Genomic DNA, 57,671 nt, shown 5'->3' on the forward strand with positions numbered 1-57,671 from the left:
CCGCTTTCAATCTGCCAGTTCACTAAACTTTTAAATGTTTCAATATCTAAACTTTCATCCTGCTTGAAAGGTGTAATAACCGGTGCAATCGACCCTTTTAATTTTTCTTTTGCCGCTTGAACTTTTGCCAGTTTTGACATGTCTCATTCTCTCCCTTTTATTAGAATTAATTTTATTTTCTGACTATTTTCGATAAAAAAATTTATTTTTTATGAAATAAATTTTTTCTTTATCTGACTAATTAAAATTCTCTCTCCTGAAATGCGACAATAGTATTCATCTTATGATCCCTAGCTAACGTTTCAATCCCGTTTAAAGATGCTTTTTCCTTTAAAAGCTGAATAATTTGGTAGTGTTCTCTTATTGATTCAAGAGCACGTTTTGGAACAAAGGTAAATATCGATCGACGAACGCGATCCACCCTCTGTTGTATTTGGCGAATTTCTTCTTTTAAAAATTGATTCCCGCATTCCTCATAGATAATGGAGTGAAATTGGTAGTTTAATTTTTGAAATTGCTCCAGCTCGAAATTTTTTAATGCCTCCTCCATTTCCATATTGAGTTGATTCAAATTCTTAATTTGTTCCTGCGTGATATTACGTGAACTTAGAGCAGTAGCGTAACCTTCTAATACAGCTAAAACAGAAAGAGTTTCAACGTATTCAGTTTCATCGATAGCGCTTACTATCGCTCCGCTATATGGCTTATTTTGAACTAAACCATCCGCTTCAAGCCGCCGAATCGCTTCTCTAACAGGAATTGTACTTAGCCCTAGCTCCTTTGCAATTTGATCAATCACAATCCGTTTTCCCGGACCGTATTGTCCATCCAGTATCCGAGTTTTTAAAAATTCATAAGCATGTTGAGTTTTATTAATAATTTGTTTTTGTTTCATGATTATATCATATATAAAATCATATATGATTTCAAATATTTTAAAAAATAAATTGATTCATCGTCTGTAATCTCCCGCCCTTCACCAACTTATTATTGACAATTCAGATTATTTGTTTTTTATAATTGTATTACACTTTAAAAATATCATTAAAAAGCAGATCCAGCATAGTGCAGTATTAATTATTCATTTGACAAAAATGATTATCACTGTCAGAAGAAAATTTTTAACATTAACTAGACCTACCACCAAAACAGACAACTTGTTAGTACAACTTAATCATTGAACAGGGGGATTTTCGTTGAATTTGAATACATTTAAGACAAAGTATGAATTAAACCAGACTTATTTTCACATACATCGGATCGATGAGAATGTTCGGACCCCCGATTGGAAAATAGAGAAAACCGATCGCCCATATACTGTCTTTTGGTATGTCATTTCAGGCACAAAAATAGTTAAAATCAACAATGTACAACATGAAGTTCAAAAAGGAGATCTTGTCGTTTTTCCATCTCAGCTCCCTTTTGAAATATTAGAAATGAACACCCCTGTATCTATGCATCATCTTGAAATAGCAATCGAAAATAAATTAGGTCCCTTCAATTTAATGACACTATACAAATTTCCTGCTGTAACTGAATTAACTGATTCTATAAAGTCTAAGAAATTAATTGATTTATGGATGTGGCTTAAAGACGAATGGACACCGGCAAGAAGAGAGACGCTTTCATCCGAAAACAAAGAATTAAAACTAGCTCTGGAACAAACAATTGATGTACTTCGCTTTAATGCCCTGACCATTGACTGGTTCGTTGAAGTTTTGACTCTGCTTCGTCCTTATGCAGCCGAAGCCTTCCCGACATTTGACCCGCGCCTGCAGCACCTTTTTTACTTTATCAATGATCATCTTGCTGACAAACTAAATTTAAAAGTCTTGGCAAATGAAGTATTTTTAAGCGAAAGTCATTTAAGTCTGCTTTTTAGACAAAACTTGAAAATGTCTCCAATGGGATATGTAAGAAAAGTACGTATGCAAAAAGCCCGTGAATTACTTTTAACCACTGATCTTCCAATGAAAGAAATTGCAGAATTCATTGGATTTGACGATCAAAGTCAATTAAGCAGAGCCTTCCGCCAAACCGTCGGAATTAGCCCTGCACAATATCGTCGTAATGGAGATTTTATTTAAAAACAGCAAAAAAGGAGAGAAGCTTCTCTCCTTTTTTGTTACAGAAACATACTCAAGTTCATGACAGTCAAAACAGACTGGTCTGGATAAATGGTACGTTCAGCAATTTCCCAACCTCCATCCACTTTCCGGACCACGTCTTCCCGTTCACCGAACAGTTCTTCCGTGTTTAATTCTGAAGCTCTGCTCCGCTTAAATAGAAAATAACTTCTGACTTTATATTCATCGGGCCTGCTGCCTTGTTCAATCATCACATTGCTAATAAAATGCCGCTGTCTTGGGGCAGGATCTTCCACCCAAGCTGATTTCGTATACAGTCTTTCTACCTTCATCGTAATGTCTTTTTTTGAGTCTGTAAAATACGTCATTTCATCATTTATATTAGATCCCATCTTATTTTGGACTGTCACTCGTAATGGCATAACATATTTGATATCTTCTGAAAGCAGGCCAAGCCATTCCCGGTATTGACGATGATCTAGTAAATAGGCTTCTTTATAGAGGAATTGCGTAATCTCATTCTGTAATCCTGTATTCAATAATTCAATATTCACCGACTTTCACTCCTGACTCTTTCGTAATAAGTTCTAACCAATATTGATGCATACTTCTCGCAACGTGATCGGTATAACACGTTGGATAAGCAATGCCCGGCCCCGGAAAATGTTCATCCGGCTCTATATGATCCAATCCCATCAAATAATTGGCTACATTGTTATAGCTTAGTTTTCTATCTCTTGCCATTCGTCCCTGACTTGCTTCAACAATACGGGCCAAGTTTTCCGTATCGTCTTGTTCTAAGGTTCCCGCTGCTCCAAATGTTGCAAGAAATCCTTTATATGACTTTTCTTTGTATTCCTCTGGAAGTGCTTTATCAATCATATACCATACCCAAACTTCCACTTTATCTGGACCTATTGGCCGCCATACGCGAAATTGAAGATGATTATGCCTTGTCCCCTCTGACCCGCTGCAAGAGCTTAAAAATGACAAATTCGGGAATACACCGCCAACAAAATTCGTTACTTTCGAGAAAACATCCAGTTGTTCTTTATTCAAATTCTTCTCAAACATCGGCCACATGGACTCAGGCATCCCCTGATACTTATTAGCCGACTTCCCAGTGGCTGAAGTGATTACATTAATCCCATGTCCGTTTGATAAAACGACTTGATGACCATATGATGCATATAAAGGATCGGTTGGTGTCAGCTTCATTTCCACAGCAGATCGATGGGTCGTTTGAACATGATAAGGATCAGCCTCAAAGTTTTCACTTGTCATTTTCCAGTTCGCCTTCACAACCCAGCGCTGCGGCAAACCTCTAACTTCCATCCCTCCATCGCTGCGGCCAAGCATAATATCAAAATACCATTTCATTTCACCTAAGTATTCTTCTAGAGACATAGCATTTGGATCAAAGCTCCCAAAGATCATCCCCTGATAGCTTTCCACACGAGGAACTGGACGAAGCCCCCATTCACTTTTGTCCATCTTTTCTCCGTACACCTTATTGCCTGCGACAATCCCGATCAGTTCACCATCAAGATTGTAACTCCAGCCATGATATGGACAGGTATGTGTTTTCTTATTCCCATAATCCTCTGTACATAGACGGGTTCCTCTATGAGTACAAGAATTCAAGAAAGCTTTAATTTCCCCATTCTTGCTTTTCTGTAAAAGAATTGGATCATCGGCCATCATTCTCGTTATAAAGCTCCCAGGCTCTTTCAATTCCGATTCATGCCCTAAAAACAGCCACGTCCTACCAAATATTTTTTCTTGTTCCAGTTCATATATTTCGGGATCTGTCACTGCCCACTGAGGAAAATGCCCTTCTGCTATATTTTCTTTAATTTGCTGTAACTCTTCTGCTTTCATCCTTTCACTCAACCTCCCAATATGTTTCGTTTGACACTTCTTATTATTTACTTATTGTTCTTAACACCATTTCTAGATCGTAAACAAAATCTACTGGGGATAGCCGCTTGAAGATTATCCCACTTCACTCGCTTTAGACGCATCCATTTCATTTGATCTTGTCTTAGTCATTAAACTTACAACGATAAAAATGACAGCCGAAAGCGGAAGTGCATAAAACAAAGGATCGATATGCGTCAATGGATAAATAGATAATGTGTTCTTGCCGAAGAGCACTTTGGATAGACCAATGGCTGCTGCTTCTTTTTCATGAAGGAATAGAAATCCAATAATACTTACTAGAAAGCCGGCAATCATACTGGCTTGTGCCCCTTGTTTCGTCGAACCCTTCCAATAAAAAGCACCGATCATTGTCGGCAGGAAACCTGCAGCGCAAATCCCAAACCAAAATGCAGTCGCCTGTGCAATAATTCCGCCCGGCAAAATATACGATAAGATCACAGCAGCCACTACCCCAATGATGACTCCAATTCGCGAACCATCTATTCCTAAAACTGATTTAATTCCAAAGTTCTTTAAAATATCCTCACCGAATGCTGATCCTTGAAGATGAATAAGTGAGCTAATTGTAGATATAGCCGCTGATAAAAGAGTTAACGTAAATAAATAAACAAACCATTCCGGCATTAAAGCACTAATAAACATTGGAATAATAACATCAACATTCCCATTAGCGTTGCTTAAAGATATTTCACCGGATGTATTGTAAAAATACAGATTGCTGATTGGACCAATCATGAAAGCGGCACCAGTCATAAAGAAAATAAAAACACCACCGACTAGCACAGAACGGTAAAGGGCATTGTTGTCCTTCACAGTCATAAAGCGCATAGTCAATTGGGGCTGTGCAAGTACACCTATCCCCACTCCCATAATGATCGTACTGACAAGACTCCACCAAATCGGTGAACCCGTTTCTGGCATAGCTGTCCATCCACGATGCCCCTGTTCAACAAGTGCTTCCGGAATCATATTTTTTAAAGAGCTTAGACCGTTATGCCCTTCCATCACACCGCCTACCGCCTGATAACTCATAAACAGGAAAACAGCCATACCTATTAACATCACAACAGCGGCAAAAGCATCCGTATACATAACGGCTTTAATACCTCCGCCTATTACGTAAAACCCTACGATAATAGCAAGAATAAGCAAGCCAGCATTATAATTCAGACCGAGTGTCTCCTGAAGGAATCTTCCTCCTCCTACTAGCACAATACTCGTGTAAGCCGGCATAAAAAGAAAAATAACAGCACCTGAGAATACAGTAATGAACTTAGAGTGATAGCGCTTACCTAATAGATCAGAAAATGTATGAGCTCCTAAATCAGCAGATGATTTTCTAATCCGTGTACCGAAGAGAGCGAAAGCAATAAATACACCAAGAAAAATATTTAAGCATGCAAGCCACATCAATCCAAAACCATACATAGCAGCTACACCGCCAAAACCAATTAATGAAGCTGTACTTGTAAAGGTAGCCCCGTAAGAAAGGGCCATAATGACAGGATGTGTATCACGGCCTCCCACTAAATAATCCGCTTCCGTTCTCGTCTTTTTGTAGCCATAATAGGCAAGTCCTGACATAAGGGAAAGATACAAAATAAGCAGCGGAATTAATACGGCAAAATTCATTCAGATTCCTCCTTTCCTCGATTCCACATAACCAAACCGAATATGACACAGCCTGCCATGGATAAAACTGTAGCGATCCACGCTAACGCAATTGTGACATCTTCCATCCCCAACACCATCACCGTTCCCCCTCATTTGTAAAGTGCTCATTCAAAATACAGGTTGCAAAGAAAACATTTGAAGCACCTCATATTTTTAATAATTCAAAATATACTGTAAACTAACGATATCACGGTAAAATAAGTCAAACAATGACATAGTCTATTAGTTATTTGACGAAAATAATTATTCATTTTTTGAAAGATTAACATCCCTATATTCAATGAGAGTTTTCTCTGATAGCCATGAACAAAAAAATACCCTCTCAACTTTTTGAAAGAGGGTTTCATTCATTTAACGCTTATGGCGGATAGCTTAGCTAATTTTTATTGAACTTGTAGTATTGCTAGTGGAAGTTTCTCATTCCATGGGCAAGCTTGTTCTAGCTGTCCAGCAAGCTTAAATAGTGTTGATTCATCAGCAAAGCAGCCGGCAAATTGCATTCCAATTGGAAGACCCGAACGACTCCAGCCAAGCGGCAGGGAAACAGCGGGCTGACCGGTTGTATTAAATAGACGAGTAAATGGAAAATAGTTAAATATTCTTTTACCAAATGTCTGCATATCACTCCCTGGTGCATTCATATCAAGCTCACCGATCAACGGCGGGAGTTGAGCAGCCGTCGGTGTAAGCAGCACATCATAATTCGTAAAGAACTCTCCTACGGACCTTGAAATTATATTCTGGATTTGAAATGCCTCTAATAGTTCAGTAGCCTTTAGGCTTTGACCAATTTGATAGGCAGACCAAATAGCAGTTTCAAGATTTTCCTCAGAAGGAATGCGATTGAGTTTAGCAGCAGCTTGGTTAATTGAGCTCGTTGTATAAGCCGCTTTAATGCGCAGTGCAGCAAGAGAGTGCCGTTCCTCATCAACGGCTGGGGAAGCTTCAATCATTTCGTGTCCCAAATCTTCACAAAGCTTTACTGTTTGATGGAGAACACGTAGCACTTCCTCATTCACAGGAGCATCGTTTTGCGGATGCGCCGACCATGCAATCCGAAGGCGTCGCGGAGGGCTATGGATTTCTTGGCTATATGGTCTTTTTGCCCGCTCTGCCCATGCATAACAGCCAACATCAGGTCCACTTACATAATCAAGCAATACAGCAGTATCTCGGATGCTTCGGGTAATGGCGAAGCTGGCAGAGCGGCCGTATGCTGGTTCGGCTGCATTTGGCCCAGTTGGCACGCGCCCCCGTGTCGGCTTAAAGCCAATTAGTCCATTATACGAAGCTGGCACACGAATGGAGCCTGCCCCATCATTTGCATGTGCAATCGGAACAATCCCTGCTGCTACAGCAGCGGCAGCGCCTCCACTAGAACCTCCGGCACTACGCTCTATATCCCATGGATTTCGTGTAGGACCATGGAGGACAGACTCAGTAGTAAAATTATACCCAAATTCAGGTGTTGTCGTTGTTCCCACAGTTACTAATCCTGCTTTTTTAAACCTTCTCATTAACTCATCATCATTTGCTGATACTAAGCCATCAAGTAAACGGCTGCCACTGCTTATGGGCACTCCTGCAGCTTGTATGCCTAATTCCTTAATAAGAAAGGGAACACCTGTAAAAGGTCCATTAGGCAATCCCCTCTCTATTTCCTGATCCGATTGCTCAACTAAAGTTTGCACAACAGCATTAATCGCTGGATTTAATCTTTTAACCCCTTCCAAAGCAGCTTCTGTTAATTCTTTCGGAGTTACTTCTTTCTTATTAACCAATTCAGCCAGTCCTGTAGCATCATACCGCGAATATTCAGTGAAATTCATTTTACTCCACTCCTTGCTTACTCATTAATTGGCTTTTTCAACAGACGTTTCTATTACTTTTTTATTCGGTTTTTTAAATAAGAAATACTTTACCCCTATTAAAGCTAAACCAACTCCAAACGTACTGATCATAAGAATAAAATCATCATTAGGCAGCAAAAGTGCTATCGCTAATATAAAAAGAACGATGCGGCTAAATAAGCTGATAGGACTTTTGAAAAAGCCGACTATACTAATAGAAAGAATCGATATAGCAATAACAGCTTTCACGATCGAAAATGTAATCAGAGACACACTGTAGTCGACCTGATATGTTAGCAGCATTGCCGGCGAGAAGACAAACAGAAATGGAACGATATAAGCTACAATTCCTAGTTTTGAAGACTCAACCCCAATTTTTTGTGCGCTGGCCCCTGCTATTGGTGCAGCCGCAAAACAGGCCAAAGCTATTGGCGGTGTAAAGCTTGAGACCATCGCAAAGTAAAAAACAAATAAATGTGCTGCCATTGGCTGTACCCCTAAATCAACAATAGTCGGTGCTACTAGGACAGCAACGAGAGCATAAGCAGCTAACCCCGGCATTCCCATTCCAAGAATAATCGATACGATTGCACTAGCTGCGAGAAGTACAAATAAGCCACTATTTCCTAAACTTGATAACGCAAGTACAAGATTATAGCCAAGCCCAGTTACACCTACTACTCCCATAATTAAACCGGCAACTCCTAAAATAACACCGATTTCAAGCAGTACCCTTCCTGTATCAATAAACGTGTTGTACATTCTTTTTAGAAAGCCGACTCTTACTTCTTTTTGAAACGATAAAATAACAATGGCTATTCCAACCCCATATATAGCAGCTGTATCTGGTGCAAATCCTTTTACAAATAATAAATAGATAAAAATTACGAAAATTGGAATGATATAAATAATTTTACTCAAAACGCTTTTTACTGTAGGCAGCTCATCCTTTGGAATGCCTGCTAAATTTCTTTTATCAGCAATTAAATGAACTTGAAGGAAAAATGACAAATAATATAATAGAGCAGGAATAAGCGCAGCCAAAGCAACTTCCTTATACGGAACTCCTAAATTTTCCGCAATGAGAAACGCTGTAATTCCCATTAACGGAGGCATAAAAGATCCTCCTGTAGAAGCAACTGATTCAATGGCCCCCGCCTGCACCCTCGTAAACCCGCTTCGAATCATTAGTGGAATAGTCATCGTACCCGTTAGCATAACATTTGCTACCGGTCCCCCTGTTACAGAACCAACCATCCCTGAACCGACAATAGATGCTTTTGCAGCTCCACCTTTATAGCGTCCAAATATAGATAAAGCGGTATTATTAAAAATTTCTCCTCCTTTAAAATTTAAAAGAACTTGACCAAACATAATAAAGGCCAGAGCTACTGTCGCAGCGATATCGAGCATGCTAAGCAGACTGCTCGAGTCTAAATACATATAGTTAAACAAATTACTCAGTGAGACACTTCTTCCTTCAAACGCCCCTGGAAAATATGGAGCAGTGAGAGCGTAACTAATGAAGAAAAGAACAATTCCGACAAGAATCCATCCCGTCATCCTTCTCAAAGCTTCTATTAGAACCCCAATGGCTAACACACTCATAATTAGGCGATCCGTCGTTACAAGCCCCATTTGCAGTGAGATGGATGGATAAAATATAGTAACATACAAACCAACAGCCAGCCCAACTGCTGCCAAGCCCCAGTCATACCAAGGTACTTTCGTCTGATTTTTATTTTTTCCAGCCGGGACACCAATGAAAATAGCCACTAGTACAAGAGCTAAGTAAACCCCTACATATTGCTGTTTAAATAATGGAATGTTAAAGTATTGATGGATGGAAAGAATATACATAATGCCAAGCAGCGGCATTAAAAAAAGGATTCCTTTCCATATAGAGTTCAATGAACCATTGAGCTGTCTGTACCTTTGTGTTTCATCAGAAACAATTTGTTCTTTTTCCATTCACTCCACTCCTCCTGAGAAATCATTTTAAGGCGCCGACATATATACTATTCATGCAGCGCCTCATTCATTGGATTTCCTCAAATATAAAATTTCAATAAAAGATCATTGTTTTGCTTTCTCTAGTAACTCTTTTTGTTTCTGTTCAAGCTCATCTGTCCATACACCCTCTTCTTTCAAAAAGCGAACCACACCTGGGTGATAAGGTACAAGGGGATCTTTATCAAGCATCGTTTTTGGTGTCCAAGTCTCTAGCCAACCAAATATCGGGTGTAACTCCTTGTGATTCTTCCAAAGTGTTTTTACAATTTCATATGCTTGATCATCTGACAAATCAGCGGAGGCTACTAAAGCAATCGGATATTTTACTAGTACTGTGTCTTCTTTTACAAAACCGCCTTTATACACAGTTAATTCAATACCGGGAACTAACGACTGCATCTCCTTAATTGTTTCTCCTGATACTTTATCTATTTCATCAGCGCTCATTCCGCCAAAATTAAATGCTCTTAATCCGACTGCGTTATCTGCCTCTAAGAACGAAGCCACTGTCGGGGTTCCTGTGAAAGCCGCATCTACCCGATTTTCCCGGAGCGCGCTTAATCCTTGTCCAACATCTGCTACTGGCACAACTTTTACATCGTCTAAAGATAAACCGACAGATTTCAATTGTGCTTCGAAAATTAACGGAATAATCGAATCACCAGAATAACCGCTCGCAATTCTTTTTCCTTTTAAATCCTTTAAATTTTTGATTCCGGAATCCTCTCTTACCGTCAATCCGCTGGCAACTATATCGTTTCCTTTTACAAGAAGCCGTACATTTTTGTTCTTCTCTTTATAATCATGCTCACCATTAAATGCCCATTGGGTTCCAGGTTTAGCCGTGATCCCTGTTTCGATTTCACCTTTATTTAATAAAGACATCCAAGCGGATGAACCAGCAAAAGGGCTGACAATCATTTTAACAGACGAATTCTCACTAACTACCTTGGCAATACCAGCTCCCGCACTATGATAAGCTATTCCCACTGGATGCGTCCCAATACTTACAACTCCTCCCTCACTTCCTCCTGCTTTCTCCTTACCTGACGCCTTTTCTTCGTTTCCACATCCACTTAGCAGCGCTAGAGATAGGCCTAATGATGCCATTCCAACTAACATTTTCTTCACTTTATTGTTAAACAATGTAGCCATCGTTCAATCCCCCTTTTATTCATCTATTTTAATAAGTTGTAAATCTTCCCCGGCAATCACTGGCCCCGAAAATACCTCTAGTGCTTCCCGACATGCTTCTTCAGGGTCAGCCCCGGGAAGGAAATGCGTCAGAACGAGCTTTTTCACACCGGCTTGTTCAGCAGTTTCCCCGCACTGAGCCGGAGTGCAATGCTCTTTTTGCAAATTGACAAATACTTTTTCAAATTCCTTGTTTTCACCTTTTGTATAAACAGATGTTGTCGTTAATGCCGCATCCTGCACAAGAATATCTGCTCCACGGGCGAATTCTATCAATCTATCTGTCGGTGCAGTATCACCAGAAATAACGACCGCTTTTCCATCTCCTTCAAATCGATAACCAAACGTTGGTACGTTATGCACCATCCGTTCCGCTGTTACTTTTACCGGCAGATCACTTTCGACCTCACCTGGTTCTGTAATTTCAATAATATTGACATCCATTAATCCTTTTGGAGAGCGGCCGAGTGATAAGCGATAGCGAATATCTTCTTCATACATCTCCAAAGTTCTTTCATGATACTTTTTCGTACCAGCCGGTCCCACGACAGTAAGTTCGCGCCGCCCATTTCCCTGGCCTCCAATTAAAAATTGGGCATAACCAAATAAATGATCGGAGTGCAAGTGAGTCAGCCATAAGTGATTGATTCTTTCCGGTAAAATTCCTGCTTTTAATAACTGGCCCGTGGTTCCTTCCCCGCAGTCAATAAGCACCGGTATATCATCTATAAACAGCACCTGTGCCGGGCCTGATCGTTCAAGATCTGGCCTTGGGCTTCCTGTACCGAGCATTTGTAATAAAAACTCCATCCATTCTTCACCTCATTTGTATACGATTTTATTATTTTCCCAATTAAAAATATTCTGACTATTTTTATGTTTATTTTACGCATTCATTTTAAGATGCTGGGTGACTTGTTGAGATTGTTTATCTGGATTTGTAAAGATTAAGAAAATCACGCTGAAAATTAAGACGATTGAAGCCGCCAATATAACTGAATAATTGAAGCCTAACTGAGTGTTATCGCCTGCTAATTGAACAACAAATCCTGTAACAACAGGAGCGATAATTCCCGCTAAATTTGCTAACCCTACTAACATCCCTGATGCTAAACCTTTTCTCTCTGGAAGTAATTGATTGGCAATTTGTGGAGCAATGGAGAACACCGTGTTAACCAGCATTAACCCTAATCCTAAAACAATCACGGCCCCTGCCGTTGATTTTACGAACGTAGTTGAGAAAAAAGCAATAGAGCCTAGGATTAAAGCAATTCCAATTACGAATACACGGGATTTTCGATGGCTTTTCGTTTTCTTCAGCACATAGTCTGATAGTGCAGCAACAGCTACAGAACCGACAGAAGTGAAGACACCAATTCCTGCAACGATATACCCCATTTGCATTGGTGATAACTGAATGATTTTAGTTAAATAAGTCGGCATCCAAACGAATACCCATGACAACACCCAAAAAGCAGAGAAGAAAGCTAAAGTAGTAAGAATAAAGTTAGCAGAAAGCAATACTTTAGAAATTTCTGCCCATGTAACCTTTGGCATTTTTTCTTTAGGTTCATCGCTAATTACTTGATTTTTAGGTCTTTCACGTCCAAAGATCATCCACAAAATACACCATGTAAGGCTAAGTGCTCCTAAAAATCCAAAACCGATACGCCAACTATAGCTATGGATAATAAGAACAAGAAGCGGAGCCATCAATTTAGCACCCATGCTTCCACAGGTCACGAGTGAAGTAGCAAATGCCCGCCGTTCGGGAGGAAACCATTTACTAATATGGTTCACTGCTGTAGCTAAAAAAGGCCCTTCAAAAGCACCAAGAAAAATTCGAGAAAAAACAAGCAGCGGCAAACTATAAATAACGAATGCTCCTAATTGGGATACCGTCCAAGCGATCGCCATAATGGTCAACATTTTCTTTGTTCCTATTTTATCTGACAAAGCAGCACCAATGATTCCGGCAATGGAGAATAACCAATAAAAACTGCTTCCAACCATTCCGAACTGAGCATATGTAAGATTTAAGTCTTCCATAATAGGAACTGCTGCATATCCCAAAATTGCCTTATCCGAATAATTAATGATGTACATAAAAAATAAAAATACAACGATAACCCAACGCACTAAACCACTCCCGTTAATTCAATATCTTCTCTAGGTCACCTGCAATTCCGAATAATCAGATTATTACGGATATAGAATGGACTTCAAGAGTGAAAAGAGTATATATTTTCATATACTTTCGTAAGCACACTCAATTTTATTAAACAGAAATTGTATTTTTCACCTGAATGACTTGAAGGTCTTTTCCGACAATAACCTCTCCATTAAACACTGCAGCAGCTTGCTGCTTCGTTTCCTCCTCAATAATGTTTGGCAAAAAGTGCGTCAAAACAAGTGTTTTTACGCCAGCTTGTTTCCCAATTTCCCCTGCCTGTTCCGGTGTACAATGCTCTTTCTGTAAGTTATCCCAAATTTTTTGCAGTTCAGGGCTTTTCGTGTTTCGGTATACGCCGGTCGGTGCCAGTGCGGAATCAATAACGAGAAGATCAGCATCTTTTGACAGTTCCACAATTGCCGGTGTCGGGGCAGTATCTCCAGAAATAACCACCGTTTTATCCTCTATTTCAAAACGATAACCATATGTTAAGACGTTATGCACCATTTCAGCAGTAGTAATTTTCCACGGAAGTCCACAATCGATTTCACCAGGTCCGTCAATTTCAATAATATTAACGTCCAGTACACCATTTCCCGGCCTTCCAAGCGATGTCCGGTAATCGATGTCTTCATGGAACAAATGAATAATCGTTTCATGAAAATGTTTCATTCCCTTTGGACCGACAACCGTTAATTTACGGCGTCCAAGCCCCCAGCCGCCAAGCAGAAATTGACCATAGCCAAACACATGATCTGAATGAAGATGAGTCATAAATAAATAATGAATACTTTCCGGAGGAATACCCGCTTTCATTAACTGTGCCGTCGTTCCTTCCCCACAGTCAATTAAAATATGCCTATCATCAATCGTTAAAACCTGGGATGGACCAGACCGTTCTAAATCCGGACGCGGACTTCCTGTACCAAGCATGGTTACTTCTACATTTGTCATGTTCTTGCTCCTTCCTTTCCACATTCCAGCGCTCAAGCTGCGTATTCACTCCATTTTCGTAAGCGCTTTCTCGATTACTGCCATTGTAATTCTTTTAACCGTTTTAGTCAAAAGTTTTTTGAATCTTTTTTTATATTTAATAATTTTTGTCTTTTCATAATAAAAAATGTATAATTTCTTTTAAGTTCAAATACTTACATGAATATTTTCTGTTTTATTCACCTTTATTTAGGTGTTACCCATATGACCAATTTGAATAAAAGAACTAGAATCAGAAAAAGTGTATGAAAAACCGGAGGAAAAAAGATGTTAAAACAATTTACCGGGGCCCTATCTCAAAAAGAAAAGAGCTTAAAAGAATTGTACAGCCTTATTGTAGAACAAGGTCCCGTGTCAAAAAGTGATCTCATTAAATGCACAGGGATGAGACAGACGACTTGCTCTCGTCTCATTGATGAATTACTTGAAATGGGACTCATTGTTGAAAGTGGATATGGTGAATCCAGCGGGGGACGCAAACCAGTGGTATATGAAATAAAAGAAGATGCTAATTATGTGATTGGTATTGATATTTCAAGAACGTATACGAAAGTATTATTGATGAATCTTAGGTTTGTTGTCATAGATGAAGCTAAATTAGTAATGAATGAAACAACTACTCCTACTTTTACGATTGACTTTATCTCTTCCAGCGTTCATAGGATGGCGGAAAAGTTTCACCTTACACAAGATAATATTCTAGGCGCTGGAATTGGAACGATCGGGCCGCTAGACCGTGAAAACGGGATCATCGTCAATCCTATCAATTTTCTTTCAGATGGGTGGATGAATTTACAAATAACTCATTTGTTAGCTCAAAAACTACAGCTTAATACATTACTCGATTATGGAACGAATACCGCTCTGCTTGCGGAATATCAGCAGGAGCCTTTTAAAAAATATAAAAATATTGTTCATGTCTTAAAAGGGGCCGGCACACGTACAGGTATGATCATGGATGGGAGGCTTGTACGCGGAACGGACAAACTAGGAATGCTCGGGCAAGGTCATATGGTTGTTGACCTGCATGGGAGAAAATGCATTTGCGGCAGCAATGGATGCGTACATGCTTACTCGTCTATTTCAGCGATGAAACGGGACATCTTGAACGGCATTGAGCAAGGCGCTCCATCGATCATCCGTGATTTGAAGAAAGATCCTAATGAAATTGATTTCAACGATATTTGTCAGGCACTCAATGAAAGAGATTCCCTTGTCACTCGTGTGATCAAAGATGCGGCCTATTATACTGGCGTTGGCCTTGCTAATTTAGCTCATGTCCTCTTTCCTGACGTCATTATCTTGAGTGGTCCCACCTACACAAATATGGATTTGTTTTACGATGTCGTAACTGAAACAGCAGCTGGACGCTGCCAAAACATGTACCCTGATCAAGAAATTATTTTCACCCGCGGACAGCTAGGCGAAAATGCCAGTGCGATTGGTGCAGGGCGAATGGTGCTTGATCATTACTTAACGGACCATACATTAATTTAAAAAAGAAGGAGGGGATCTTGTAAATCTAGTTTTCAAGATTCCCTCCTTGTTAATTAATATTGTGGAACGGTAACGCCTTGTGCGCATTGCTTTTTGGACTCACTGTTCGATATTGATTGGGCCAATATCTTTTTGAAATCCTCGTGTTCTGATCACAAGGAAGATTGCTCCAGCTAACAGCCAACAAACTCCAACGATCTGTCCGATCGTTTCCATCCCTACTAAAATGTACAAACATACACCGATACCAAGTACAGGAGAGATGAGGTTAGAAAGAAGATGCTTCCCTCTTCTCTCTTTTCTTTTTACGAAAAACTCAATAATGACTGAGACATTAACAAAAATAAAACCGACAATTGCCCCGAACACGACGATAACGAAGAACACTTGAATCGGGATGAGAAGTGCTCCTATATACCCTAACACTGCTAAAATAAGTACACTATAAACTGGTGTTTTATACTTCGGATGTAAGTAAGCTAAAGAAGAAGGCAAGACGCCATCGCGCCCCATACTAAACAACACCCTAGAACCTGACGCCTGTCCGGCTAAAGCTGTAGCTGTTCCAGTTAAAACGAGGGCTATCGTTGTAGCCGTCGCTAAACCGCTGCCTCCAACAGCAATGGCAATGTCATAAAAAGCAGTATCTACATTTTTCAACGATCCTAACTTCGCTTGAATAAGTGTCGCAAAATAAATTTGAATACCTATCAGAAAAGAACTAATGACACAAGTAATAATTGCAGCCCGTCCGACGGTTTTCCCTGAAACTTTCGCATCTTCTGCTAAAGCTGTAATTCCATCAAAACCGATATACGAAAGAACAGCAATCGATGTGCCGGCAATTAACGCATTCATCGAAAATGTTTCTTTATGATAGATTCCCTGCATGTTGAATAAACTTCCAATGCCTCCTTCGTTTGTAAGCGCATACAAAGCAAACCCAACAAATAGGAAGACGCTGATTAATTTTATGACAAGCATGATTGTATTTAAATGAGCTGATAATTTAGTCCCGCGGTAATTAAAGAAAGTCATTGGGATAATCAATAGAAGTAACATGCCCCATAACGGAATAAAATCGAATAGTTTAATGGCAAAAGATGAACTTAATTTATAAACGAGCATGGGAAAGATTAAATAATCGAGTAGGATCGCCCATCCAGCGATAAAACCGAGCGTCGGATTTAAACTATGCGTAGCATAACTGTACGTTGAGCCCGCTTTTGGCACGATGGACGCCATTTTACCATAGCTGACCGCCGTGAAAATCATCGCAATCAGTCCGACATAAATAGCTAATACTCCATGCCCTCCAGAGGTAAAATTTAATCCTCCAAATAACGATTGGGCAGAGTTAGGTGAAATAAAAATCAGACCGAAAATCACCAAATCTCTTGTTCGCAGCACTCTTTTAAGATTTTGATCTCCTTGATTAACTAGACTCATTACTGTTCTCCTCCTTATAAAAGCAAATCCAGGGAATGACGTCTAACGTTTTATTTCCCTTGGAGTTGCCCTAGTTTCTGTGAAATTCACAAAGCTTAGTAATCACTTAAACTTTTATATGGTCATTACATTTCTGAGGTGAACAAACGAAAGAAGTATAATAGAAAATCTTTTTACTTTTTATAATTACTCTTTTCGATTACACTCAACAAGCCATCTAAAGAGGAGATCGTTCCTGCTGCCCGTTCTTTCGTCACAATCCAAGCAGATTGACGAAGTGGAGAAAATACTAGTTCACTTATTATTGTTCGATATTCAGGGAACTTATCTCTTTTTGGAATCCTTGCGTTTTAATCACAAGAACCATTCCACCGACGAGCATCCAACAAACACCAACTATTTGTCCAACCGTTTCCATTCCCAGCAAAATATATAGACATACACTGATCCCAAGTAAAGGAGAGACGAAATTAGTGATGAAGTGCTTTCCTTTTCTTTCGTTTCTTTTTATAAAAAACTCAATCATGACGGATGTGTTAACAAAGATAAAACCGATGATCGCTCCGAATACAACAATAAGGAAGAAAACACTGATCGGTATGATAAGCGCCCCGATATAACCTAATACAGACAATAAAAAGACACTGTAAACCGGTGTTTTATATTTTGGATGTAAGTACGCAAAAGCAGCTGGCAGAACACCGTCACGCCCCATACTAAACAACACCCTGGAACCTGAAGCCTGGCCTGCCAAAGCAGTTGCCGTTCCCGTTACAATGAGAATTACCGTTGTGACTGCAGCTAAACCGCCTCCTCCAACAGCGCTCGCGATATCATAAAAAGCGGTGTCCGTATGTTTTAATACGCCTAATTGCGATTGAATGACTGATGCAAAGTAAACTTGAATTCCAATAAGCAGCGAACTAATCACACAAGTAATCATCGCAGCCTGTCCTACTGTTTTTCCCGATACTTTGGCATCCTCAGCCAGCGCGGTAATCCCATCAAACCCGATATAAGCAAGTACAGCGATCGAAGCTCCCGCTATTACAGCACTCATAGAAAAGGAATCCTCCCGGTATATGCCATTTATATTCACTAAGCTCTCTATCCCTCCACTATTTGTAAGCGCATACACAGAAAACCCGACAAATAAAAGAACGCTTATCAGCTTTACGCTTAACATGATCGTATTTAAATGTGCCGTTAGCTTAGCTCCGCGATAATTGAAGAAAGTCATTGGAATGATCAGAATGAGTAACATGAGCCATAATGGAATAAAAGGGAACAATTCCAGGGCAAATGTCGAACTTAATTTATAAATCATCATCGGAAAAATTAAGTAGTCTAATAATATCGCCCATCCAGCGATAAATCCCAAATTCGAATTCAAGCTGTGCGTGACGTAACTATACGTAGAGCCCGCTTTTGGCACGATAGATGCCATTTTCCCATAACTTGCAGCTGTGAAAATCATAGCAATGAGACCGATAAAAACCGATAAAACTCCATGCCCTCCGGAAGAAAACGTCAATTCTCCAAATAATGATTGAGCAGAGTTAGGCGAGATAAAGATCAGGCCAAAAATGACCAAATCTCTTGTCCGCAGTACTCTTTTCAAATCTTGCTCTCCTTGATTAGCTTTGCTCACTGTTTCCCTCCCTGTAAAGAGCAATTCCAGAGAACATTCTCTTAGTCACTTTCTTCTGGAATTGCTCTGATTTCTTTGGATACCGTACATTCCAAGTATCTATTAGACTTACTAGTTTCTGAGGTGAACAAACGAGGTGGGTTTAAGTATACATCCTCTTAGTTTTCACTGATGCTCTTTTCCATTGCGTCTAACGAGTCGGCAGAATTGAAATCACTCCTTCTTTTTTTATCATCATTCAATCATGTAAATGCTGATGTAGAAACACTCTTTTTCACTGTGATCACTTGTAAATCTTTTCCGACAATCACTTCTCCACCGAATACTTCAGCTGCCTGCTGCTTTGCTTCTTCTTCAATAATATTTGGTAAAAAGTGCGTCAGAACGAGCGTTTTCACACCGGCTTCTTTGCTGATTTCGCCTGCCTGTTGAGGTGAACAATGTTCTTTCTGCAGGTTATCCCAGATCTTTTGCAACTCAGCACTTTTGGTATTACGATACACGCCAGTTGGAGCGAGACAGGCATCCATTACAAGAATGTCCGCGCCTTTTGATAATTCGACAATCGCCGGAGTTGGTGCCGTATCACCGGATAGAACAACTGTTTTTTCCTCTATTTCAAAGCGATAGCCATACGTCAGTACGTTATGAACCATTTGAGCAGCTGAAATTTTCCACGGGAGCCCGCAGCTCACTTCACCCGACTCATCGATTTCAATAATATTTACATCTAACACACCGTTTCCTGGTCTTCCGAGTGACGTCCGATAAGTGATATCTTCTTCAAACAGGTTGATAATCGTTTCATGGAAATGTTTCATTCCTTTTGGACCGACGACTGTTAACTTCCGGCGGCCGAGCCCCCATCCTCCCAGCAGGAATTGACCATAGCCAAACACATGATCCGAATGCAGGTGGGTCATAAACAAGTATTGAATGCTTTCCGGTGCAATACCTGCTCTCATCAGCTGTGCTGTCGTTCCTTCTCCGCAGTCAATCAAAATATGCCTATCATCAATCGTTAATACTTGTGATGGACCTGACCGTTCGAGATCCGGCCGCGGACTGCCTGTACCAAGCATCGTTATTTTTACGTCTGCCATCTTCCCATTCCTCCTTACTTTTCGCAAATGCTCTTTTCAATTGCACTTAATGCGTCATCAAAAATGCTAATCATTTCTTGTACTTGTTCTTTTGTAATGCTCAATGGCGGGGCAATCACAATCGTGTTCGATCCTTCAAATGTAACTGGCCGCACGATTAATCCTCTCTTTAAACACTCTTGCACGAGTTTCGGAGCTGCCTCTACTGAGGGATCGAAAGGAATTTCTTTTTCCCGATCTTTATATAATTCGAAAGCAGCCAACAGCCCAATCGCTCTCGTTTTCGTTACGAAGGAATACTTTTCTTCTAAGTAGTTAAAGCCTCTCTTTAGTGCAGCTTCCATTTGCTTGGCATTCGCTACGAGATTTTCTCTTTCAATAATTTCAATATTTTTCAAAGCAACGGCACATGCAACAGGATGTCCACTGTAAGTGAATCCATGGAAGAATGGACCGTCTGACAATTCAGATATTTCATCACGTAATGTTTCCCTAATAATAACAGCTCCCAGCTGGCTGTAAGCGCTCGTAATTCCTTTAGCGACCGTCATGATATCCGGTACAACGTTCCAATTGTCGACTCCAAACATTTTTCCTGTGCGGCCAAACCCACAAATGACTTCATCTGTTATCATCAAAATTCCGTATTCATCACACAGATTCCGAATCGCCTGTAAGTAACCATCCGGCGGAATAAACATGCCGCCCGCTCCTTGAACAGGCTCTAAAATCACGGCGGCAACTGTCTCAGCTCCTTCTCTCTCAATCACACCTCTTACACTGCCGGCGAAATCTGGAGCAGTTCGATCTCCGAGCTCACATTCCGTTTGAAACTTTGTTGTCGCATGAATGAATCCAGGTGCTTGTGCTGTAGCCATGTTTTGAAATTGTTCAATTCCCGTAGCGCTCGTTGCCCCAACTGTGATTCCATGATATCCACGTTTTAAACCGATAATTTTCGTACGGTTTGGCTCCCCTTTTAATTTCCAATAATGACGAACAATTTTAAAGGCTGTATCATTAGATTCAGAACCGCCCGATGTGAAGAAGCTGACATTAAGATCTCCAGGCGTCAATTCAGCAATTTTCTCCGCTAGACGGATCACTGGTTCATGCGACATTCCTTGAAAACAAGAACTGAAAGCGAGCTTTTTCATCTGTTCGCTGGCCGCTTCTACTATTTCTTCACGGCCGTGCCCAACATTGACGTTCCATAAGGAAGACATACCATCAATGTACTTGTTTCCATTGACATCCGTTAAATAAATCCCTTCCCCTTTATCAATAATGAGTGAAGGTCCATTTGCCTGATGCTGTTTAATAGCAGTCGTCGGGTGTAAAAAGTGTTTTCTATCTAATTCTCTTAACTGTTCAATACTTACGTTTTCTGTGGCGTTACTCAATGTAGATCCCTCCCGATTTATCCAATAGTGAACTAAGCTACTATCCTTTTCTTCTTATATAATTGTTGAAATAAATTTCTTTTCAAGAAAGTCAGACAATCCATCCGTGCCGCCTTCACGTCCCATACCGCTCTCTTTTATGCCGCCGAACGGGCCTTCTACCTGGGACAGAACCGTATCATTTATTCCTACCATTCCGTAATCTAACGCCTCAGATACACGTACAGACCGCGATAAATCTCTTGTGAAGCAGTAAGCAGCTAACCCATAATCGGTGTCGTTCGCTTTTGCGATTACTTCCTCTTCTGTTTTAAATGTAAAGATTGGCGCGACTGGACCGAATGTTTCATTCTCAGCAATCATCATCGTATCGTTTACATCTGCTAAAATAGTCGGCTTATAAAAATAACCTTTTTCATGTCCTTCCACTTCTAATTTTTCACCGCCGGTGACAAGTACCGCCCCTTGCTTCACTGCATTTTCCACTTGTTCTTCTACTTTATTCAATCCAGCTTCACTGACTAACGGTCCTACGTCTACTCCCTTTTCCAATCCATTCCCTACGCGTAAAGCTTCCACTTTTTCTTTTAATAATAATAAAAATTGATCTTTAATAGATTCCTGAACGTAAATACGATTAGCAGAAATACACGTTTGTCCACAGTTTTGGAATTTACAGCGAGCGAGCTGTTCAACCGTATGTTCTAAATCAGCATCTTCAAAAATGATGAATGGCGCGTGTCCACCAAGCTCCATAGATACTCGTTTCACTTGATCTGCCGCTTTTCGTAACAATAACTTGCCGACATTTGTTGATCCTGTAAAAGTAATTTTACGGATTCGTTTATCTGATAGCAGCGTGTCACCGATTGTTTGAGGGTTCCCTGTGACTAAATTGATCACTCCTTTTGGAATTCCCGCTTTCTCTGCCAGCTCAAAGAATAAAATAGCGCTTCCTGGTGTCTGCTCAGCTGGTTTCAGGACAACCGTACAACCAGCAGCAAGAGCAGGGGCAAGCTTTCTGACGACCATTCCCAGCGGAAAATTCCATGGAGTAATAGCCGCTACCGGTCCAATAGGCTGTCTGATCACTTGTAATCTTCTATTCTTAACCGCTCCAGGAATCACTTCACCGGTTACACGCTTCCCTTCTTCTAGATTCCAAAGAACGTACTCTGCCGCGTTCATCACTTCACCACGGGCCTGATGAATTGGCTTCCCCATTTCAATAGAAATATTTTTCGCGAACTCTTCAGAATTTTCAATCATCAGTTGATATAATCGTGTGAGGATTTCCGCACGCTCTCTCCCTGTCTTAGCCGACCATTCTGGGAAAGCAGCAACCGCAGCATCGATTGCCTTCTTTGTATCTTGTTCATCTCCAAGTGCTGCTTTTGAAACAATTTGCCCTGTAGCAGGACTGACTACATCAAAATAATCTTCAGAAACCGGGCTGATCCATTCTCCGTTAATGTATAAATTGTATGTTTTCACATCATTGATAACCGTCGTCATCTCGACACTCCCTTTACTTATTCTGTTTTTCTTTGAGAATCACACTACACCTTTCATTCTCGTAAACGCTTCCCTAATTACTGTTATTGTAAATGTTCCTTCCATTTTAGTCAAAAGTTTTTTCTGAAAATTAGAAAAATAGTCTATTAAATTAGATTTATAAATTTTTCTCGTATACTTCTTCTCAATTTGAAATAAAGATCTCTTTATTTTTATGCTTCTTTGTATAAATCATTATCCTCTATATGATCAAGCTGCATGAAAGCGTTATACTAAATAACATAGATATCTATACGAATCAAAATGGAGGATACAAATGATTAAGCAATTTACCGGTATTCTTTCACAAAAAGATAAAAGTTTAAAAGAATTATATAGCCTCATTACCGAACATGGGCCTGTTTCTAGAACCGATTTAGTAAAATATACAGGCATCAAGCAGACAACGTGCTTTCGGCTGATTGATGAGCTGATCCAAAGTGAACTTGTTATTGAAAGCGGGTACGGACAATCAAGCGGCGGCCGTAAACCAATTATGTACGAAGTGAAAGTCGATGCTTATTACGTGATAGGAATAGATATTTCAACCACACACACGAAAGTTTTATTAATGGATCTTGCTTTCTCCATCATTGATGAGGAAAGCTTGACGATGGATGAAACAACTACTCCTGACGTTGTCATTGAGTTTATTGTTTCCTGTATTCATACGATGCTGCAGCGTCAAAGGCTCACAATGAACGATATATTGGGAGCAGGAATTGGAGCGATCGGTCCATTAGATCGCGAAAAAGGCATGATCTTAAATCCAATTTTTCCATCACCCGGCTGGAAAGACGTTCACTTGTGCCAAATCTTAAGTGAAAAACTAAACATCAAAACAGTGTTGGAATATGGATCGAATACCGCGACACTTGCGGAATACCAGCAGGATGCATTTAAAAAATACCAGAATGTGATTAATATTCTAAAAGGAGATGGCATCCGTAACGGACTGATTATAGATGGGCATCTTGTTCAAGGGGCCGATAAATTGGGAGCATTCGGCCAAGGTCATATGATTGTAGACATCCATGGAAGAAAGTGTGTTTGTGGCGCCTATGGATGTATCCATGCTTACTCGTCTATCCCGGCGATTCAAAGCGAAATTGTCAAAGGACTTAAACGCGGCTACCCTTCCGTCCTTCGTGAATGGAGAATAAACATTGAAGAGATTACTTTCGAAGAGATTTGTCAGGCGGTCAATGAAGGAGATCATTTTGCCCGGCAGATCATAGAGGATGCTGCCTATTACTCCGGGATCGGCCTTGCTAATTTAGTCCATATGTTTTTCCCCGAATTAATTATTTTAAATGGTCCTCTTTACACCAAAATGGATTTGTATTATCACACTGTCATAGAAACAGCCCAGAATCGTTTGAAGGCCATCTATCCAAATCATGAAATTGTTTTCAGCAAGGGCTTACTTGGTGAAAATGCTAGTGCAATCGGGGCTGGCAGAATGTTGCTACACTATTATTTAACAGATCGCAGCACCATTTTTTAAATTTTTTAACAACTTATAACCAAAATGGATAAAAGAGTGTTATACTGGAATCAGCATTAAAAAAGAGAACGTAAAGAGGTGTGCAAATGACAAATAACTGGAAATTGCTTTCAGACATATTTTTCACCTTTTTAAAAATCGGGCCGATCACATTTGGCGGCGGTTATGCGATGATTCCAATCATTGAAAGAGAAGTAGCCATAAAAAAGAAATGGATCGAAACGAAAGAGATCACCGATGTTGTTGCTCTAGCAGGATCGGCTCCTGGAGCAATGGCTATTAATTCAGCTACATTTGTCGGGTATCGGATTGCAGGTATAAGCGGGGCGATTGCCGCATTAATTGGTGTCTTGCTGCCGACGTTTCTTATTGTCATCATGCTTAGCATATTTTATCTGTATTTTAAAGATACTCCGATCGTAGAAGCTGCTTTTCATGGAATCGGGCCAGCTGTTGTAGCTCTTATTTGTCTAGCGGCTTATAAAATTGCGCCAACAGCGATCATTGATAAAACGACACTGTCTGTAGCTGGATTGACTGTTTTACTTTTACTTTTTCTTCATGTTCATCCTTTTCTCATTATTCTTAGTGGAATATTTGCTGGAATTTTCCTCGTTAAAATAAGAACATGGCTCGGCTATAAGACAAAGCTCGATGGATATGAAAAGAAGGCTGGGTGAAAAATATGATTTTACTAGAACTATTTAAAACATTTTTCATGATCGGGCTCATCTCATTCGGGGGAGGTTACGCAACGCTGCCAATCATTGAAGTGGAAGTGACTGCTCATCATTGGATGACCACGAAGGAATTTACTGACATTATTGCTATTGCCGGCATGTCACCTGGTCCGATTGCGACAAACTGTGCGGTCATTGTCGGGTATCAAACAGCTGGCTTCGCCGGAGCAGCTGCTTCTACACTCGGGGTTGTATTGCCGTCATTGATCATCATTTTGATCATGGCCGCTTTTTTCTACAAGGCAAACAAGCATCCTATCGTCCAATCCGCCTTTTATGGTTTGCGCCCAATCGTTGTTGGGCTGATCGTGTATGCAGCAATTAAATTCGCAATAGCCAATGGGTTAATCGGTCCTCTCTCCCTGTATTCACTTGGCCTTTTTCTGATTTTTCTCCTCTCCCTGCTGGCATTAACTAGATTCCGAGCGCATCCAGCATTAGTTATCATTCTTTCGGGTATTGCCGGGGTTCTTCTTTTTACGTAAAGTTTCTCCAATTAGGTACAACGTTAATCCCCCCTCTTGATTATTTCAAATAACCTATCTGCCCATGTGAAAGAGCTGTCGGCCAATGCCCAACAGCTCTTTTTGTTAACAGCTCTCCGTCTTTTAAAGCAAGCCTTGCTCACAATTGTTTTTTTCATATCCAAGATTCTTTTTAAATTCCCTTATTTCTTGCCTTTCCCTTTTTTCTTGTCTTTTCCTTGCTCTTGCTCTTGTTCTTGCTCTTGTTCTTGCTCTTGTTCTTGCTCTTGTTCTTGTTCTTGCTCTTGTTCTTGTTCTTGCTCTTGTTCTTGTTCTTGTTCTTGTTCTTGCTCTTGTTCTTGAGCTTGTTCTTGTTCTTGCTCTTGTTCTTGCTCTTGTTCTTGAGCTTGTTCCTGTTCTTGTGTATTCTGTTCCTTCCCTTTTTTGTGATCTTTCGGCATGTTCATCCCCCCCTTTCTACTAATTTATGAGGACAGCTGAAAAGGGAATGGACAAATATCATGCGATTCAAATATTTATAATACATACACTCATTAGCGTAATAAGGAGTATCTCTTTCACTTTAGTTGTCTACGATATTGATATTATATTGTTCCATCCATATATTAATTTGGGCAAGATGGGCGATAAGCTGCGGACCAGTCATGAGCTGGCCGAACCACGGAACTTTGAAGGCGGATCCACCTGAGTCGATGATGTCTCTCGCTTTTTGTTTTGAGATTAACTCAAGGATTGGAGAGGTCTGATTGTTTATAATGGCAGTTAACATGTTCTTAACGAGTTGTGTATATCCAGGGTGGTGTGTTTTCGGATAAGGGCTCTTTTTACGATAAAGAACATCATGGGGCAGAAGCCCTTCCAAAGCCCGCCGTAAAATACCTTTCTCACGGCCATTGAGCATCTTCATTTCCCAAGGTATATTCCAGGCATATTCTACGAGCCGATGATCTGCAAATGGAACACGAACTTCTAAGCCAGCCCCCATGCTCATACGGTCTTTCCGCTCGAGGAGTGCCGCCATAAACCAGGTCATATTTAAATAAAACATTTCCCGGCGGCGGGCTTCCAAAGGACTTTCCCCTTCTAATTGAGGTGTTTCACTGATCGTTTCTTTATATCGCTCCCTTACATATTCCGTTAGATCAAGTTTCTTTTGCCATTGTGGCAGCAGCAGCTGCTGTCTTTCTTCTTGTGACCTCATCCATGGAAAGCCTTCCATATGCAGAAAGTCTTCCTTGTAGAACCATGGATAGCCTCCAAAAATTTCATCTGCACATTCACCAGATAAGGCAACTGTAAAATGCTTTTTAATGTTTTCACAAAACCATAATAATGATGAATCTACATCCGCCATTCCCGGCAAATCCCTCATTGCAACGGCTTCTGTTAAATAATCAGTGAGCTGATCATTTTGAATGACGGCCGAGTGATGGATTGAACTGATGTACTTCTGCATTTTTCTTATCCATAACTCGTCTGCATCGGGCTGAAAGTCGTTCGCTTTGAAATATTGGCTGTTACGATCATAGTCAATGGAATACGTATGGAGCGGGCCGCGCCCTTCTTTTTTAAAAAATTCGGAAGCGAGTATACTGATAGCGCTTGAATCTACTCCCCCAGATAGAAACGTACAAACAGGTACATCCGCTGTCAGCTGCCGCTCGATCGCATCTTTTATCAAAAATCGTACTTGTTCTACGGTTTCTTCTACTGTTTGATCATGTTTTTTACTTTCTACATTCCAGTATCTCCATACCTTTAATCCATTTCGTTTATAGGTGAGTGCATGAGCCGGGCGCAATTCTTTTATTCCTCTAAATACCCCGTTTCCTGGAGTACGGGACGGGCCTAACCCGAATACTTCCTGCAATCCTTCCCATCCTACTTCTGCTTTCACATTCGGGTGAGCTAAAATCGCTTTTAGCTCAGAACCAAATAAAAATGACCCACTTTCTTCCTTATAAAATAACGGCTTAACACCAAGGCGGTCTCTCGCCATAAAGAGCTGCTCCCGATGATGATCCCAAATGGCAAAAGCAAAAATGCCATTTACATAATCTACACATTTCTCTTTCCACTCCGTATAAGCGGTCAATAATACTTCCGTATCGGAATGAGACTGAAAAGTATACCCTTTCTTCAATAGCTCTTTACGAAGTTCTTCTGTGTTGTAAAGCTCGCCATTGTACACCATCGTATACGTACGTTCATTAGCTGTTTTTGTCATCGGCTGACTGCCGCCGGCCGGGTCGACAACGACCAGGCGTGTATGACCTAATGAAACGTGGTCGGCACTCCATATATTTAAAGCATCCGGGCCGCGTTTCGCCAGTGTACGTGCCATCTTTTCCACAATAACTGCCTGAGTTGTTAAATGTTGATGCCAATGAATCCATCCTGTTATTCCACACACCCGTTATCACTCTTTCCGATCAAGATTTTCCCTTTCAGCTAGGGTACTTCTAATTAACTGACACCTAATATTGTGTCATATAGCGCTCACGTTCCCATGGATGGACTTGTGTACGGAACAAGTTCCATTCGATAGTTTTGGCTTCAACAAAATGTTCACATACATGGCTGCCTAAAGCCTTAGTCATCACTTCATCCCTTTGAAAATTTTCAAGCGCCTCAGCTAATGTAGCTGGTAAATCAACGATGTTGTTTTCCTCTCTCTCTTTTTTGGACATGACGTAGATATTTTTATCGACGGTTTTAGGAGGTGTTAACTTATTTTTAATGCCATCTAATCCAGCCGCAAGCTGAACAGCCAGCGCTAAGTAAGGATTGGCAGAAGGATCAACACTCCGTACCTCTATACGAGTACTTAATCCGCGCGAAGCCGGGATACGGATGAGCGGACTTCTGTTTCTCGCTGACCAGGCTACATAACATGGAGCTTCATAACCGGGAACTAATCTTTTATATGAATTAACAGTCGGATTCGTGATTGCAGTAAAGTTAGGAGCATGCTTCAAAATACCGGCTACAAATTGTCTAGCCATATCACTTAACTCCATATCCCCATGTTGATCATAAAAGACATTTTCACCATTTTTAAATAAAGACAAATTACAATGCATCCCTGAACCATTCACTCCAAACAACGGTTTGGGCATAAACGTTGCGTGTAATCCATGCTTACGGGCAATTGTCTTTACAACTAATTTAAACGTTTGAATATCGTCACATGCTTTCACAGCATCCTTGTATTTAAAATCAATTTCATGCTGTCCAGGAGCTACTTCATGATGGGAAGCTTCAATTTCAAATCCCATCTCTTCCAATTCCAGCACAATATCACGGCGGCAGTTTTCTCCAAGATCAGTCGGTGCCAGGTCAAAATAGCCGCCGCTATCATTTAGCTCGAGAGTAGGTGCACCGTTCTCATCTAATTTAAATAGAAAAAACTCAGGCTCAGGACCGACATTAAAATCTGTAAATCCAAGCTCTTTCATTTCACTGAGAATTCTCTTTAAGTTGGTACGAGGATCACCTTCAAATGGAGTGCTATCCGGATGATAGATGTCACAAATAAACCTGGCGACTTTTCCTTTTTCAGCTGTCCATGGGAAAATGACGAACGAATCCAAATCAGGATAGAGATACATATCGGATTCTTCAATACGAACAAATCCCTCAATAGATGAACCATCAAACATCATCTTGTTATTCAGCGCTTTCTCCAACTGCGACGAAGGAATTTCAACATTTTTAACGGCTCCCAAAATGTCCGTGAACTGCAATCTGATAAATTTTACGTTTTTTTCCTGTACTACTTGAAAAATTTTTTCTTTATTCCATTTTCCCATTTGCCCTCTCCCCTTAATTCTTACGCAATATGAAAGTTCTTGTCATTTAATGTATGTTTCACTTATTCATTCGAATAATATATTGTTTGGATGAATTTAATCTATTATTGAGAACAAAAGAATCAAAAATTTTAATAACTAACATGAAACCAGCTTTATTTCTAAAATTACTCTCTTAAAAACAACAGCCAGTTCACTGATAAGCAGTGAACTGGCTGTTGTTAACAATACATTACACAATCTGATCTTGATGTTGCAGTTCCGTCACAGGGTCTTCTTTTTTCGTAAGCAAACTCACAACAACAAAAACAATCGCCGAAAGCGGAAGGGCATAAAATAATGGATCAACGTGTGTCATTGGATAAGCAAGGAGTGTATTTTTTCCAAACAATGCCTTGGATAACCCAAGAACCGCTGCTTCTTTTTCATGCAAAAACATAAACCCTAAAATACTGATGGTAAAACCGACCATCATGCTCGCCTTGGCACCGGCTCTCGTAGATTTTTCCCAGAAGAAAGCTCCGATCATAACCGGCAAAAATCCAGCTGCACATATCCCAAACCAGAAAGCGGTTGCCTGGGCAATGACGCCGCCCGGCAAAATATAAGACAGGGCAACAGCCGCAGTGATACCGAACAGCACTCCAATCCGGGAGGCGTCCATTCCTAACAAGGAGTTGATGCCGAAACTTTTCAAAATATCTTGTCCGAAAGCAGATCCTTGAAGATGAATAAGAGAACTGATTGTTGAAATAGCAGCTGACAATAACGTCAGTGTAAACAAATAAACGAACCATTCCGGCATTAAATGATTGATCAGTGAAGGAATCACAAGGTCCACATTTCCTTTGGCGGCCTCTATAGCCAGCTTCCCTAATTGATCATGGAAATACAGATTGCTGATTGGACCAAGCATGAAAGCGGCTCCAGTCATAAAGAAGATGAACACGCCGCCGACGATAACAGAGCGATACAGTGCCTGATTGTTTTTCACGGTCATAAACCGCATCACGAGCTGCGGCTGTGCAAGCACCCCGATGCCGACCCCCATCACGATCGTACTCACTAATGTCCACCAGATCGGCGAGCCGAGTTCCGGCATAGATGTCCAGCCGCGGTGACCTTGATCGACTAATGCCTGAGGAACTAGATCTTTCATGGCCGTTAATCCGGCATGTCCATCGATCACGCCTCCAACTGCCTTGTACCCCATAAATAAAAAGATCGCCATGCCGACAAACATCACAATAGCCGCAAAGGCATCCGTATACATAACCGCCTTAATCCCGCCGCTTAATACATAAAAACCGACGATAATAGCTAGTACGAGGAGAGCAATATTATAGTTCATAGAAAGGGTTTCCTGAAGAAAACGGCCTCCTCCGACGAGGACAATACTCGTATAGGCCGGCATTAAGACGAAAATAACGATGCCTGAAAATACTGTGATAAATTTTGAATTGTAGCGTTTACCGAGCAGCTCAGCAAATGTATACGCTTCCAAATTCTTCGATACTTTTCGAATACGTGTTCCAAAAAAGACGAAGGAAATAAAGACACCAAACACGATATTTAAAAAACAAAGCCATAATAATCCAAAACCGTATAATGAAGCTACGCCGCCAAACCCGATTAATGAAGACGTACTAATGAAAGTGGCTCCGTAAGAAAGTGCCATCACCGTCGGGTTAATATCCCGCCCGCCTACTAAGTAGTCCGCTTCAGACCTCGTCGTTTTATAACCGTAATACGCCAGTGCGGACATAATGCCTAAATAAATCAAAAGTATAGGAATTAATATCGCCAGGTTCATTTACATCACTCCTCCTCTTCTCCCCGATTCCACATCATCAACCCGAAAACAACACAACCTGCCATTGATAAAATAGTACCTACCCATGCCGCTGCAATGATTGGATCTTCCATACCGAACATAATGAATCCCCCTTATTCACTGTAAATATTATCCTTACTCATTCGTTGAAAAATGCTCCTTCTTTTAATTTTTCTGATAATTCCAAATTATCATTCTATTAAATATTATACAATTTTAGGAAAGTAAAGTATATCACTTTTTTGTTTTTATTACTTTTTTTGTTATACAAACAAAAAAAGCTATCTCGCAATTAAAGTGTCATCCCCCACTTGATGTGAGGACAAACTTTTGTGAGATAGCTCTTTTATCTGTCTGCTTTACGTTTATTTCATATACATCAGGCTTCTAACTAAGTCTGCAAAACTAGCATAAAATAAGCCCCAAGCATTAAAATAAGGATACTGACAGTAACGGCTGCAAAGACGATAATCGCTGTAGATGAACGGAAAGTTTCCTCATTGATCTCTTTTCGCTTAATAAAATAACTAAATACTCCTGTAAAAAGAAAAGCAATTCCGATGATAAGGGAAAACCCCATCATTAATAAAGAGATTGTATCCGTAATGGCACTTACCTGAGCTCCATAGTTTAAGTGCAGAGTCACTGCTAAAAATCCAATTCCGACGACGGCTATGCCTGTGCGAAGCCAAGCAAGAAATGTTCGCTCATTAGATAGATGCTGCTGAATGTATTGAGATTCATCTACTTTTTGTTTATCCATACTTTCCCCTCATATCAACAATGCCTTAATCTATTTTATGCAATCAGAATATGAAAGGTTATTGCTTGCAATACAAATTAAAAACCGCATGAAGCCTTCAAAAAAGCAAGGCAGCCGGCTGCCTTTTATAAGCGGGTGGTAAATTAGGATACCCCTCTTTCCTTAGCTAGTGAAGGCCACGGCAGGCAGTTGGTCTTGACTAACCAAGGAGTTCTTTATTTCATTGTGATTCTTATGCGGATTTTTTATGCTGCTTGACCTCTTTATTTACGGAAAGTTCCTGCCGAAACGATTTAATTAGTGCATAGGACATAAAGAGAAGGATGATCGCTAACGGCAAAGCGCTGACAATAATGGCAGCTTGCATTCCAACAAGACCGCCTGTTGCGAGTAAAACAGACGCAATTGCTGCTAGAATCAGTCCCCAGCTGAGCGTGACAAAAAATGGTGGATTTAAGCTTCCATTTGTCGTCTGCATCCCGAGAACAAAGGTTGCTGAATCAGCTGATGTCACAAAGAATGTCAAAATAAGGATAACAGAGATAACTGATAACACGTCTCCGAAAGGCATATGCTCATATACAAAGAATAGAGATGTCTCAAAGCTTTGTTTAGCTACATCCAGGCCTTGTACTAAATCGAAATAAATACCTGTCCCGCCGAATACTCCGAACCATAGTGAACAGACAAGCGTTGGAATAATTAATACAGCCATAATAAATTCACGAACGGTGCGCCCTTTAGATACACGAGCGATAAATGTTCCAACGAACGGTGTCCATGAAATCCACCAAGCCCAGTAAAAAATAGTCCAGTCTTTGACCCATTGATTATTCTCTGGATTAAATGGAGCGAATCTCAGTCCCATGCTAGGAAGGTTTTGCAAGTACCCGCCAAACGTAGTTGAAAACAATTCCAGCAAATATTGTGTTGGACCAAGGAAAAGAAAAGAGAAGAATAGAATAACAGCAAGCACCATATTCGTATTACTTAAATATTTAATTCCTTTTGAGACACCTGTTCCTGCCGAAATGATAAATAGAACAGTTGTTATTGCAATAATAAGGAGTTGAGTGTTAAAGCTGATAGGCATACCAATTAAATAGTGTAATCCACTGTTGATTTGTGAAGCTCCAAGCCCTAACGACGCGGCTACACCAAATACAGTAGCAAATACAGCAATAATGTCCACCGTGTGCCCAATCGGTCCTTTCGCTTTATCACCGATCAGCGGATATAAAGTGGCACTCATCAAACCAGGCATGTTTTTACGGAATTTGTAGTAAGCTAAAGCAAGCGCTACGACTGCATAAATGGCCCAAGCATGAAACCCCCAGTGCAGATACGTATGTTCTAAGCTTATTTTTGCGGATTCAATCGATTGAGATGTTCCAAATGGAGGGGTTGTATAATGCGAAACAGGTTCAGAAACTCCGTAAAATAAAAGTCCAATTCCCATTCCCGCGCTAAATAACATAGCAAACCACGTTAACGTACTGAACTCAGGCTTATCTTCCGGCTTTCCAAGCTTAATCTTTCCAAAACGGCTAAACGCAACGCATAAAGCAAAAATCAGAAAGAAAGTAGCGGAAAATTGATAAAACCACCCGAAACGGTCAAGTAAAAAACTTTGTGTAGATGTCATCACCTTAATCAATTGATCAGGAGCAATGACACCCCAAGAGACAAATAACACACTGATAACTATTGAAATCCAAAAAATAGACGTTGTTTTCTTCACGATCTTCCCCCTTAAACTTCATAGATTACGAAAGTTTATGCTATTTTATACCCGCTTACTATATAAGTGTAAACATACTTCTACATCTTTTTCAAACGCATGTCGAAAAAACGAACAAAGAAAAAACGCGCTGAAGCCTGGAGTGATCAAGGTTCAGCGCGATATTATTTTTATATAAATTTTTCTTTGACATTCACTATTATTGGATTTGCAAGGACGTTTTCACATACGCTTCAATAACATCAGATGATAACTCCAAATCGTTCGTTAGTATACTACTTTTTATATACGATAGCTTGTCTTTTTCAACTGCATATGACTGAATATCTAAAATGTTGTCAATATGCATGACACCTTTATTAGTAATCATTGGCTTTGTCATCTTTTCCCGGCCGTTCTCTACAGGAGACGAAGGGATCGCCTCACTTCCATTGAGCAATTTTTCCTCCGCTAATTCATTCATCAATGATGGATACGAAGGCATTCCTTTAGTCAAAATCTCGTGCATTTCAGCAATATCGTTCGGGTCATTTCCTTGATAATACTGAATATAATAGGCAAGAACAATTTGTTCTTCTTCAGTTAATTTTTCCACCTTTTCTTCCTCCTTTATCCACTTATTTTGCCAAAAATAACGTATTCCAAACCTCTTTTCCTCTATTTCGAAAAACTCCTTGTTTTAATTTGTTCAAAAAAATTTTATTTATACGATCGCTCAAAGTATTATCTCTCGTTCTTCACATAGCATTTCCGGATTATGTAAAAACCTATTTTTCCTTTCTTTTAATTCATAATAAAATACCTATCATATGACCTAACTTTTTAATAAAGTGTTTACAAAATATAAAATTCTAAAAAAGAAATACCTACACTATTCACACCGAATCCTGCTTATTTTGCAAAACAATTAGTTCGGGCGCTGCTTCTTTATGCAGTTGTGTGGATAATATGAAAGCCAGCAGCAGCAGCCCGCAGCATAGCACTAGAACAGATGGAATTCCGCCAATATGATCAATCATCCATCCGCCAATCCCCGGACCAAGCAGCTGGCCAAACGCAAAGTACACCGTGACATATCCTAAAGCGATCGGTGCATAAGACGGATGAATCTGTTCTGTCGAGAGAGCCTGTATAAGAGCAAGCATCCCAACAAGCGTAATCCCCCAAAGAAACTGGCTAGCAACAAACCCTATGTATACCGGAAATAGGATAGGTATAGCCACTGATAAGGCTCCTAGGAAAAGTGTGATGAGCAGAGACTTTTTCCTGCCGATCTTATCCGAAATCGTTCCCCACAAAGGTCCGCTAAAAATAGACAACACACCACTAATAGCCATGATTTGACCAGCCCCATACGGATCAATGCGGGCCTCTAAAATGTAACTGAACAAGAAGCTTTGGGGAAGCAAGTAGGCAAAGCCAATCAACCCATAAATGAAAGCGACGAGCAATACTCTTTTGTGCAAGTACACCTCACGAAAAAGAGAATCCTCTTTTTGCGCAGTTTTACGTAAAGGGATTGGCGGGTCCCGAAGAACGAGCAGAGCAACAAAGGCAGATAATAAAGAAAACACCCCATACGAAAACCAAAGATACCGCCAGCCGTTTACAGGATACCAAGCCGTAAAGAATGGAATAAGCAGGCTGGAAATAAGCGTTCCTAGTCCTAATCCACTACCGAGAAAGCCGATCATCCTCCCTCTTTGTTTAGGAAACCAGCCCACAACAATGTTGACAATCGGTGTATACGTAAAAGCCGTACCGATGCCGAGCAACACCATCCCGGCCAGACACGAAATGAAGCTTCCAACAAAGGCGAGATAGAGCAAACCGCAAGCGACGAGCAGCGTTCCAATAATGACCAGTCTTTTGGAACCCCATTTCGCAGCCATAATTCCAGCAAAAAGAACCAACCCTAAATATCCAATCGATGACGCTGTACCGAGCATTCCTGCCTGTTCATATGTAATCGATAAGCTTTCCTTCATAAAAGACATGAAAATTCCGTAAGACATCCGTCCAAAGCCAAGCGTACTAATTGTTACCATGACACATGCAAAAGCATATGGCCACGCTTTTTGTTCTTGTTCCATGAATTCGCCTCCTGACTTGTGAGAGCGGTGAATCACTAGTAAACATATTTTCATCTACTCTCATAAGATTCTTAGCACTATGTTTTTGAGAGCAACTACTTTATTAGTTTAACACGTTTTTTTCGCAATTATCAGTAAACTTCCCTTTCCTAGCCTGATTAAAGTCAACGTCAAAAAAGACTACTCTGGAATATCCAAAGCAGCCTGATAATATCTCTACAATCTGTTTACAATTCATTATAACGATCGTAAACACTCTTTCATCGTTGTCACAATAAAAGAAAAGTCTTCTTCTGTGATACTTAATGGCGGAGCAAGCTGCAGGACGTTATTATAGCCTGCTACTGTATCACCATTCTTGCCGATAATCAGCCCTTTATCTTTGCAAAGCCTAATGACCTTGTTCACTACTTCCGCATCTGCTGGCCTTTTTGTCTGCTTATCTTCCACTAATTCAATACCGATCAGAAGGCCTTTTCCACGAACATCTCCCACAAAGGATACATCTTTTAGCTCTTCCAACTCTTTCAACATTCTCTTTCCCAGCACCTCGGCACGTTCAATTAATTTCTCGTTTTCGAAAATCTCTAAGTTTTTCAATGCCAATGCACAGGCAGCCGGATTTCCTCCGAACGTGTTCACATGGCGGAAACGATCATATGGATCACTGCCGCTGTATGCTTCATAAATCTCTCGTTTCACCGCTGTCGCGGAAAGTGGAAGATAAGCGCTTGTGATCCCTTTAGCCATTGTAATAATGTCCGGCTTTACATCATAATACATAAATCCAAACGGTTTGCCTGTCCGGCCAAATCCACAGATCACTTCATCACAAATGAGCAGCGCCCCATGCTTTTCGCAAATCTCTTTTACTTTTTTCATGTAGTTCTGCGGAGGAATCAGGCAGCCTCCTCCTGAAATAATCGGCTCCATGATCATCGCTGCTACAGTTTGACTTAGCTCCCATGTCATGACACGGTCGACTTCTTCTGCACTTTCAAGTGTATGTTCATCATCAGGGTGACGATAAATATCAGGTGGATTCACATGAATAAATCCTGGAGCAAGCGGTTCATATTTATATTTGCGCTCAGCCTGTCCTGTTGCTGATAAAGCCCCCATTGAATTTCCATGATAAGAGCGGTAGCGGGAAATAAACTTATATCGGCTATGTTCTCCTTTTTGCTGATGGTATTGGCGTGCAACTTTAAATGCTGTTTCGTTCGCTTCGGAGCCGCTATTGGAGAAAAAAATCACATAATCGCCACCGAGCCATTCATTCAATTTTTCAGCTAATTGAATAGCAGGCACGTGGCTCTGAGCTAACGGAAAGTACGGCATCTCCAGCAATTGCTCGTAAGCGGCTTTCGCCAGCTCCTTTCTGCCATAACCAGCATTCACACACCAGAGACCCGATAAACCGTCCAAATATTTGTTATCCTCTATATCCGTGATCCATGCACCTTCCGCCTTCTTAATCACTAAATTCCCCGAAACAGAAGCCGAGCCCCTCATTGCATGCCATACATAACGCTGGTCCTTCGCTTGTAAGTCTTCTGCTGCTGCCTGCACAATGTTTCACCTCTCTTTCCTCACCGGTTTAATAACGAGCCGTCATCATCTTTTTGCGCGTATAAAATTCCACTCCATCTTTGCCATTCGCATGAAGATCACCATAGAACGAGTTTTTATAACCCGAGAATGGGAAAAATGCCATCGGAGCAGGTACACCTAAGTTAATACCGAGCATACCTGCGTCAATTTCTTCACGGAATTCTCGAATCGCTTTCGCACTGTCTGTATAGAGGCATGCTCCATTCGCAAACTCCGATTTATTTGTAATTTCTATCGCCTCTTGCAGACTTTCAGCACGGACGATGGAAAGCACAGGTGCAAAGATTTCATCCTGCCAAATTTTCATATTCGTCTTTACATGGTCGAAAATCGTCGGGCCGATAAAATATCCTCTCTCATGCTCCCCTTCTCTTCTGCCGTCACGGATAAGTACCGCTCCTTCTTCCACTCCACTGTCAATATAGCCAATCGTCCGTTCCTTATGGGCTTCACGGATCACCGGCCCAAGAAACACGCCTTTTTCCATCCCATTGCCCATTTTGATTTCATCTGCTTTTTGTTTAAGACGCTGAACTAATTCATCAGCAATATGACCAACTGCTACAACAACTGAAGCAGCCATACACCGTTCTCCTGCTGATCCGAAAGCAGCGCTTGTAATGTTGACTGCCGCATTTTCTAAATCTGCGTCCGGTAATACAATTGAATGATTCTTTGCTCCAGCGAGCGCCTGTACTCGTTTGCCATTGGCCGCAGCTGTTTTATAGATGTATTCCGCAACCGGCTGCGAACCGACGAATGAAATGGCTTTGACATCTTTATGTTCCAAAATCCCATTAACTACATCATGAGCCCCGTGAACAATATTTAATACGCCATCTGGAAGACCCGCTTCTTTAAACAGTTGGGCTAAACGATTCGCCAAAAGGGGAGTGCGCTCTGATGGCTTTAATACAAATGTGTTTCCGCAGGCAATGGCGAGTGGGAACATCCAGCATGGCACCATCATCGGGAAGTTAAAAGGCGTAATACCGCCGACTACACCGATCGGATAACGGTACATGCCGGACTCAATGCCTGCCGAAATATCCGGCAGCTGACTTCCCATCATTAAAGTAGGTGCGCCAGCAGCAAACTCAACGCACTCAATCCCACGCTGAACTTCTCCATATGCTTCGCTATAACTTTTTCCATTTTCAAGCGTAACAATTTCAGCCAGCTCTTCCCAATGATCTACGAGCAGCTGCTGGTAGCGAAATAAGATACGGGCGCGCTGCGGAACCGCCACTTTCTTCCACGTTTGAAACGCCTCTTTAGCAGCTGCGACTGCTTGATCAACGTCCTCTCGGGTAGAAACTGCGAGTCTAGCAATCACTTCACCTGTCGCTGGATTAGGGACTTCCGCTATTTTTCGGCTGGATGATTCTGTCCATTTCCCTCCAATAAAGTTTTTGACCGTTTGAACCTCATTTGTCACTACCATAGTAAAACCTCCTAAAGATTTCTAATCTATCGTGATAGCTTTATTATATTTCCAGTGGATAACGCTTACATTAGACAGAGAGTAAAAACATTCCAAAGGTTTCTTCTACATTATGAATGATGTCCGCTTCTTCTCTCACATTCTGTCTTCTATTGGAAAGGTTTGATTAGACAATTCAAGGTATTTGTAAGCAGAAATGGCGGCTTCAATCGCTTGCCGTTTAGCCGGTTTCATAAAATCTTCTCCTAAAAGTTCATATAATTTTTCAAGTCTATGATACAGGGTCTGCCTCACAATATACAGGCGTTCCGCTGTTTCTTTTTTTGAGCCGCTGCACTCTAGATAAACTTTTAATGTATTCATTAGACTTGCATTATTCTCCTGATCGTATAGTAGTATAGGTGTTAAATAATCGGACACAAACTCCTGGAGAATACCTCGCTCATGTGCATAGTAAATTAATCTATATATATGTAAATCTTCATAAAAATAACTAGTCAGTTCATTGTCTGCTCTTTCCCTAATAATGGCTGTGACCTTGGCCTTTTCATAACTCGCCTCAACTTGATCGAATCTTCCGACAATCGTTCCTAAACTGACTTGAATAGGTAAAAAAGAATGGCTTTTTACGTATTCAGGCTTAAACATTTGATCGATACCTGCTTTTATCCGTTGTTTACAATCATTCGCTTCCCGCTGATCAAGCAAAATGAAAACGACATCCCTTTTCATAACAGCCGATAAAAGAAAAAAGCCTTGTTCTTGGAAAATAGAGCGCATGACCATTTTGAAATACATCGTATTCGAACCTTCTTTATCCAGCTGTTTCATCTTACAGAGCAGGACAGCCGCTCTTTTAGGCTCGACAGCGGGTTCCAATTCTGCCAGATACGCCGTTATTTGTTCTTCATTATGTTCTCCTGTCAGCCACCCTTGAATCCAGTCTGCTTCCTTCGCCTTCCTTCTCTCTTCTGTCCACAACTCACGCAAGATTACTTGGGCAAGAGCCGTCACGGTCCGATCCAAAATCAGCGTCTCAAATTCAGTAATTCCGTCTTCCTCTGAAATAATGATCAGCTCGGCAAAACTTTGATTCCACACATGAATTTGCTGGCGTGCGATATTGCTGCCGTTTCCAAATTTGTTTTCTTTGGCCCCTTGGAGGAGCTGTTGCTTTTCCTTTTTTGTTTGACTTGAAACGATCTCTGCACGGCCTTCTTTTGGCACATAAATAACTGGTATGCCTATTTGTTCGTGCAGCATATTAAGAACTTTCTCCTTGGGATCTGTCTCAAGCAGCACTTCATTCAGCCGGCGCGAGTAGTCCTCTAAATCCGTAATCATTTGATACTGTTTTTTAATAATTAACGTATGTACACTTTCCGTGATGTCAACAAACCGGACTTCCTCATAAAATACGATCACCGGAAAATCATAACGGTCGGCCAGCTGTATGATTTCATCGGGAATTTCATTCAAATATTCCCCAATTTCTATACATAGTCCCGCTGCCTGGCAGTCAATCAATTGCTGCACAATAGAAAACAAGGTTTCTTTCCCTTTTTTCCACCCTACTCCAGTTGATAGAATCAATTCATCTCCATTTAAAAGGTCACTAACATCGGAAATCTCCATTACGTGTACCCATTTAACCTTTCGATGGATCCCTTCTTTTCCTGCTACTACCTTTGCTTTTCGAAAGTGTTCAAGCTCTAAAATTTCTTGCACCGATAACCTGATTTCATTCTTCATGTGTGCACCCCGCACTTTAAGGATATTGATCCCATTTTTACCTAGTTTAATATTAAATGAAGTGACATTCAATTATACAGAAAGTTTGAACAGCGTTTTGCTTTCATAATGACAGCTATATGACCAGTTAAAAGATGAAAAAATAAAAAAGAAACAGAGTACGGATCGTCTTGTACAGCTGCTAAGTGAAACTTAATAGCTATGACTCCGTACTCTGTTTCATATAGAAAAAACGAATCACTTCACATAAATACTCTCTAGCGTTCATTTTTGTAAATATACAACCGGACCAAAAATCCCTGCTTACTTAATCAGCTTACTTCTTCTGCCTCTTCTATAGCCGTTTCGTTATGTTCCTCAAATTTAAAGGTATTCATTTCTTTGAGTACAGAAAGGAAATATCGCCAATTATTCAACGTAGACGGTATATTTAGATGCTCATTAGGCGTGTGAACATCATATATATCAGGACCAATCGAAATCGCATCGATCCCAGGCAGCTTTTCTACAAAAATACCGCATTCAAATCCAGCATGTACTGCAATCAACTCAATATCAGTACCGTGCCGATCCTTATACACCTTTTCAAATAATCTTCGGATGTTTGAATGAGGCTGATACGGCCACTCTGGATAATTGCAATCGGTAGTAAATTGGCAGTCGAGTGTATCTGCCATTAGCTTCATTTGATTCCTAATATTGTCCTTCAAACTTTTGACCGAGCTTCTTATATCACTTTCAAATAATAATTCTTTGTCTATGGTCGTAACAACCCCTATATTAGTCGAACTTTCAACCAGCCCTTCGATCTCCATGGACATACTCTGAATACCATTAGGAATTAACATTAGGAAAGTGATCGCTTTATTCATGGTTTGTTCTGAAAAAACTTTCGTACAATCAAGCGGAATCTTTTCAAGCTTTACATATATGTCTGGGTCAGAGGCTCGCAGCTCATTTTTTAACACCTGATTCCATTCCTGTATTTTATTTTCTAGCTGTCCTATCTCACTCGACTGAAGCAAAATCGTTACATCGGCTTCTCTTGGAATGGCATTGACTGCTGATCCGCCATTAATTTCTTGAATAAAATAGGGAAATGCACTCGATAGATCGTATAATAATCTTCCGATGATTTTATTGGCATTTCCTCTCCCTTTGTGGATAGACATGCCCGAATGTCCTCCCTTTAATCCCCTGATACTAATACGATAACCTACGGCATTCTCAGGAGCTTCCTGCCAAGTAATGGTTAAAATTTGTGTCGCTTTTATCCCGCCTGCCCCGCTTACTAATAATTTATTATCTTCTTCTGAATCAATATTAATGAAGATCTCACCATCTAAGCAGGCTGGATCAACAGCGAAAGCTCCTCGCATATTCGTTTCTTCTTCCGTTGTTATCACTACTTCCAAGGCAGGATGAGGAATGTCGTCCGAATCTAACAAAGCCAAAGCATAAGCGACAGCAATTCCATTATCAGCACCTAATGTTGTATCTGTTGCATATAGCATATCCCCCACAATTCTTAACTGAAGCGGGTCCTTTTCGAAGTCATGGAGAGACTCCTTATTCTTTTCACATACCATGTCCATATGTCCCTGTATAATAACAGCAGGTATATCTTCATATCCAGTGACAGCTGGCTTTTTGATAATAATATTTAATGCTTCATCCTGTATGACCTCTAAATTGCGTTGTTTTGCAAAGTAAAGCAAATAATCACTGATCGCTTTCTCATTACCTGAGCCTCTAGGAATGTTTGATATCTCCGAAAAATAGTAAAATACAGGATGTTTCTTTAATTCTTCTAAACTACTATACAACCTTCTCATCCTTTCATCAGTCAATTATGGTCCATAATTGATCGCTACGGCAATTGTCATGAATATCATTTCCAAGCCTAAAACTAAAAGGAACAGCGGCCATAAAAACTTATACCAACGGTCGATTGGAATGCAGGCAATCCCACATATCACAGCAACAGTATGAGGCCATAACATATTTGCAAATCCATCTCCAAATTGGAAAGCCAGCACGGCCACTTGGCGGTTCATATCAATAAGATCGGCTAACGGTGTCATAAGGGGCATTGAAATTGCTGCATGGGCACTTCCTGAAGGAATAAAAAAATTAAGCACAGTTTGTCCAAGAAGCATGGCACTTGCTGCAACAGAAGGCGATAAGTCCTCAATGGCCATTGCCATGTAATGCACAATTGTATCGATAATGTTCCCATCTTGAAAAATAACTAAAATCGCATTCGCCAAACCTATAATCAAAGCGGCAAACACCATGTTTTTACATGCTTCTATGAATGTATCTGCGATTTGAGCAAAAGTAAGCTTATTTATTAACCCTATAACGATCATCATAATAATCAGTACACCTGATAATTCCGGAATATACCAGCCGAATTTCACTGTTCCAGTAATTAATGTAAGAATAGTACCTACAAACAATATTAAGCTGATTTTATGGCGTACAGTGAATACTGTTTCAGTTAGTACATCCTTTTTTACATCTGAAATAAATGGAAAGTTTAAGTCTTTTACAAGGCTTGCTTCTGGATTTTCTTTTACTTTTTTCGCATACCGCATCACGTAAAAAATAGACAGAGACATAAAAGAAATAAAGGCTACAATACGAAACCCCATACCGGAAAACATAGGGATTTTTGCAATACCCTGAGCGATTCCAATAGTGAAAGGGTTCGTTATGGCAGCTGCAAACCCCGTAGTGACCCCTACATAAACAATAGCCACGCCAACTAATGCATCATATCCGAGAGCAACAGCAATTCCCATCATCAAAGGAATGTATCCATAACTTTCCTCATACATCCCGAAAGTTGCCCCCATAAGACCGAAAATAAGCATAAAAACAGGGATAATTAAACTTTCTTTTCCCTTTGTTTTCCGTAAAAGCGCCTCAATGCCACTGTTAAAAACTCCTGTCTTTGTTAGCATAAATATAAAGCCATAGGCAAAAAAAACGTAGAAAATAATCTCTGCTGCATTGAGCATTCCTTTTTGAATACTGATAAACATATTAAAAGGACTAATCGGCGATTGTTCAACAATTTGATAAGAATTAGGTACGACAAGTAATTTTTTCGTCGCAGGATCTTCCACTCTATTAAATTCACCTGCTGGTATAATGTACGTTAAAATTCCTGCTAAGATAATAATCATGCCCATAAAAACATAACTATGAGGAGCTGTAAATTTAAACTTTTTCTTCTTTTTCTCCTTTTCCTCCTTAAATATAACCTCCTCATTTGACTTAACGGCAGCTTTTCCCATTGTTTATCAACTCCCCGATCTGATTATTCATTCTAAATATTTAAACAATTATTATAATGAATATACTATACTGTTTCTCCTGCATCAGTACGCAAATTGTTAATCAGGGAAAACGCTTTCTTTTACAATATGTAAATTGAGAGTGAAGTCAAAGACGCCTTCACTCTCCTCTAATAAAAAATAATTCAGCTGATCTGTTCATTCTATACCGTAAACCGGCTTAATAAGTCATTCAACTCTTCCGCAAGATTGGCTAATGTTTCTGCATGATCTGTAATTTGCTCCATTGAACTGTTTGTTTGTTGCGCGGCAGCCGCGGTTTCTTCGATTCCCGCAGCGGATTCTTCGGAAATGGAGGCGATGTGTTCAACAACCGAATGGATGCTGACGGTTTCTCCATTCATTTGCGTTAAACTTGCAGAGATGACGCTAATTTGTTGAGCAAGTATGGAAACGGCCTCCGTTATTTCTTCAAATGTGGTCCCGGTCGTTCGAATTTGTCCTGTTCCTGCCTCTACCTTTTCAAAGCTCTCCCGTAATGATTGCGTTACTTCTTTTGATCCTTGTTGAATGCCGTTAACGGTTTGTGTGATGCCATTAATCGATTCTTTTACTTGTTCGGAGAGCTTGCGGACTTCACCGGCCACAACAGCAAAGCCTTTTCCATGCTCTCCTGCCCGGGCCGCTTCAATCGCTGCATTCAATGCTAAAAGATTCGTTTGTTCAGCAATATCCTGAATGACTTTGATCATTCCCGAAATCTGCTTTGCCTGCTCATCCAAGTCCCGCACCTTTCGTACAGAAGATTGGACAAGCTCGTGGATCATATCCATATCATGAACGGAGGTGTCCATTAACGCTTTTCCTTTGTGCGTTAAAGCTAATACTTGTTTTATCGTCGCAGACATGTCTTCCCCTTGATTGTACGCATCCTGAATATCTCTTGAAAATTCTCCTGCTTTCCCTGCCAATTCCATCGATGAATGCGCCTGTGTTTCCGCCCCTTCAGACAATTCATGCATCGTAGCCGCAATCTGACGGCTTCCTTCAGTGATTTCATTAGAAGATTGTTTTAGCACGAAACTCTGTTGCGTCATCACATCTGATGTACTCGAAATCTGTTTTACCATTTCTTTAAAACTCTCTTGCATTTTTAAAATGGAGTTTGTTAACAGTCCAATTTCATCGTTTCTTTCTTTGCCCTCATATGCTGCATTTAACTTTCCTTTCGCAAAATCATCCATGAAATAGGCCACTCGTTTAATAGGCTCTGAGATAGAACGGCTGAATAAAAATGCAATAACAATCAAACACACTAAAGTGATACTGCCGACAATGATCGTTAATAAAGTCATCTTGTGATCGGCTTCGTTAATAATAGACAAGTCTTGTGAAATCCCAATTGCCCCAATCACTTCTGTTTTAGTAGGGTCAAACATTGGTACGTACGTTCTTAAAAAGTCCCCCTGCTCCACAGATACTTCTTTACCTGAAAGAACGTTATCCATGACTGCCTGATCATTTAACTTTTCACCGACACGTTCTTTTTCGGATGAAACGACAATTTCACCTGAAACATTATGTAAATTTAGTTCTACTCCTTGAGAGGATTCAATTAATTGTTTTAAAAAGCCCTCATCAATGCCTGTTTGCAGCGTTCCTATTACTTTATTATTAACGATCAGCGGAGCGAATGCCCGAACAGCTAGTCCGCTATTTCCGAATTCAAACCCTGAAATCTCTTCTTTATGTAAAGCCGCTTGAATAGCCGCCATTTCCCCTTTGTTATCTCCATATTTCTGAGGGTTATGTCCTCTCAAAAAAACAATCCCTGCCGTATTTCCAAATTCAAACACGCTTAAGCCATGTTCCTTCTGCAGCCGATCAAAAATCGGCAAAGCCTTTGCGGCTAACAGCTCTCGGTTGTTTGTCTTAAACGCCCCTATTAACTCTTCATCTCCAGCGTAAATTTTTGTGACATCTAACAATTCAGCTGCAGCTAAATCTAGACGATGAACGATAGATTGTTTCGTTGATTGCTGGCTCTGTGCCGTAAGCGCCGAGAAAGTTTGATTCGCGTTGTACAGCAAAATCGCACTTAAAGCCATCATGGGAACGATTGAAACCGTTAATAAAACGATGAATAACTTGGTGTTTAATGACCGAAACTTCAACAATGCTTTTTCCTCCTTATTCCGCGAAACAGGAATAATTTACTATTTGAAACTTCCTAAAACAGTATAGCTTATGAGTAATTATAATCACATACTAAAACCACTTTCTTTACAAAAACTTAAAAGAAGCACCATTCCGCAGAATGTGCTTCTTTTATCGAACGATTCAAATATACCAGGAAAAACGATTTTAGCTGCCTCGGGACAAATATGCTGCGAAGAAAGCAGACAAAGGTCTAAATACAATGGCTTCTTTCTGATTACATCCTTACTTATTCCGGCAGTTTTTACAGACATTGACTCTTTGGCTTTGTTCCGTTGTATAAGGATACAACAATTTAATCCTTGTTTTGCCGCACAACGGGCATGTTCCTCTCCCTCTGGCAGGAATTCGATTTAACGTTTTTCCGCGATACCTCTTAGCCATGTCCATCCATCCTTATGAAAAATGTTTTCTTTTCTTTATTTAATGATGGATGTAAGAAAAAATTGACAGATTTTTTAATGCTTTTTGTATATAAAAGGCTTTATTAAACTCCGCTGTTGATTTCCGCTGCAGGAGTCTCGTACCTTCGGCTCCAATTACCAAAGAGGCAAAATCAACAATAGTCATTAACATAACCGTGTGAAAAAGGAGCTGATCGCACAGCTCCTCAATGACTACGTACGATAAATACTTTCACATTCCTCACCAGTCGGCTGATAAAAACAGTGAAGCTTATATCGTGCCACTAAAGGTTGATTGTACCATGTCGGCGGACAATCCCCCTCCGGTCTGAAATACCATAAAGAATACTTCGCCGGCCAAAACCTTTCTCCATTCACCGCTCGGCGAGCCAACCTTCTCTCACTTTCTCGTGCTCTTTGATAAAAGTACCCCTTCTGAACAGCTTCAAAGGCATGCTCCTGATAAACCATTTGCGGAATGGTCCGTAAACCCTTAAAGTCAGAACAATTCGCCCTGATTCGGTTAATTCCAACGTTGCCAACGAGCAGCATTCCTTGAGTACCTTCTCCTTCAGCTTCCGCTCTCAGCAGTCTCGCTAACAAATCAATATCTGAACCCCTATGCTGTACGACTGCCATCTCCTCACCTCCGCAGTAGACTCTTTCTATATGTATTCTTAATAAAAAAAATGATGTGAATGAGTTTATAAATAACTTGTAAACGAGAAGGATCAAGAAGACAGTGAACGTTTGTCTTTTGAGGAGAGGAGTGAACAAGAGAAGGCATAAGTACGGCCGACAAGCAATGAAGAAAGCAAATATTTGTCAACAGTCCGGACTTTTATTGCAAGTATTTAGGTGGTGTATCTTTATGACCTTTATGAGCGACTTCCGCAAAAATATCTTGATTATTTGATGAGAACATTTTCTGATTATCTGGTGTTTCGACAAACGAATGTAACATTTGCTTGATGTGGCGGATGTCCTCCTGCAAAGAGTGGAATTCTTTTTTTGTTACCAGCTGGGCTTCTTCCTTTAATTCATATCCAACCTGACCATTCGGCTCCAGTGTCGCCCATTTTACATCGCTGATCTTCGACACACTTTCCTGCCTTAGTTTCATTTCCAGCTGATCAACCGTAAACCTTAACTTTCTTAAGTTGTCCTCTTTCAGTTCTCCATTTTCGATTATTATTTTAGACTTTCCAGTAATGAACTTCTCAATAGCATCTGATTTTAACTGTGCATATTCCATCACAACCAATGTGAAAACGAGCATAGCCCCGATAAGTAGTGTAGTCCATACGTTCTTACCAACGACCGGCTGAATAAGCAATGAGCCAATTCCAACCATAATAACGGTTTGCGCAAGCGTCATTTGTGAAATCGATTTTCTTCCGGCAATTCGCAAAAGCAGTGTACCGCCGACAACGATAAGGGCGGCCTTCCATATTAAATCCAAATCCATTTTGAAACTCCTTTATCTATATTTTAAAGCTATCATTCCTCCATTCGGCATGAACTATTCTTGTATAAACACCTTGCTTTCCTCTTTTCCGATAATTAGACTGGCATCACTAGAGAACAAACAGGAATCTATCCACTGGAAAAACCAGGTGTCTGACAATTGATTGGACGGACTCCCCTTTCGCTTTTCACTCCGCAGCAGGATCCTCCTTCTCTTTCCCGTTAGCGAACCTTTTAGACGGGAGTGAAGAAGGAAAAGCGCGATCAAAGTTCCAATAATTAGATACTCCTCTGCAATTTGAAAAAGATGCCTTAGCAGCGATTACAGGCGGGGATGTGTCCCCTCAAACATTCTAAAAGTCATAAGTTTATAAACTTTGAGGATGTCTTGTTATCACTATACTCTCTTAATCTGTAAAACATTATTTGCTGCTTCGTTCAGTTTCCAGTTCTTTTGCTATTTCCCTTCCAAAGTGCCCAAGGCTGCCCTTACTATAGGAGCGAATCACTTCTGGAGCAAGCGATGTTAACGCTCTTTGAACATATTCAATATCCAGTGCCTCTTTTGTAAATTTCTTTTCAATTTCCAGCGCTGTTTTTACTGCGTAATAAGTAGCTAGTTTATTCACTCGTACGACCTGTTCTTCATTATCCACTTTGATTTTCCCAAGCTCTTGAAATAATTCCTGGACATCAGATGGCAATGATGATTCTGTAATAAACAGACCATTCCTCCGTTCCAGCAAATCCCTTCCATGCCCCATAAACTTTACTCCCAACACCCGTAAATCAGGAAACTGGCTTTTTATGTCCTTTGTATAAAGTGTTGTAGCCATGTTAATGATACACGTATTAGAAAGCGGATTACGTTCAACTAGCAGGTGATCAATAAATGGAATGATTTCTTTCGCTGGCAGAGCTAGAATGAGGACATCTAAATGCAGAAGTTCTTTTTCTGACAGTACATATCCATATTGATACTGCTGAATAAATCTTTTCGCTTTTGCTTTTGTTGGGTGATATACGCCAATGACCCGGCCATTTTGGGACCAGTGTTTCATCATCGCTGTTCCCAATTTACCAATGCCTGCTAAACCAACTTTCATTGTTTCCACCGCCATTCTCTTATTTTATATGGATACTTTAAAACAGAGCGGTCCAAAAGGCTAGTTTTAATGACTGCCTTTTAGATCGCCCTTTACACTTAGTTTATAGAATATGACTCATGCTGCCTCACCAAATCAAAGCAGCGGACAAATCGCCGCGACTACAAAGAAAGACCTTCCGATGAGCACTCATCCTTGATTATAATTTTGTCATCAGCCACCGCTCTAGTGATAATGTTTGTTATCGTTTTCGCAAGATTGATGACTATATACAGCCTTGTATCGATTAACGATTGTATGGGTGACAATGGATTCAAGTCATTCACAACAGCTGCCAAATGAAGATCCCCCACCGGTGGCAACATTTTATTAAGGGCATTTCCTGGAATGAATGGTTCCTCCTTAAAAAAAACATAGCCTATTTGCTGTTCATTTCCAAGGCAGGCATCAATGCCAAAAATCAATGGATCTCTATGCAGTTTATGGATCTGTTTTAGCACTTTCTCCAAATTTAGCGCATGAATAGGCTCCTCCAATGTACCATATACATGGTAAGGTATTTGTTTCTCCTTCAACATTGTCCCTACAAGAGGGCCAAGCGAATCTCCTGTCGAACGGTCTGAACCAATACACAAAAAAATGATTTCTTTCTCGAATGAATGCTGGAGAGTCCATCTGATTTTACTTGCTAAAACATCTATTTCATTTTCATCTATATAGTCTTTGGCATGTAGATAATATTCTCTTTGTTCCTTTGCTTCACTCTGTTGATTTTTTGGAAAAGGCCACATTGGATCCCGATCCTTTCTAATTATTTAATATATATTCCTAAGTTCATATTCCCCTTATGCTCAATCGGCAACCCTTAAAAAGTGTTCATGAAACAAGAAAATGAAGAGACCATACTTTTTAACTAATGAAGGAGGCGCTTTACTATACTTTATTCTTTGTTTAAATGACTTGATTCTCCCTTTACATTTTCATCTGCAGTCTTCCAAAAATTGCAGATAAAGTAAGGGTATTTACTATCTCTATGTTAGAATAAAAGGATAGTACAACAGTTAGGGTTTTCAATATAAAACTGTTTTTCATTGCAGTCGATCACGTAACCAACGGAGGTAAACATGGTACAAACTATTGTCTTTTTTGATATTGACGGGACTTTGCTCGATCATGATAAAAAACTCCCTGCTTCCGCAAAAGAAGCGATCCACTCATTAAAGAATGAAGGGCATATCGCAGCTATTGCCACAGGAAGGGCTCCTTTTGCCTTTAAGGAAATACGTGAGGAATTAGACATCCATTCTTACGTAAGCTTAAACGGACAATATGTGGTGTTAGAAGGTGAAGTCATTTATAAAAATCCTCTTGATACGGCTGAATTGCAGTTATTATCAGAGTTTTCAGCCGCCAGTCAACATGCCATTGCTTATATGAGCCATGAAGATATAAAATGTAACGTTCCATATCATACGTATGTGGAAGATAGTATCCGATCGTTAAAGCTGTCATTTTCACACCCCAGCTATGATCCGGAATATTTTAAAAACCGTGAAATCTATCAGTCTCTGTTGTTCTGCACCGATGAACAAGAAGCATATTACATCAGCCGCTTTCAGAAGTTTAACTTTGTCCGCTGGCATGAATATTCTATGGATGTCATACCGACAGGCAGTTCGAAGGCTATTGGCATTGAGAAGATGATCGAAAAGCTTGGATTTACGAAGGATCAGGTGTATGCATTTGGTGATGGGTTAAATGATATCGAAATGCTTCAATTTGTGGGCAATGGAGTAGCCATGGGAAATGCCTATGATCAAGTAAAGAATATCGCAAAGCACATTACAAAAGATGTAGGTGATCACGGGATTGCTCATGGCCTAGAGCTTGTTGGTCTATTGAAAGGAAGAAAAGCGGGCATTTAAAAAGAAAGAAACCAGATCCCATGGACAATGCCCTTGGTGGTCTGGTTTTTGCTTATCATGACCTTTTTAATTCCTGCAGTGCTTTTTCTTCTGCCGGAATCCGCACGTAGATTAGAAGCAATGCATTCGCAATGGAGAAAAAACAAGCCGTTCTCCATGCGCCAAATATTAAAGGAAGCACCGCAATTTCCGTTGCTACAACAATATAATTAGGATGGGAAAACCAGCGATATGGCCCTCGTCTGATTCTCTCTGCTCCCGGAAGCACAAGAATTTTCGTATTCCAAAATGGTCCAAGAGAAGCAAGTGACCAGATGCGCAGCACTTGTGCAAGAACAAAAATCACCAAAAACCATAGCCATCCCCCAGCTGTGTCTGTTCCTACATAAAGAACTTCGGCAAGAAGAGAAAGAAAAAAGAAAATATGAAGCAAGACAATCCATTTATAATGGCCCTCCCCGGCTTCAATTGCTCCTTGTTCCCTCATTCTTTTTTCATTAAAACGAGCATAGACGACTTCAAGCAGCCTTTGAGCAACGACAAACGAAAACAAAAGAAAGAAAAAAATGATCATCCGGCTTGTCTCCATTCAAGCCACACCATTTCCGAGCTGAACCCCGGGCCGAGAGCCGTCAATAACCCCTGCTCGCGATCTGCAGGCTGATTATCAATAATTTCTTTCAATACGTATAGCACTGTTGGAGATGACATATTCCCGTGGGAGGCCAACACTTTTCGAGAAGGAGCCGTTTTTTCCATAGAAAAACCTAAAGATTTTTCGTACGCTTCTAACACTTTTTTTCCACCCGGGTGAGCGACAAAATGATCGATTTCAGATAATTCTTTTCCTAGCTTATGTAAAAAAACCTCCACGTTCGGCTTCAGCCAGCTTTCCACAATGCTGGGGATATCTCTAGAAAAAACGACATGCAGACCCTCATCTTTCACATCCCAGCCCATCACATCCTCTGAGTCAGGCATGAGCGTGGACTGTATGCCTTTCGTGAAGAACCCCGAACCGGTAAATTCAACTTTTTCTCCGGTGATTAAAACACATGCGGCACCGTCCGCAAATAAAGAAGTTCCGATTAAATTACTTTTAGACAGATCAGCAGGCTGAAACGTTAAGCTGCACAACTCGACGCACAATACGACCACCTTGGCATATGGATAAGCAAGACAATAGTCATGCGCCCGATTGATGCCTGCTGCCCCACCTGCACAACCAAGCCCCCAAAGGGGAATCCGTTTAATATGAGATGGGAGATTAAGCGCGTTCATGATACGCACATCAATGGTCGGTGTCGCCATTCCTGAGCTGGAAACAAACACAAAAGCGTCAACTTCCTCTTTGGCGATCTTCGCTTCCTCTAGGCACTTTTCAACTGCTCTGCTTCCCAGTCTTACAGCCTCCTCGATATACTTTTGATTTTTCTCTTCTAATCCATGCTCTTTCTCAAACCATGATAAAGGAGCAGCAAAATAGCGGCTTTCAATTTGGCCGTTGCCAAATACCCTTAATAGCCGCTCGATATCGGCATATTGCTTACCGAATAGGTTTCTTACTACCTTCACCGTCTCCTTCTGATCCACACGATACGGCGGATTCTCAGTCACCACACTTCGAATAAAAGGCACCTCATATCGCATCCCTTCTAGCAGCTGATTTACTTATATTGGTATCTTTCCCCTTTTGAAGGCATGATACACCTCATGACAAACGTTTCTTCAAACAATATGGTACTCATCATCCAGACAAGCTGACTTTTCATTCTCCTTCCTGCTTTAAACATAACTATTTTTACACGCCCGTTTATTTATTATTAAAAAGGAGTTTTCCGATAGGCTGACGAATGATGTAATAATCGTTTTAAAAGCGGTATTTATGTAGAAAGGATAGATAACAATGAGCCAAGCGATTAATTTAAATGACGTCCTCTGTGGGAAAAGTTCCCCGCCGGCATGTGATACAACGCTCGGTGTAAAAGTGTTAGAATCAAAAGATGGGTATGCGAAAGGGATTTGGACAATTGAAGAACCGTTATTAAATGGAAATGGAGTCATTATGGGAGGATTCGTTGCAGCTGCTGCTGACATTATGATGGCTTATGCGATCACTCCGCTGTTAGCAGAGGATCAGACGTTTGCATCTATTAACTTACAAACCACCTTCCATCGGCCAACGTTTACTGGAGAAGTCGAAGTAGAGGCAAAAGTAGAGAAGTTCGGCCGCACCGTTTCTTACGTAACAGCTGACTTAAATCAAAATGGCAAGTTAGTGGCAAGCGTGACTTCTTCTATTATGATTATGTCTAAAAAATGATACAGGATCGATCATGCGAAACACTAGGAAATTAAGATGAGTAATAGGTAACAAAATGCCCCCATCATCCTACTGGGGGCATTTTTAAACGCATAAGAAGCTAACTTCTTTATACTATCTATTAATTACTTTTTTCTTTCTTCTACACTTTCCTAGGAAGTCGTTTTTTGCTTTAAACTATCAACTGCGTTTTCAGTCTGACAATGCGTGTTACATGTCGCATGGGAAGCACAGCACTGTGAGCAAATATTATTAGTGATAAAGCTGCAATAAATCATATCATCCACTACGAATTCGTCGTGACAAACTGAACATGCGGCTAATACCTCATTCCATTCATTCGGCTTGGATGGTGCAATTACTTTATCAGTGCTTGATGACTGTGCAAGATAGTATTTTCCTTTTGTGAGAACAGCTAAGAGTATGTGCAAAGTAAAAGCAATGGCTCCGGCAACAAACGCGGAGGCTCCCACTAGTGATGGGCCTGCTAATCCAAAGGCAAAACAGGTACCAACTATAGCAGCTACAACAAGAGCAATCGGACCCACTGGATTCCAATCTCGTAGAAAGCCTCTGCGGTGTTCAATATGAGCCGGACCCAATTTGAGTACCTTTTTTACAATTAGTAAATCTGCTAGTAGCGAAGCAACCCATGAAATGTTAAATACACCTTGAAAAGTTAGGGCAGCACCTAAATGATCAACAATCCCAAATATCATTGTTAACACTGCGGCAATCGATGTAATAATGACCCAGAAAACTCGTCCAGGTGCAAAGTGGAATACACGGGCAAAAAAGTTGGATAAAGCAAGAGAACCACTATATAAGTTTGTGACGTTAATTCTCAGCTGAGTTAAAATAGTGTACGCAGCTCCCAAAACCCCCATCACGGTAACCATGTAAACTCCTGGATTGGACTCTCCGAAACGTACTCCAAACCAAATACCAATCAATCCCATAACGAAAAATGCGACGAGCTGCGGAAGAAAACCTACAGCAAAAGCACCAATTTTAATTTGATCATGTTTGATAAATCTTGCATAGTCGGAGGTAAGTAAAGTCTGTGAACCAACGACAGCATTCATCATCCCTACACAAGTTAAAAGGGCTACTCCGCCAACCTCTCCCCCAACCGGCATAAATGCCAGCCAATTAGAAGAATACGGAAGATCCAAATTTAATGCCAGTATGATCCCAGTTATTAATAGAATGAGATAAACAGGAAGCGAATATTTTTGAAACTTGTCAAGCTGCTTCATCCCATACCAGTTCAGCGGAATAACCCCTACACCTACGAGGATCATATACACCCACACGGGAATGGCTGGAATGTAAGCATGGATCGCATTTGCCATAATTGCACCTTCAATACCACAAAACATAATAAAGTTAGCTGCATAAATGACTGAGGTGAGGGCTGAGCCTACGAAACCGTAGCCCGCCCCCCTGGCCATTAAATTCGCGTTGAGTCCGCTCTTCGCTGAAAAATAAGCAATAATTGTTGCTAATACACCTGTAATAACCGTTGCATAAATTCCAGCGAGAAGCGCATTAATACTTCCGTAAGCGAGTGCCATTTGACCAGAAACCTGCATAAAGAACATTGCCGTTACAACACCCATAGTGACATTTGAAATACTAGGCCACGACATTCTCCAATGAAAAGGAACCTTGCTTAATGCATAGTCTTCCTTTTGTTCATCTTTTTTGTTCTTTACTGCTATCCTCTCAGCCATTCATTCTCACCCCCTTACAAGTTCTTTCACTTCTGCTTTTTCCAACAAATATCCACCTTGTTTCATTACTTTTACATTCCATTTAGGTGGAACGACTACAGTGGTTGTCTCTTCCTCAATGATAGCCGGACCGCTTACTGTGGAGTCATCTGCTAACATAAAACCTTTATAAATAGGTGTTTCTCGGTACCCATCATACTCTTCAAAGTAGGCATTTCTTGTGCTGTAATGTGGCAGCCCCTGCTCTGGTTGTTGGCTTATCTGCCCTTCTGAAAGCGTAATTTTTGGAACTCGTCCACAAACCGTTGATTCCAGGCTGATCACCTCAACCGCATTGTCTCTTTCACAATACGTGTACAATTCCTCATGCCGTTTGTGGAATCTGTTCTCTATATCTATCAATGATGCGTTAGTGATATCCTCATATTTTACTTGTACAGTACATTCATGTAATTGGTCCCTATAGCGCATATCCATTGTACGTTCAATATATATATCCTCCCTTTCAAAACCTTCTTCTAGTAATTGTTGGATTCCTTGTTGTTCCATTTCAGAAAATGCTTTATTTAGTTCCTCTGGATTAATTTCTGCAATAGTATGTGTAAAGGAAGACATGTAAGTGTGTTTCACGTCCGCTAGAATGGCACCAAATGCACAAAAAGCACCTGCTATTTTTGGAACAATCACCCGGTCAATTTCAAGCTCTTCAGCAAGCCGTGCAGCATGTGCTCCTCCAGCTCCGCCAGCAGCAACTAAGATAAAGTCCCTTGGATCGTGCCCCTTTTCTACCGATACTCGGTTAATGGACCCAACCATATTATTGTTAACAATCTGATAAATGCCAAGCGCAGCTTTTTCTGTAGAAAGACCTAGACGATCAGCAATTGTTTTCTTGATGGCATCATTGGCGCCTTGCACATCTACTTTCATTCTTCCGCCTAACAGGGAATCCTGATCAAGATAACCTAGCAACACTAAACTATCAGTCACAGTTGGCTGGCTTCCTCCCTTCCCATAACATACAGGACCAGGCAATGCACCTGCACTTTCAGGGCCGACACTAAAGAGACCTTTACTGTCAACAGAAGCAATACTTCCGCCCCCTGCCCCTAGTGTTTCAACATGGAGCATCGGCGTACCAATACGATAACGCATAAAGTCACTATCTTTAATAATTTCTGTCCGTCCATTACTCGTAAGGGAAATATCAAGACTCGTTCCCCCCATATCCACAGTTAGTACATTACGGCTCTTTACCTGGTCCGCAAAGTATAGCCCAGCCAGCGGGCCAGCGGCTGGACCGGAATTTAACGCGTATATCGCTTTTTGTGTTAACGTACGACCTGAAATGACTCCTCCATTATTTTGTACATAGCGAATCTCCTTTTGATACCCAAGCTCTTGGAAGAGTGCTTCTAAAGAGTGAATATAACGCTTTAACATAGGACCAATATAAGCATTAACAACTGTTGTGCTGACACGAGTGTATTCGCGGATTTGCGGAAAAATTTCTGTAGATAGGCTAATATAAGCCCCCGGAAAATGTTCTCTAATTAATTCGGCTGTTCTTTTTTCATGTTCTGGATTAAGAAAAGACCAGACATAAGAAACAGCAATCGCTTCTATCCCTTCTTTTTTAAAATGCTCGATACCTGCGATAATGTCTTCTTCATTAAGAGGCGTTAACACCTTTCCATCACTCCGCGTTCTTTCACGTACAGGAACCCTCAACTTTCTTGGGACGAGCATTTTTGCTGGAGGATACGTGAAATCATAACGGAAACCATCCTCTTTATGCCCAAGTCTAATTTCAAGTGAGTCCTCATGACCTTGTGTGCAGAAAAGTCCCACCTTCGCCCCTTTATGTTCAATAAGAGCATTTAACGCCACTGTTGTACCATGGATAATTAGATGGCACCTTTGTAAAAACTCGGCTACACTAATTCCAAGATCAGTACTGATCAGTTTCAAACCATTCAATATCGCTGACGAAGGCTGATCGGGTGTTGATGGTGATTTAAATACTTTAATATCTCCACTGCTAGACTGAACGATAAAATCAGTAAAAGTCCCTCCTGCATCAATTCCTAAACGATAAGATTCCTGTTTCATACGATTTCCCCCTTGTATGGTAGATTAATAATTAATTATTAAATCGTTGAAAGCTCCATTAGCTGTTTTCTTAGTAAGTGTGTTTGTCCCTCATTAATTTTCATCGTATTCGAATCGATCACTACGGCGTATTCAATTTCTGCTGCCTCAATAGATAAAAGGCCGCTTTCTACATCTGTTAAAACCTTTTCAGGGTCACGCTCATAATTATTCCCCCCTGCTCCGCCGCCCGGGGCATATGCAGAAAACCTCTCTCCTGGGTTCACTTCATAAATACCATTCTTTATAATCTTTTCTGTTTTTCCATACTCGTCCGTCTTCTCGAAGTAAGCTACTTTTTTATCAATCAGTTTTGAAAATGCCCCTAGCGCGGATTGCGGTGGGAATTTTCTTCCTTCCCCAAACGCAATCACAGACATCGTATGATCAATCGGTTCTACCTCCCAGACAGTCCCGTATCCACCTCTCCATTTTCCTGCACATGCAGAATCCTTTCTTAAGTTGTAACGATGAATAACAATCGGATATTTATATTCCATTAGTTCGATGTCCCCGCTGTTTAACCCGCCAAAATCACACTGAGGGCCAATCGCATTCCAGCCGTCCATCACACCTGGTATCGCACCTGCTCCGCCAACTTGAGTAGCTAATATCATCGAAACATACTCTTCATTATTCTTACGCGGATCAACTCCCGCTATATTAA

General features: G+C 40.6%; 47 protein-coding genes (1 of these 47 running past the window's edge). 7 read left to right on the forward strand and 40 right to left on the reverse strand.

Annotation, left to right across the window (positions count from 1 at the left end):
- Positions 1-241 precede the first annotated feature (241 nt).
- A complete protein-coding gene (locus QYG89_RS12130; protein WP_404317675.1) occupies positions 242-895 on the reverse strand; it encodes a GntR family transcriptional regulator in 654 nt (217 codons plus the stop codon).
- A 301-nt stretch (positions 896-1,196) separates the two neighbouring features.
- Between QYG89_RS12130 and QYG89_RS12135 the strand changes: the two genes are divergently transcribed.
- On the forward strand, positions 1,197-2,087 hold the full coding sequence (locus QYG89_RS12135) for a helix-turn-helix domain-containing protein (RefSeq protein ID WP_404317676.1): 891 nt from the start codon (positions 1,197-1,199) through the stop codon (positions 2,085-2,087).
- A 38-nt stretch (positions 2,088-2,125) separates the two neighbouring features.
- Here QYG89_RS12135 and QYG89_RS12140 read toward each other — a convergent pair whose 3' ends face one another.
- The 10 genes from QYG89_RS12140 to QYG89_RS12185 all read right to left on the reverse strand — a co-directional run bounded on the left by QYG89_RS12140 (position 2,126) and on the right by QYG89_RS12185 (position 13,889).
- A complete protein-coding gene (locus QYG89_RS12140) occupies positions 2,126-2,641 on the reverse strand; it encodes a 3-phenylpropionate/cinnamic acid dioxygenase subunit beta (protein WP_404317678.1) in 516 nt (171 codons plus the stop codon).
- Positions 2,631-3,968: an aromatic ring-hydroxylating oxygenase subunit alpha gene (locus QYG89_RS12145; RefSeq protein ID WP_404317680.1), complete on the reverse strand. Its 1,338-nt coding sequence runs from the start codon at positions 3,966-3,968 to the stop codon at positions 2,631-2,633. The genes QYG89_RS12140 and QYG89_RS12145 overlap by 11 nt, the downstream gene beginning before the upstream one ends.
- Positions 3,969-4,082: 114 nt before the next feature.
- Positions 4,083-5,663, reverse strand: coding sequence for a sodium:solute symporter family protein (locus QYG89_RS12150; protein WP_404317682.1), 1,581 nt, complete (start codon positions 5,661-5,663; stop codon positions 4,083-4,085).
- Positions 5,660-5,782: a symporter small accessory protein gene (locus tag QYG89_RS12155; protein WP_404317684.1), complete on the reverse strand. Its 123-nt coding sequence runs from the start codon at positions 5,780-5,782 to the stop codon at positions 5,660-5,662. The genes QYG89_RS12150 and QYG89_RS12155 overlap by 4 nt, the downstream gene beginning before the upstream one ends.
- Before the next feature lie 306 nt (positions 5,783-6,088).
- Positions 6,089-7,534, reverse strand: a complete 1,446-nt coding sequence (locus tag QYG89_RS12160; RefSeq protein ID WP_404317686.1) for an amidase — start codon at positions 7,532-7,534, stop codon at positions 6,089-6,091.
- A gap of 24 nt (positions 7,535-7,558) precedes the next feature.
- On the reverse strand, positions 7,559-9,526 hold the full coding sequence (locus tag QYG89_RS12165) for a TRAP transporter permease (RefSeq protein WP_404317687.1): 1,968 nt from the start codon (positions 9,524-9,526) through the stop codon (positions 7,559-7,561).
- A 105-nt stretch (positions 9,527-9,631) separates the two neighbouring features.
- A complete protein-coding gene (locus QYG89_RS12170) occupies positions 9,632-10,723 on the reverse strand; it encodes a TAXI family TRAP transporter solute-binding subunit (RefSeq protein ID WP_404317689.1) in 1,092 nt (363 codons plus the stop codon).
- Between the two features lie 15 nt (positions 10,724-10,738).
- Positions 10,739-11,572, reverse strand: a complete 834-nt coding sequence (locus QYG89_RS12175; RefSeq protein WP_404317690.1) for an MBL fold metallo-hydrolase — start codon at positions 11,570-11,572, stop codon at positions 10,739-10,741.
- Positions 11,573-11,647: 75 nt separating this feature from the next.
- Positions 11,648-12,901 (reverse strand): MFS transporter, encoded by a 1,254-nt coding sequence (locus QYG89_RS12180; protein ID WP_404317692.1) that lies wholly within the window; start codon positions 12,899-12,901, stop codon positions 11,648-11,650.
- Between the two features lie 139 nt (positions 12,902-13,040).
- Entirely contained in the window at positions 13,041-13,889 is an 849-nt protein-coding gene (locus QYG89_RS12185) for an MBL fold metallo-hydrolase (protein ID WP_404317693.1), read from the reverse strand.
- A 306-nt stretch (positions 13,890-14,195) separates the two neighbouring features.
- Between QYG89_RS12185 and QYG89_RS12190 the strand changes: the two genes are divergently transcribed.
- The gene (locus tag QYG89_RS12190) at positions 14,196-15,425 is read left to right on the forward strand and encodes an ROK family protein (RefSeq protein WP_404317695.1); all 1,230 of its coding nucleotides are present in this window, start codon (positions 14,196-14,198) and stop codon (positions 15,423-15,425) included.
- A 99-nt stretch (positions 15,426-15,524) separates the two neighbouring features.
- Here the strand turns inward: QYG89_RS12190 and QYG89_RS12195 are convergent, their stop codons facing one another.
- The 5 genes from QYG89_RS12195 to QYG89_RS12215 all read right to left on the reverse strand — a co-directional run bounded on the left by QYG89_RS12195 (position 15,525) and on the right by QYG89_RS12215 (position 22,546).
- Complete coding sequence (locus tag QYG89_RS12195) at positions 15,525-16,874, reverse strand: APC family permease (protein ID WP_404317697.1); 1,350 nt, start codon at positions 16,872-16,874, stop codon at positions 15,525-15,527.
- A 301-nt stretch (positions 16,875-17,175) separates the two neighbouring features.
- Entirely contained in the window at positions 17,176-18,525 is a 1,350-nt protein-coding gene (locus tag QYG89_RS12200) for an APC family permease (protein ID WP_404317699.1), read from the reverse strand.
- A gap of 242 nt (positions 18,526-18,767) precedes the next feature.
- Positions 18,768-19,628: an MBL fold metallo-hydrolase gene (locus QYG89_RS12205; RefSeq protein WP_404317701.1), complete on the reverse strand. Its 861-nt coding sequence runs from the start codon at positions 19,626-19,628 to the stop codon at positions 18,768-18,770.
- Between the two features lie 14 nt (positions 19,629-19,642).
- Positions 19,643-21,031: an aminotransferase family protein gene (locus QYG89_RS12210; protein ID WP_404317703.1), complete on the reverse strand. Its 1,389-nt coding sequence runs from the start codon at positions 21,029-21,031 to the stop codon at positions 19,643-19,645.
- Positions 21,032-21,085: 54 nt separating this feature from the next.
- A complete protein-coding gene (locus tag QYG89_RS12215) occupies positions 21,086-22,546 on the reverse strand; it encodes an NAD-dependent succinate-semialdehyde dehydrogenase (protein ID WP_404317705.1) in 1,461 nt (486 codons plus the stop codon).
- Positions 22,547-22,862: 316 nt separating this feature from the next.
- On the opposite strand from QYG89_RS12215, the gene QYG89_RS12220 reads away from it, so the two are divergent.
- The 3 genes from QYG89_RS12220 to QYG89_RS12230 all read left to right on the forward strand — a co-directional run bounded on the left by QYG89_RS12220 (position 22,863) and on the right by QYG89_RS12230 (position 25,317).
- The gene (locus QYG89_RS12220) at positions 22,863-24,092 is read left to right on the forward strand and encodes an ROK family transcriptional regulator (protein ID WP_404317707.1); all 1,230 of its coding nucleotides are present in this window, start codon (positions 22,863-22,865) and stop codon (positions 24,090-24,092) included.
- Between the two features lie 86 nt (positions 24,093-24,178).
- Complete coding sequence (locus QYG89_RS12225; protein WP_404317708.1) at positions 24,179-24,772, forward strand: chromate transporter; 594 nt, start codon at positions 24,179-24,181, stop codon at positions 24,770-24,772.
- 5 nt (positions 24,773-24,777) lie between these two features.
- Entirely contained in the window at positions 24,778-25,317 is a 540-nt protein-coding gene (locus tag QYG89_RS12230; RefSeq protein WP_404317802.1) for a chromate transporter, read from the forward strand.
- Between the two features lie 182 nt (positions 25,318-25,499).
- On the opposite strand, the gene QYG89_RS12235 is transcribed toward QYG89_RS12230, so the two are convergent.
- The 19 genes from QYG89_RS12235 to yyaC all read right to left on the reverse strand — a co-directional run bounded on the left by QYG89_RS12235 (position 25,500) and on the right by yyaC (position 49,660).
- The gene (locus QYG89_RS12235; protein WP_404317710.1) at positions 25,500-25,757 is read right to left on the reverse strand and encodes a hypothetical protein; all 258 of its coding nucleotides are present in this window, start codon (positions 25,755-25,757) and stop codon (positions 25,500-25,502) included.
- A gap of 122 nt (positions 25,758-25,879) precedes the next feature.
- A complete protein-coding gene (asnB, locus tag QYG89_RS12240; protein ID WP_404317712.1) occupies positions 25,880-27,730 on the reverse strand; it encodes an asparagine synthase (glutamine-hydrolyzing) in 1,851 nt (616 codons plus the stop codon).
- A gap of 64 nt (positions 27,731-27,794) precedes the next feature.
- Complete coding sequence (gene glnA / locus QYG89_RS12245; protein WP_404317714.1) at positions 27,795-29,129, reverse strand: type I glutamate--ammonia ligase; 1,335 nt, start codon at positions 29,127-29,129, stop codon at positions 27,795-27,797.
- Positions 29,130-29,361: 232 nt separating this feature from the next.
- On the reverse strand, positions 29,362-30,942 hold the full coding sequence (locus tag QYG89_RS12250) for a sodium:solute symporter family protein (RefSeq protein WP_404317717.1): 1,581 nt from the start codon (positions 30,940-30,942) through the stop codon (positions 29,362-29,364).
- A 5-nt stretch (positions 30,943-30,947) separates the two neighbouring features.
- A complete protein-coding gene (locus QYG89_RS12255; protein WP_404317719.1) occupies positions 30,948-31,064 on the reverse strand; it encodes a symporter small accessory protein in 117 nt (38 codons plus the stop codon).
- Positions 31,065-31,354: 290 nt separating this feature from the next.
- Positions 31,355-31,726, reverse strand: coding sequence for a YidH family protein (locus QYG89_RS12260; protein ID WP_404317720.1), 372 nt, complete (start codon positions 31,724-31,726; stop codon positions 31,355-31,357).
- Positions 31,727-31,958: 232 nt separating this feature from the next.
- Positions 31,959-33,467 (reverse strand): glycine betaine uptake BCCT transporter, encoded by a 1,509-nt coding sequence (locus QYG89_RS12265; RefSeq protein WP_404317722.1) that lies wholly within the window; start codon positions 33,465-33,467, stop codon positions 31,959-31,961.
- Positions 33,468-33,666: 199 nt separating this feature from the next.
- On the reverse strand, positions 33,667-34,062 hold the full coding sequence (locus tag QYG89_RS12270) for a hypothetical protein (protein WP_404317725.1): 396 nt from the start codon (positions 34,060-34,062) through the stop codon (positions 33,667-33,669).
- Positions 34,063-34,342: 280 nt separating this feature from the next.
- Positions 34,343-35,560, reverse strand: coding sequence for a YbfB/YjiJ family MFS transporter (locus QYG89_RS12275; protein WP_404317727.1), 1,218 nt, complete (start codon positions 35,558-35,560; stop codon positions 34,343-34,345).
- 237 nt (positions 35,561-35,797) lie between these two features.
- Positions 35,798-37,135, reverse strand: a complete 1,338-nt coding sequence (locus tag QYG89_RS12280; protein ID WP_404317804.1) for an aspartate aminotransferase family protein — start codon at positions 37,133-37,135, stop codon at positions 35,798-35,800.
- Positions 37,136-37,160: 25 nt separating this feature from the next.
- Positions 37,161-38,618 (reverse strand): CoA-acylating methylmalonate-semialdehyde dehydrogenase, encoded by a 1,458-nt coding sequence (locus QYG89_RS12285; RefSeq protein WP_404317729.1) that lies wholly within the window; start codon positions 38,616-38,618, stop codon positions 37,161-37,163.
- Between the two features lie 135 nt (positions 38,619-38,753).
- A complete protein-coding gene (locus tag QYG89_RS12290; protein WP_404317731.1) occupies positions 38,754-40,370 on the reverse strand; it encodes a PucR family transcriptional regulator in 1,617 nt (538 codons plus the stop codon).
- Positions 40,371-40,681: 311 nt separating this feature from the next.
- Positions 40,682-42,196, reverse strand: a complete 1,515-nt coding sequence (locus QYG89_RS12295; RefSeq protein ID WP_404317733.1) for an aminoacyl-histidine dipeptidase — start codon at positions 42,194-42,196, stop codon at positions 40,682-40,684.
- Positions 42,197-42,220: 24 nt separating this feature from the next.
- Positions 42,221-43,675 carry a YfcC family protein gene (locus QYG89_RS12300; protein ID WP_404317736.1) on the reverse strand — a complete coding sequence of 485 codons (1,455 nt, stop codon included), beginning with the start codon at positions 43,673-43,675 and terminating at the stop codon, positions 42,221-42,223.
- A gap of 203 nt (positions 43,676-43,878) precedes the next feature.
- Positions 43,879-45,786, reverse strand: a complete 1,908-nt coding sequence (locus QYG89_RS12305; RefSeq protein ID WP_449727748.1) for a methyl-accepting chemotaxis protein — start codon at positions 45,784-45,786, stop codon at positions 43,879-43,881.
- A gap of 723 nt (positions 45,787-46,509) precedes the next feature.
- The gene (locus QYG89_RS12310) at positions 46,510-46,935 is read right to left on the reverse strand and encodes a cell wall hydrolase (protein ID WP_404317740.1); all 426 of its coding nucleotides are present in this window, start codon (positions 46,933-46,935) and stop codon (positions 46,510-46,512) included.
- 202 nt (positions 46,936-47,137) lie between these two features.
- Positions 47,138-47,764 (reverse strand): DUF421 domain-containing protein, encoded by a 627-nt coding sequence (locus QYG89_RS12315; RefSeq protein ID WP_404317742.1) that lies wholly within the window; start codon positions 47,762-47,764, stop codon positions 47,138-47,140.
- 421 nt (positions 47,765-48,185) lie between these two features.
- On the reverse strand, positions 48,186-48,869 hold the full coding sequence (locus QYG89_RS12320) for an NAD(P)-binding domain-containing protein (RefSeq protein WP_404317806.1): 684 nt from the start codon (positions 48,867-48,869) through the stop codon (positions 48,186-48,188).
- Between the two features lie 161 nt (positions 48,870-49,030).
- Entirely contained in the window at positions 49,031-49,660 is a 630-nt protein-coding gene (gene yyaC / locus QYG89_RS12325) for a spore protease YyaC (RefSeq protein WP_404317744.1), read from the reverse strand.
- A gap of 333 nt (positions 49,661-49,993) precedes the next feature.
- Here yyaC and QYG89_RS12330 point away from each other — a divergent pair, with 333 nt between their 5' ends.
- Positions 49,994-50,794: a Cof-type HAD-IIB family hydrolase gene (locus QYG89_RS12330; RefSeq protein ID WP_404317745.1), complete on the forward strand. Its 801-nt coding sequence runs from the start codon at positions 49,994-49,996 to the stop codon at positions 50,792-50,794.
- A gap of 55 nt (positions 50,795-50,849) precedes the next feature.
- On the opposite strand, the gene QYG89_RS12335 is transcribed toward QYG89_RS12330, so the two are convergent.
- Positions 50,850-51,368, reverse strand: a complete 519-nt coding sequence (locus tag QYG89_RS12335; protein WP_404317747.1) for an isoprenylcysteine carboxyl methyltransferase family protein — start codon at positions 51,366-51,368, stop codon at positions 50,850-50,852.
- On the reverse strand, positions 51,365-52,432 hold the full coding sequence (locus tag QYG89_RS12340) for a type III polyketide synthase (protein WP_404317749.1): 1,068 nt from the start codon (positions 52,430-52,432) through the stop codon (positions 51,365-51,367). Before QYG89_RS12340 ends, QYG89_RS12335 begins: the two co-directional genes overlap by 4 nt.
- Positions 52,433-52,700: 268 nt before the next feature.
- Between QYG89_RS12340 and QYG89_RS12345 the strand changes: the two genes are divergently transcribed.
- A complete protein-coding gene (locus QYG89_RS12345) occupies positions 52,701-53,117 on the forward strand; it encodes a PaaI family thioesterase (RefSeq protein WP_404317750.1) in 417 nt (138 codons plus the stop codon).
- A gap of 152 nt (positions 53,118-53,269) precedes the next feature.
- Here QYG89_RS12345 and QYG89_RS12350 read toward each other — a convergent pair whose 3' ends face one another.
- The 3 genes in view from QYG89_RS12350 to QYG89_RS12360 are tightly spaced (at most 38 nt apart) and all read right to left on the reverse strand, a layout consistent with a single transcriptional unit that may run on beyond the window.
- Positions 53,270-54,853 carry a purine-cytosine permease family protein gene (locus tag QYG89_RS12350; protein ID WP_404317752.1) on the reverse strand — a complete coding sequence of 528 codons (1,584 nt, stop codon included), beginning with the start codon at positions 54,851-54,853 and terminating at the stop codon, positions 53,270-53,272.
- A 6-nt stretch (positions 54,854-54,859) separates the two neighbouring features.
- Complete coding sequence (gene capA, locus QYG89_RS12355; protein WP_404317754.1) at positions 54,860-56,965, reverse strand: caprolactamase subunit alpha; 2,106 nt, start codon at positions 56,963-56,965, stop codon at positions 54,860-54,862.
- A gap of 38 nt (positions 56,966-57,003) precedes the next feature.
- Positions 57,004-57,671, reverse strand: the 3' end of a protein-coding gene (locus QYG89_RS12360; protein WP_404317756.1) for a hydantoinase B/oxoprolinase family protein. It continues 1,111 nt past the right edge of the window; only the last 668 of its 1,779 coding nucleotides appear in the window; its start codon lies off the right edge, out of view; the stop codon is at positions 57,004-57,006.

This window comes from Bacillus lumedeiriae (assembly GCF_044891285.1).
GTDB lineage: Bacteria > Bacillota > Bacilli > Bacillales > Domibacillaceae > Pseudobacillus > Pseudobacillus lumedeiriae.

Coding starts and splice junctions, on each gene's coding strand:
- QYG89_RS12230 (WP_404317802.1), top strand. CDS start 24,778: ATGATTTTACTAGAACTATTTAAAACATTTTTCATGATCGGGCTCATC.
- QYG89_RS12290 (WP_404317731.1), bottom strand. CDS start 40,370: ATGAAGAATGAAATCAGGTTATCGGTGCAAGAAATTTTAGAGCTTGAA.
- QYG89_RS12305 (WP_449727748.1), bottom strand. CDS start 45,786: ATGATGGCTTTAAGTGCGATTTTGCTGTACAACGCGAATCAAACTTTC.
- QYG89_RS12350 (WP_404317752.1), bottom strand. CDS start 54,853: ATGGCTGAGAGGATAGCAGTAAAGAACAAAAAAGATGAACAAAAGGAA.
- QYG89_RS12130 (WP_404317675.1), bottom strand. CDS start 895: ATGAAACAAAAACAAATTATTAATAAAACTCAACATGCTTATGAATTT.
- QYG89_RS12205 (WP_404317701.1), bottom strand. CDS start 19,628: ATGGCAGACGTAAAAATAACGATGCTTGGTACAGGCAGTCCGCGGCCG.
- QYG89_RS12170 (WP_404317689.1), bottom strand. CDS start 10,723: ATGGCTACATTGTTTAACAATAAAGTGAAGAAAATGTTAGTTGGAATG.
- QYG89_RS12235 (WP_404317710.1), bottom strand. CDS start 25,757: ATGCCGAAAGATCACAAAAAAGGGAAGGAACAGAATACACAAGAACAG.
- QYG89_RS12345 (WP_404317750.1), top strand. CDS start 52,701: ATGAGCCAAGCGATTAATTTAAATGACGTCCTCTGTGGGAAAAGTTCC.
- QYG89_RS12285 (WP_404317729.1), bottom strand. CDS start 38,618: ATGGTAGTGACAAATGAGGTTCAAACGGTCAAAAACTTTATTGGAGGG.
- QYG89_RS12190 (WP_404317695.1), top strand. CDS start 14,196: ATGTTAAAACAATTTACCGGGGCCCTATCTCAAAAAGAAAAGAGCTTA.
- QYG89_RS12165 (WP_404317687.1), bottom strand. CDS start 9,526: ATGGAAAAAGAACAAATTGTTTCTGATGAAACACAAAGGTACAGACAG.
- QYG89_RS12300 (WP_404317736.1), bottom strand. CDS start 43,675: ATGGGAAAAGCTGCCGTTAAGTCAAATGAGGAGGTTATATTTAAGGAG.
- yyaC (WP_404317744.1), bottom strand. CDS start 49,660: ATGTGGCCTTTTCCAAAAAATCAACAGAGTGAAGCAAAGGAACAAAGA.
- QYG89_RS12195 (WP_404317697.1), bottom strand. CDS start 16,874: ATGAGTCTAGTTAATCAAGGAGATCAAAATCTTAAAAGAGTGCTGCGA.
- QYG89_RS12320 (WP_404317806.1), bottom strand. CDS start 48,869: ATGAAAGTTGGTTTAGCAGGCATTGGTAAATTGGGAACAGCGATGATG.
- QYG89_RS12150 (WP_404317682.1), bottom strand. CDS start 5,663: ATGAATTTTGCCGTATTAATTCCGCTGCTTATTTTGTATCTTTCCCTT.
- QYG89_RS12250 (WP_404317717.1), bottom strand. CDS start 30,942: ATGAACCTGGCGATATTAATTCCTATACTTTTGATTTATTTAGGCATT.
- QYG89_RS12145 (WP_404317680.1), bottom strand. CDS start 3,968: ATGAAAGCAGAAGAGTTACAGCAAATTAAAGAAAATATAGCAGAAGGG.
- QYG89_RS12185 (WP_404317693.1), bottom strand. CDS start 13,889: ATGACAAATGTAGAAGTAACCATGCTTGGTACAGGAAGTCCGCGTCCG.
- QYG89_RS12175 (WP_404317690.1), bottom strand. CDS start 11,572: ATGGAGTTTTTATTACAAATGCTCGGTACAGGAAGCCCAAGGCCAGAT.
- QYG89_RS12220 (WP_404317707.1), top strand. CDS start 22,863: ATGATTAAGCAATTTACCGGTATTCTTTCACAAAAAGATAAAAGTTTA.
- QYG89_RS12215 (WP_404317705.1), bottom strand. CDS start 22,546: ATGACGACGGTTATCAATGATGTGAAAACATACAATTTATACATTAAC.
- QYG89_RS12330 (WP_404317745.1), top strand. CDS start 49,994: ATGGTACAAACTATTGTCTTTTTTGATATTGACGGGACTTTGCTCGAT.
- QYG89_RS12255 (WP_404317719.1), bottom strand. CDS start 31,064: ATGTTCGGTATGGAAGATCCAATCATTGCAGCGGCATGGGTAGGTACT.
- QYG89_RS12160 (WP_404317686.1), bottom strand. CDS start 7,534: ATGAATTTCACTGAATATTCGCGGTATGATGCTACAGGACTGGCTGAA.
- QYG89_RS12275 (WP_404317727.1), bottom strand. CDS start 35,560: ATGGAACAAGAACAAAAAGCGTGGCCATATGCTTTTGCATGTGTCATG.
- QYG89_RS12225 (WP_404317708.1), top strand. CDS start 24,179: ATGACAAATAACTGGAAATTGCTTTCAGACATATTTTTCACCTTTTTA.
- QYG89_RS12155 (WP_404317684.1), bottom strand. CDS start 5,782: ATGGTGTTGGGGATGGAAGATGTCACAATTGCGTTAGCGTGGATCGCT.
- QYG89_RS12310 (WP_404317740.1), bottom strand. CDS start 46,935: ATGGCAGTCGTACAGCATAGGGGTTCAGATATTGATTTGTTAGCGAGA.
- QYG89_RS12335 (WP_404317747.1), bottom strand. CDS start 51,368: ATGATCATTTTTTTCTTTCTTTTGTTTTCGTTTGTCGTTGCTCAAAGG.
- QYG89_RS12315 (WP_404317742.1), bottom strand. CDS start 47,764: ATGGATTTGGATTTAATATGGAAGGCCGCCCTTATCGTTGTCGGCGGT.
- capA (WP_404317754.1), bottom strand. CDS start 56,965: ATGAAACAGGAATCTTATCGTTTAGGAATTGATGCAGGAGGGACTTTT.
- QYG89_RS12260 (WP_404317720.1), bottom strand. CDS start 31,726: ATGGATAAACAAAAAGTAGATGAATCTCAATACATTCAGCAGCATCTA.
- glnA (WP_404317714.1), bottom strand. CDS start 29,129: ATGGGAAAATGGAATAAAGAAAAAATTTTTCAAGTAGTACAGGAAAAA.